This is a genomic window from Stenotrophomonas maltophilia (genome assembly GCF_003970865.1).
GTDB lineage: Bacteria > Pseudomonadota > Gammaproteobacteria > Xanthomonadales > Xanthomonadaceae > Stenotrophomonas > Stenotrophomonas maltophilia_AR.
In genome coordinates, this window is record NZ_RXLZ01000032.1 from 1 (window position 1) to 54,658 (window position 54,658).

Here is a 54,658-nt window from a genome sequence, read left to right on the forward strand (position 1 = left end):
ATCAGACCCCGTGCCGACCAACGGTCGGCACCCACCAAAGCAGAACGCCGTTCCGACAGATCGCAGGAAACTGTCGAAGGCGGGGTGGGTCCGGTTGCGGGGGTATCCGCGGCATGGATGCCGCGGCTAAGCCTACACGGACGTACTTGCGGCGTCCCCGCCGCCCGACACCGCCTCGCCACGCTTCAGTACACCAACCGCCGCTGTTGCTGTTGCCGTTGCTCTAGCCTTCCAGCGGGTCCCGGGCCGCAGGCCCGGGCAACAAAACCCTACCGGTCGTCGTGCAGGGTGCCGCCCGGCAGGAACACCCACGTGCGGGTGACCTGCAGGATGTCGATCTCATCTTCGGTCTTCGGCAACGGCGGGAACGGCTGCGCCAGCTTCACCACCCGCAGTGCCGCCTCATCCAGCAGCGGCGTTCCGCTCGAACGCAGGATCCGGCTGCTCTCCACGCTGCCATCGCGGCGCACGCCCACGCTGATCACCACCTGGCCACCGAGACGGCGCTGCCGCGCCTCGTCCGGGTAATTCAGGTTGCCTACGCGCTCGGCGCGGTCGACCCAGGCACGCAGGTAATTGGCATAGGCATATTCGCGCGTGCTGGCCGACACGAACTTGCGGTTCGGGCGCTTGGCGTACTGCGCCGAGCGCAGATGGACTTCGGCGGCCAGTCGGGCCATTTCCACGTCGCGCTGCTCGCGCGCGCTCAGCGGTGCGTCCGGTTCGGGCTGATCCGGCGTGGGCCGGGACTGTGCCTGCGCGACCACCTCTTCGCCATTGCGGCTGCTGACCACCCGTGCCTGCGGCGGCGGAACCGGTGCGGCCGATTGCTGCTGCTGCGGCACCGGGCTCAGCCCGGACTGGGCCTGCGGCACAATGCCGGCCTGGTTGTCGCGCGGGCGCTGTGCGCGGTCGTGCTCGCCACCGCCTTCCTGGTTGGCCGCGGCCAGGAAATCAGCCTGCTTCGGCGTCAGCGTGGTGCGGGTCTGGCTGAAGATCACTTCCAGCGTCGGCACCAGCGGCGCATCGCCCTTCACGGCAAAGCCCACGCCCAGGATCAGCAGGGCGTGGACCAGCACAGACAGCGCGATGGTCGCCCCCAGCCGTTGCGCTTCGCGCGGCGGCGGGGGCAGGACGGCAGGTGCGGACGGCATCAGCGCAGGCCGGCCTCGAGCGCGTCGAACAGGGTGCCGGCGATGTTCAGGCCGTACTGTGCGTCCAGTTCGCGCACGCAGGTCGGGCTGGTCACGTTGACCTCGGTCAGGTAGTCGCCGATCACGTCCAGGCCGACAAAACGCATGCCACGACGCTTCATCTCCGGGCCGACCTGGGCGGCGATCCAGCGATCGCGCTCGCTCAGCGGGCGGCCTTCGCCGCGGCCGCCGGCGGCAAGGTTGCCGCGGAATTCATCGCCCTGCGGGATGCGCGCCAGGCAGTAGTCGACCGGTTCGCCATCGACCAGCAGGATGCGCTTGTCGCCGGCGGTGATGTCGGGAATGAACTTCTGGGCCAGCGCCATCCTGTGGCCGCCGTCGGTCAGCGTTTCCAGGATCACGTTCAGGTTCGGATCGCCCTGGCCGCTGCGGAAGATCGAGCGGCCGCCCATGCCGTCCAGCGGCTTCAGTACGGCCTGGCCGTGTTCCAGCGCGAAGGCCTTCAAGGCCTTGGCGTCGCGGCTGACCAGGGTCGGCGGGCAGCACTGCGGGAACAGCAGCGCGGCCAGCTTCTCGTTGTAGTCGCGCAGGCCCTGCGGGTTGTTGACCACGCAGGCGCCGGCCGCTGCGGCCACGTCCAGCACCTGGGTGTCGTAGATGTATTCGGCGTCGACCGGCGGGTCCTTGCGCATCAGCACGATCTGGCCGGGGCCAAATTCGGTGCGGCTGAATGCGCCCAGCTCATACCAGCCGGCCGGGTCGTCGCGCACCTGCAGCGGCGCGGTCTGGGCCACCGCTACGCCACCCTCCAGGGCCAGGCCGCCCGGGCGCACATAGTGCAGGGCATGGCCGCGGCGCTGGGCTTCCAGCAGCATGGCAAAGGTGGTGTCCTTGGCGATCTTGATGTGGGCGATGGGATCCATCACCACGATGACGTTCAACGGCATGGGCGCACCTGTCAGGCAAGGCGTTGATGGTAGCGGCAACGCCGCTCGCGCGCCTCCCCGCCGTACTGCAACGCAGCGTCCGTCCGGCGCTCGCGCACTCATTGCGAAACCCGTCACGTTCAGGAGGGTGCCACGCCCCGCGCCATGGGGCGGCCTTGAAGCGGGCGCGGAAAGTGCGATATAGATACGCTTTCGTAGCGGCCCCCGCCAGAGATCGGGCCGTGCGCTTGGGGATAGGCAATGACTGAAAACACGACTGCGGGCGGGGAACTCGCAGGACTCCGGGTGATGGTCATCGATGATTCGAAGACCATCCGCAGGACTGCGGAAACGCTGCTCAAGCGCGAAGGCTGCGAGGTGGTCACCGCCACCGACGGCTTCGAAGCGCTTGCGAAGATCGCAGACCAGCAACCGCAGATCATCTTCGTCGACATCATGATGCCGCGCCTGGACGGGTACCAGACCTGTGCGCTGATCAAGGGCAACCAGCTGTTCAAGGCGACCCCGGTCATCATGCTCTCGTCCAAGGATGGCCTGTTCGACAAGGCGCGGGGACGCATCGTCGGCTCGGAGCAGTACCTGACGAAGCCTTTCACGCGTGAAGAACTGCTGGGTGCCATCCGCACATACGTCAACGCCTGACCAGGGGGGAAAGGCACAATGGCTCGTATCGTTCTGATCGAGGATTCACCGACCGACCGCGCGGTGTTCACCCAGTGGCTGCGCCGTGCCGGCCACGAGGTGCTGGAAGCGGACAACGCCGAGGATGGACTGCAGCTGGTCCGCGACCAGGTGCCGCAGCTGGTGCTGATGGACGTGGTCCTGCCCGGCATGAGCGGCTTCCAGGCCACCCGCGCGATGGCCCGTGATGCGGCGATCAAGCACATCCCGGTGATCATCGTCAGCACCAAGGCGATGGAAACCGACAAGGCATGGGGCCTGCGCCAGGGCGCGGCCGATTACATCGTCAAGCCGCCGCGCGAGGATGAACTGATCGCGCGGATCAACGAACTGGTGGCCTGATGCGCTCGCCCTTCGACATTCTCGAAGCCTACGAACGGCGCAGCCTGGCCCATGCGGTGCAGCTGCCCGAGCGGCAGTTCGCCCAGGACCTCTGGCGTGGCGTGGGTTACCGCGTCGGCCAGCGCCGGCTGGTGTCCGATTTCCGCGAAGTGGTGGAAATCGTGCCGATGCCGCCGGTGACCCCGGTGCCGTGCGCGCAGCCGTGGCTGCTGGGCGTGGGCAACCTGCGCGGCAACCTGTTCCCGGTGGTCGACCTGAAGTACTTCCTGGAAGGCACGCGTACCGTGCAGCAGGAAGGCCAGCGCGTGCTGATCATGCGGCAGGCCGGCGGCGACGTCGCCCTGACCATCGATGAACTGTTTGGCCAGCGCAGCTTCCAACTGGACCAGCAGATCGCGGCCGGCACGCTGGCCGAAGGGCGTTACGGCCACTTCGTCGATCGCGCCTTCCACGCCGACGGCCACGACTGGGGCGTGTTCTCGCTCTCGCTGCTGTCGCGTACCCCTGAATTCCGGCAAGCCGCGGCCTGAGGCCGGGCATCGCCCCCTGCATTGAAGATCGAGGTTGAACGATGAGTACTGCTTCGGACGCCACCAAGACCGGCAAGCTGCGGCTGGGCGGCAGCAACCTCTGGCTGTTCCTGCTGCTGGCATCGATGATCCTGTTCGGCGTCAACACCGGCGTCGCCACCTGGCAGGGCAGTCGCCTGGCCGATGCCGGTTCCAAGGCGGCCGACCTGCAGGTGCTGTCACAGCAGCTGGCCAACCAGGGCCGTGACGCGGTGGGCGGCAACGCACAGGCGTTCACCGCTTTCAAGGCGACCCGCAACGCGATCGAACAGAACGTGTCGACCCTGCAGGGGCGCTACGGCAAGGAGCCGGGCGTGTCCGGTGCGATCGCCACCCTGGGCGTAACCTGGGCGCCGTTGGGCAAGCAGGCCGGGCAGCTGGTCGCCAGTGAGCCGGCGGTGCTGGCCCTGGCCGGCAACGCCAACAACTTCAGCGGTGCAGTACCGGGCCTGCAGGCACAGCTGAACGAGCTGGTGCGTGCGATGTCCGCCTCCGGTGCGCCGTCGGCGCAGGTGTACAGCGCGCTGCAGCAGGTGGTGGTGGCCGGCTCCATGGCCCGCCGCGTGACCGAAATGCGTGCCGGTGGCAGTGGTGCTGCTACGGCCGGCGATGCGCTGGCACGTGACATCACCGTGTTCTCGCAGGTGCTCGATGGCCTGCGCAACGGCAACGAGGAACTGGGCATCACCGCCGTGCGCGGCGCTGCCGCCGTGGCCGCGCTGGAGCAGTCGCAGCAGAAGTGGGAAGCGATGAAGCAGGACGCCGACGCGATCCTGGCCAGCTCGCGCCAGCTGTTCGCCGCGCAGTCGGCGGCCACGGCACTGGGCCAGGGTTCGGCGCACATGCTGGACGACAGCCGCAAGCTGTTCGAGGCGTTCTCATCGTTCGGCTCGGTGTCCGATACCCGCCTGTTCCCGAACTTCTGGATCGGCGTGGTGTCCGGTGCGCTGTCGCTGATCGCGATCATCGGCTTCGTCTCCACCAACGTGCGCAGCCGCTCGCGCGAGCAGGAACTGCGCTACCAGACCCAGGTGGAGTTCAACAGCCGCAACCAGCAGGCGATCATGCGGCTGCTGGACGAAATCTCCTCGCTGGGTGAGGGCGACCTGACCGTGAAGGCCTCGGTGACCGAGGACATGACCGGCGCCATCGCCGACGCAATCAATTACGCGGTCGACGAGCTGCGCCACCTGGTGACCACCATCAACGACACCTCGGCCAAGGTCGCGCTGTCCACCCAGGAAACCCAGGCCACCGCCATGCAGCTGGCAGAGGCGGCGGGCCACCAGGCCAACCAGATCACCTCGGCGTCGGACCGCATCGGCGAAATCGCGGCGAGCATCGAACAGGTATCGCGCAACTCGGCCGAGTCGGCCGACGTGGCACAGCGTTCGGTGGTGATCGCCGCCGAAGGTGCCGGCGTGGTGCGCGAGACCATCCAGGGCATGGACCAGATCCGTGACCAGATCCAGGAAACCTCCAAGCGCATCAAGCGCCTGGGTGAGTCGTCGCAGGAAATCGGCTCGATCGTGGAACTGATCAACGACATTTCCGAACAGACCAACATCCTGGCGTTGAACGCAGCGGTCCAGGCGGCTTCGGCCGGTGAAGCCGGTCGCGGTTTCGCGGTCGTGGCCGACGAAGTGCAACGCCTGGCAGAACGTACCTCCGGCGCGACCCGACGCATCGAGAACCTGGTGCAGGCGATTCAGGCCGATACCAACGAGGCGGTCACGTCGATGGAGCAGACCACCGCCGAAGTGGTGTCCGGTGCACGCCTGGCCGAAGACGCCGGCACCGCGCTGACCGAAATCGAGCGCGTGTCCAATGCACTGAACACCCTCATCAAGAACATCTCCATCGCCGCCCAGCAGCAGTCGGCTGCGGCCTCGGACATCACCCGCACCATGGGCGTGATCCGGCAGATCACCGGCCAGACCTCGCAGGGTGCCGGGCAGACCGCCGAATCGATCGGCCACCTCGCGCAGCTGGCGGCCGACCTGCGTCGTTCGGTCGCCGACTTCAAGCTGCCGGCGTGACGCGGGCAGGGCGGCGAGCAAGGAACCAGTCGATGAAGCATTTCCATTCCCCACGCCAGAACTCGCGCGGCTTCCGCGCGGCGGCGAACGGAGCGCGTCCATGAGCAGTCTGCGCGATGCGATGAGCCACGCAGCGCTGGGTTGGGTCAAGCCCGAGCTGGACGAGACCCTGCGCCAGGTGCGCAACGAGGTCGAGTACTACGCGGAAGACCCGACCGATGCCAGCCGCATGCGCATCTGCGCCGGCTACCTGCACCAGGTGCAGGGCACCCTGCGCATGGTCGAGCTGTACGCCCCGGCGATGGTGGCCGAGGAGCTTGAACAGCTGGCCAATGCCATCGGCGCCGGTGGCGTGGCCGATCGGGATGAAGCCTGCGCGACCCTGATGCGTGGCAGCGTGCTGCTGCCCGATTACCTGGAGCGCCTGCAGAACGGTCACCGCGACATCCCGATCGTGCTGATGCCACTGCTCAACGAGATCCGTGCAGCGCGTGGCGAAGAAGGCGTGCATGACAGCGTGCTGCTGGCATTCGCACCAGACAGCGTCACCGCCACCGAGGCCGAGCTGGACCATGCCCGCGGCAGCCTGAGCGGGCGCAACCGCGAGTTGCTCGATACCGTGGGCAGTGCGGTGAAGGAAGAACTGCTGCGCATCAAGGATGCGCTGGACCTGCACCTGCGTACCGGCGGTGCGCCGGAGCAGCTGCAGACCCAGGCCAACGAACTCGGTGCGGTGGCCGATACGCTGGGCATGATGGGCCTGGGCGTTGCCCGCGGCGTGGTTGTGCAGCAGCGTGATGCACTGCGTGGCGTGGTGGAAGGCCGCCAGCAGATCGACGAAAACCTGCTGCTGGATATCGCCGGGGCACTGCTCTACGTGGATGCCTCGCTGGACGACCAGGTCGCCCACCTGGGCGCCGGCGGTAGTGGCGAGGACGATCCGAGCGCGGTGGAGAACCGGCGCACGGTGGAGGTGCTGGCGCATGAAGCCATCGCCAACTTCGCCGCCGCCCGCGAGCATTTCGTCGCCTTCATCGAAACCAGCTGGAACCATGCCGAGCTGCAGGACGTGCCGCGCCTGCTGGGCGATGTCTCCGGCGCGCTGCGCATGCTGGATCTGGGTACGGCTGCCGATTACCTGCGCGGTGTGCAGCAGTACATCGAAGCCGAGCTGATCGGTCGCCAGCGCGTGCCCAGTGGCCGCCAGCTGGACACCCTGGCCGATGCCATGGCCAGCCTGGAGTACTACCTCGAAGCCCTGCGCGACCGCCGCCCGGGCCGCGAGGACATCCTTGACATCACCCGCAGCAGCCTTGAAGCGCTGCGCTATTGGCCGTTGCCGGACCGCAACGCGGTGGAACCTGTTGCCGCCGCGCCGATTCCGTTCGCATCGCTGCTGGTGGACCGCGAGCCGGTCGCGCTGCAGGCCGAGCCGTTGCAGCCGGAGCGCATCGAGATTCCGGTGCAGCCGGCCGCACCCGCCGCCGGCACTGTGCCGGTGCCGCTGCCGGACTTTACCTTTGATCCGCCACCGGCCACGCCTGCACCGGAGGTGGCGGACAACCGCCTGATGTTCGGTGCGCTGGGGACCGTTGCATCCGCACCGCTGTCGCTGCATGACGACGCAGATACACCGCTGGTCTTCGCCGCCTCCAGCGCGCCTGCGCCCGACGTGCCGCAATGGGATCTCGCACCGTTCCATCCGGACTCCGATCCGGCCGCGAGTGCCGAAGACGAGCGCAGCCCGACCTTTGCCAGCTTCGACCCGGTCAGTTTCGAGCGGGCAGAAACCAGAGTGGAACCGGCACCGCAGTGGACGCTGTCGGAGGCAACGCCGCCGGCAGTGGCCGATGTGGCCGTGATGGATATCGAGGGCGACGTCGACGCGTCGGTGCCCTTCGACACCGCTGCCTTTTCCGCGCCGGTGTTCGACCCGGTGGCTGCCGAGCACGATGCGGTTGCCGCCGGTGACGACGTGGTGTTCCGTTTCGACGCCGATGCGCTGGACAATGCCGACGACGTGCTGTCGCTGCATGCGATGGAGACGCTGTCGCTGGACGACGACGCCGGATTGCATCCTTCGCTGGAGATCGTCGATACCGCCACGCCCGTGCTGGTGGACGAAAGCCCTGGGGTTGCCGAAGTGGACGCCGTGCCGGTGGATGTGCCGGAGGACGTGCCCGCGCCGATGGCCGAGGTGCTGACGCCGGCCTCCGATGTACCAGCACCGGCGGTGTCGGTGATTGATATCGACACCATCGCACCCATCGATTTCAGCGAAGCCGACGCGCAGTTCTTTGCCGAGCTGAGCGCCGCGGCGGCCGACTTCAATCCGCAGGCCACGGCGGCTCCGCCCACTGCGGACAACCCTGTCGTGGCAGAAACCGAGGCCGGCTTCGAGGCCGGCTTCGACGACGATGCCGAGAACATCGACGAGGACATCCGCGAGGTGTTCCTGGAAGAGTTCGACGACGAGCTTGCCAACCTTGGCACGCTGCTGCCGGCATGGCGCATGCAGCTGGACAACATGGACCGGCTGCGGCCGATCCGCCGCATCTTCCACACCCTCAAGGGCAGCGGTCGCCTGGTGGGTGCGCGCACCCTGGGCGAGTTCGCCTGGAAAATCGAAGGCATGCTCAACCGCGTGCTCGATGGCAGCCGCCCGGCGACTCCGGCCGTGCTGGCGATGGTCGACAACGCATATGCCGCGCTGCCGCAGTTGAACGCCGCGCTGCGCCATGGCCAGCGCATCAGCGTGGACCTGCAGGCGATGCAGGCCATTGCCGATCGGGTCGGTGCTGGCGAGGAGACCTTCTACGTGCCGTTGCCGGCTGCGGCCGCACCGGCAGCGACACTGGCCGCGTCCGAAGGCGAAGACGAAATCAGCCGCCTGCTGGATGCCGAGGCTGCTGCGTCGGCGCAGGCCGATGCCACCGCAGTGGCGGAAGACGCCGGTACCCCGGCCAACATCGACAGCGTGCTGCGCGAGATCCTCGAGGCCGAGGTCGAAGTCCACCAGGCGACCCTGCAGGACTGGTTGCGCTCGGCGCAGCAGGCACCGCAGCCGGTCAGCGACGCACTGCTGCGTGCGGTGCACACCATGAACGGCGCCTTCGCGATGACCGAAGTGCCGGAGATCACGGCGGTCACCGGCGGTGCCGAGTCCTACATCAAGCGCGCACTCGCCGCCGACGTGGTGCCTGGCGACGAAGGCGTAGCCGCACTGGACGCGACCGCGCAGGCGATCACCGCGACCATGGAGGCGCTGCAGGCCGAACAGCCGCGCATTGTTCCGCAGGGCGCGTTGGTGCAGCGGCTGCAGGCATTGGCCGGCGAGCTGCCGGAAGCGCGCTGGCCGCTGTTCGCGCTGGAAGACGAGGATGAAGAGGGCATCGAGCTGGCGCCTGATGTCGAGCAGGCATCCGAAGCCGAAGCGCCGCTGGCCGGGCTGGACACGCCGGACGAAACCAGCATGTCGTCCGCTTTCGATGCGGCGCCCGATCTCATTGCCGAGCCGCAGCCGCTTGCCGAAGATGCGCTGGAACCGGTTCCAGCTGCAACCGACCCGCAGACGCTGGACGTCGCGGCCGACAGCGGCCTGGACGTGGGCGAGCTGACCGCCAGCGACGATCTTTCGCGTTACTTCGACGCCGGCTGGCCGTCGGTGCCGGGCGAGGATGAACCCGTCGTGGCGGACACCGGCGAGATTGAATCGATCCAGCCGGTCGAGAGTGCGCCTGTTGTCGAAGTGACCGAAGCAGATGCCGTGCCCACGATCGCGACGGTCGACGACGCTGATCTGACCATGGCCGACGATCTGTCGCCGTACCTCGACGCCAGTGCGCTGCCGGTGGATGACCGCGACGGGGAAGAGCGGTCGGTGTCTGCCGAAGTTGACGCGATCGACCTGAATAGGCCGTTGTCCTTTGATTCGGGTAGCGGCGATGACAGCGTCATTGACGACGCTGCTGCACTGCCACTCGACAGCGAGCTGTCGAGCCTGCAGGATGAAATGGCTGTGCCGGGTTTTGCAGAACCGGTCACGCTGGCAGCCGCGCTCGAGGCCGGCCTGCACGTGATCGAGGAAGAGCAGACCCTGGACGACGACGGGCAGTGGCCCGTGATCGGCCTCCAGGCCAGCGAACTCGCGCCGGGCGAGGCAGATGCCTTTGCCGAGGATGCGGACGTCGGCGGGGAGGCGGCGGTCGGTGAAGGAGAGAGCGCCGATCAGCCGTCCCCGGCGACGGTGATTGAGGAGATCACCGCGGAGGCTCCGCAGGACAGCGCTGCTGCGGTGCGCTTCTTCGAAATGGAAGACGCACCGGGCCAGGGCACGGTCGATGCAGATGCAGATGCAGAGATCGCAGAGGCCGACGTCGCGCCCCGCGCGCCGCACCACGAGCAGGCGCCTGTTGCGGCGGATGCCGAAGACGGCGCCGACGCACTTGACTTCAGCGTGTACGACCGCGAGCTGGTCGATATCTTTGTCGAGGAAGGCAAGGACCTGCTCGACCACTGCGATGGCCTGATCAGCGAACTGCGCGATGCACCGCAGGATCGCGAGGTGCTGGCCGGCCTGCAGCGTGACCTGCACACCCTCAAGGGTGGCGCACGCATGGCCGGCATCAATGCCATCGGCGACCTCGGCCACAGCATCGAATCGTTGCTGGAAGCGGTGGCCGCCGGCCGTACCGAGATCGAGCGCCGCGACGTGCAGCTGCTGGAACGTGGCTTTGACCGCCTGCACCAGCTGCTCACCCGCACCGGCGCGCACCGCGTGGTGGAGCCGGCGCAGGATCTGGTCGAGGCCTTCGAGGTCAGAACCACCACCGATATCGCCGCAGCCGCTGCGGCCGCGCGTGCGGCCAATGAGGCCGAGACCGTGCCGGCACAGGCTGCGGGCACGCTGACGCCGCCGGTCGATGCGCCGCTGTCGGCTCCGCTGCCGGCCGAGGGCGTGGTCGATGAAGATCCACTGGCGCGTCCGCAGCAGGAGCAGGTGCGCGTGCGCGCCGACCTGCTCGACCGCCTGGTCAACCATGCCGGTGAAGTGGCGATCTACCGCTCGCGGCTTGAACAGCAGCTGGGTGCCTTCCGTGGTGCCATGGGCGAACTGGAGCGCACCAATGCGCGACTCCGCGACCAGCTGCGCCGACTCGACCTGGAAACCGAGGCGCAGATCGTCGCCCGCTACCAGCGCGAGCAGGACCAGGCCGACCAGAAGTTCGATCCGCTGGAACTGGACCGCTTCTCCACCCTGCAGCAGCTCAGCCGTGCGCTGAACGAGTCGGCGGCCGACCTGGGTGGCCTGCAGGGCGTGCTGGACGATCTGTCGCGCCAGTACGATTCGCTGCTGCAGCAGCAGTCGCGCGTCAGCTCCGAGCTGCAGGATGGACTGATGCGCGCGCGCATGGTGCCGTTCGATGGCCTGGTGCCGCGCCTGCGCCGCGTGGTCCGCCAGTCCGGCATGGATACCGGCAAGCAGGTCCACCTGACCCTGGAGGGTACCCACGGCGAACTGGACCGCAACGTCCTCGACCGCATGGTCGCGCCGCTGGAACACATGCTGCGCAACTCCGTGGCCCATGGCCTGGAAGCGCCGGAACAGCGCCGCGCCGCCGGCAAGCCGGAGGAGGGCGAGATCGCCATCCGCCTGCACCGCGAAGGTTCGGAAATCGTGCTGGAAGTGGCCGATGACGGCGCTGGCCTGGACCGCGAAGCGATCCGCCGCCGCGCCATCGACCGTGGCCTGCTGGCCGCCGATGCGCAGCCGAACGAGCAGGAGCTGGACAACCTGATCTTCGCGTCCGGCTTCACCACCGCCGACCAGGTCAGCCAGCTGGCCGGCCGCGGCGTGGGCATGGACGTGGTGCGCAACGAAGTGCGCCAGCTCGGTGGCTCGGTCGACATCCAGTCGGTGCGGGGCCAGGGCGTGCGCTTCACCCTGCGCCTGCCGCAGACGCTGGCCGTCACCCAGGCGGTGTTCGTGCAGATCGGCGAAACCACCTTCGCGGTGCCGGTGGCCTCGGTCAGTGGTATCGGCCGCCTGTCGCGCGAGCGCTTCGAAGCTGCCGACAGCAGCTACCGCTACAGCGGCGAAGACTATCCGCTGTACGACCTCGGCAGCCTGGTCGGGCAGGCCCCGGCGCGTGCCGATGGCCAGGACCAGGTGCCGCTGCTGCTGGTCCGTGCCGGTGATCTGCGTGCCGCCGTGGCGATCGACCAGGTACTGGGCAACCGCGAAATCGTGGTCAAGCCGGTCGGCCTGCAGATCGCGTCGGTGCCGGGCATCTACGGCGCCACCATCACCGGCGATGGCCGCGTGGTGGTGATCCTGGACGTTGCGCCGCTGGTGCGCCGCTTCCTCGCCAACCCGACGCTGCCTGTGCTGGCCAACGCACCGCGCCAGGAGCGCCAGGTGCCGCTGGTGATGGTGGTGGACGACTCGCTGACCATGCGCAAGGTCACCGGCCGCATCCTCGAACGCCACAATTTCGAGGTCAGTGTCGCCCGCGACGGCGTGGAGGCGCTGGAGCGCCTGGAAGAGCGCGTGCCGGACCTGATGCTGCTGGATATCGAGATGCCGCGCATGGATGGCTACGAGCTCGCCACCGCGATGCGTGCCGACCCGCGCTACAAGGACGTGCCGATCGTGATGATCACTTCGCGCAGCGGCGACAAGCACCGCCAGCGCGCCTTCGAGATCGGTGTCCAGCGTTACCTGGGCAAGCCGTACCAGGAACTGGACCTGATGCGTAACGTGTACGACCTGCTGGGGATCGCCCGTGTCCGTGAGTGAAACCCAATCGGCTCCGGCCGTTGCCCTGCTGGCCCGTCCCGGCGCGGCGCGTGAGCGCCTGCGCGAGGCGTTGTCGCACGCCGATGTACAGCTGGTGCTGGAAGATGATCCCAACACGCTGGAGGCGCGGGTCCTGCAGGAGGCGCGCCCGCAGTTCGTGGTGATCGCGCTGGAGGCCGCCATCGAAGATGCATTGGAGCGCCTGGAAGCGGTGTTGTCCGCACCGGGCCTGACCCTGGTCTTCGACGAGGCCGAACTGGCCGCACGTCGTGATGGCTGGGAGGCCCAGCGCTGGGGCCGTCATCTGGCCGCCAAGCTGCATGGTCACCAGCAGGTGTTGCCGCCGGGGGCCGAAGAAGAACCCAGCCTGCAGCTGGAGCCGGGACACTCGGCACCACCGCCGGCGCCGCAGGAAGAAGCGTTGCAGCCGCACCTGGACCAGGCATTGAGCTGGGCCGACGAGGTTCCCGCTGACAGCCTGTACTCGCCGCCCGCGCAGCTGCACGAACCGATCGCGCTGGAACAGGCGCTGGCGGCGTTGCAGCCGGTCGTGCCCGAGCCGCTGGAGCCGCCCGCACTGCCGTCGCTGGCAGAGACCGCGCCCGCAGCACCGCCCCTGCCGCCGGTCTCCTTCGACCACACCGCCTGGTCGCTGGTCGAGGACGTGGCCGATGCCCCGGCAGCCGTTTCGCACCACGCTGCAGTGGAGGTACCGCTGCCTTCCTTCGATACCGGTCATCTGAGCCTGGTCGATCTCGATGCCGCAGCGCCCGTGGGCGCACGCGCCGGATCGCTGCTGGTGCTGGCCGGCATCGGTGGCCCGGATGCGCTGCGTCGCCTGCTCGGCGCGCTGCCGTCTTCGCTGGGCGTGCCGGTCCTGGTGCACATGCGCCTGGATGGCGGGCGCTACGGCAACCTGGTCAAGCAGATGGCACGCGTGTCGCCGCTGCCGGTGCAGCTGGCTGAAGCCGGCCAGCGTGCAACACCCGGTGAAGTGCACGTGCTGGCCGATGACATCGGCGTGCAGGCAGCCAGTGACGGCCTGCATTTCGTCAGCGACGCGCAGGGCATTTCGATTGCCGCGCTGCCGGCCGACCACACTGCGCTGGTCCTGCTCAGCGGCGCCGATCTTGCGCATGTTGGTCCGGCGCTGGATCTGGCCGCCGCCGGTGCCTGGGTGGCCGGGCAGGTGGGCGAGGGCTGCTATGACCCTGCCGCAGCCACGGCGGTGGTCGCCGCTGGCATGGTGGCGGGTGAGCCACAGGAACTGGCGCAGGCCATCGCCTCGCGCTGGGGCGTGGAAGACGATAACGGAGAGGCACCATGAGCTATGCCAGCAATGACGAAATCCGCGGCGTCCTGATCCAGGCCGGCAACGAGCGCGTGCTGCTGCCCAATGCCACCGTGGCCGAAATGATGTCGCGCGTGCCGGTGCAGCCGGTTTCCGACGCCCCGCGCTGGCTGGTCGGCGAAATCGGCTGGCACGGCTGGCAGGTGCCGCTGGTGTCGTTCGCGCGCCTTTCCGGCCTGGGCGAGGAAGCCGTGGGCGGCCACAACAAGGTCGTCGTGCTGAAGGCCCTCAGCGGCAACGCACACCGCCCGTACTACGCGCTGCTGACCCAGAACTTCCCGCAGCTGATCTCGGTGCCGCGCGATGGCCTGCTGGCCGATGCCTCCGAAGAAACCCTGCCGCAGATCGTGCACATGCGCGTGCTGCTGGGTGAGCAGAGCGCGCTGCTGCCGAACCTGGATGCACTGGAAGCCGCCCTGGATTCGCTGGCGGCCTGATCGGGAATCCGCCGGTCGGATTCCCGGTAGTGCCGGCCGCTGGCCGGCAACCGCATGATTCAGTGGATGCCGGCCAGCGGCCGGCACTACCACCAATCCGCCTTACCCCAGATCGCCCAACCGCGCCTGCAATGCTGCAATCGCGGCCAGGCCGGCGGTTTCCGTGCGCAGGATGCGCGGGCCCAGCTGCAGGCCCTGGAAGCCTGCCGCCGCCAGCTGATCCCGGTCGCGCGGCGACCAGCCACCTTCCGGGCCGATCGCGATCACGATGCCGCCTGCCGGCGCGGCCGCCAGCGTCGACAGGCGATGTGCGCCCAGTGGGTCCAGGGTCAGCCGCAGCGTATCGGCCGGCAGTGCCGCCGCGGCCTGCGCCAGCGACAGCGGCGGGCCCACCTGCGGAATGCGCGCGCGCCCGGACTGGCCACAGGCGGAGGTCACCACGTTGTTCCAGTGCGCCACCCGCTTCTCGGCCCGTGCCGCATCCAGCTTCACCTCGGTGCGCTCGGCGTTGACCGGAATGATCGCCGCCACGCCCAGTTCGGTGGCCTTCTGCAGGATCAGGTCCATCTTCTCGCCACGCGCGATGCCCTGCAGCAGGGTGATCGCCAGCGGTGATTCATTGTCGATGGCCTGCACGGCGTCGATGCGGACCTGCACCTCGCGCTTGCCGGCCACGGTCAGCGTCGCGCTGTAGTCGTGGCCGTCACCATTGAACAGCACGCAGGTATCGCCCTCGCGCATGCGCATCACCCGTACCAGGTGGTTGGCCGTCTCTTCCGGCAGGGTCACGGTCTGGCCGCTGTGCAGCGCCAGGTCGATGGGGCAGCGGGTCACGCGCATGCAATCGCCTCGTCAATCGCCGCCAGCGTGGTATGTGCCAGCAGCTCCAGTTGTTCATCATCCACGCAGTAGGGTGGCATCCAGTACAGCACGTCGCCCAGCGGACGCAGCACCACGCCACGCTTCAGCGCGGCCTTGTAGGCATGCAGGCCCAGCCGCAATGCCGGGTCGAACGGCGTGCGCTTGTTGCCGTCGCGCGACAGCTCGAACGCCACCACCATGCCGGCCTGGCGCACGTCGGCCACGTGCGGATGGTCGCTGAACGGTGCGGCCAGCGTGCCCATCACCGAGGCGATGCCGCGGTTGCGGGCGATCACATCGTCGTCGCGGAAGATATCCAGCGTCGCCAGCGCGGCCGCGCAGGCCAGCGGGTTACCGGTGTAGCTGTGCGAGTGCAGGAACGCGCGCTCGCGCGAGTCGTCGAGGAACGCGTCGTACAGGGCCTGCGTCGCCAGCACGGCGGCCAGCGGCAGAAAGCCGCCGGTCAGGCCTTTCGAGAGGCACATCAGGTCTGGCATCACTCCGGCCTGCTCGCAGGCGAACAGGGTGCCGGTGCGGCCGAAACCGGTGGCGATCTCGTCGGCGATCATGAATGCACCGTGCGCATCACACAGTTCGCGCACCCGCTGCAGGTACACCGGGTCATGCATGCGCATGCCGCCCGCGCACTGCAGGCGTGGCTCCAGGATCACCGCACAGATCTCGCCCGGATGCTGGTCGAACAGCGTGGCCAGGCCATCGGCGGCCTGGCGCGCGCGATCCGCGGCGCTCTGGCCGGGCTCGGCCAGGTAAGCGTCGGGCGACGGCGCGAACAGCCCTTCGGCCAGCAGCGGCGCATAGACGCGGCGATACAGCGGGATGTCACCCAGCGCCAGCGCGCCCAGGGTCTCGCCGTGGTAGCCGTTCTCCAGTGCGATGAAACGCGTGCGCCGCGGTTCCCCACGGTTCTGGAAATACTGGAAGGCCATCTTCAGCGCCACTTCCACGCCGGCGGAGCCGTTGTCGGCGTAGAACACCTTGGCCAGCGGTTCGCGGCCAGGCTGGCGCGGGGCCAGCGCCAGCAGGCGTTCGGCCAGGGTGATGGCTGGCTCATGGCCGAAGCCGGCCAGCATCACCTGTTCCAGCTGCGTGGCCTGGGCGGCGATGGCGCCACCGATGCGCGGTTCGGCATGGCCGAACAGGTTGGTCCACCAGCTGCTGACCGCATCCAGGTAGCGATTGCCATCGTGGTCGATCAGCCAGGCACCTTCGCCGCGGGCGATCGGCACCAGCGGCAGGGTGTCCGGGTGTTCACGCATCTGCGTGCACGGGTGCCACAGCACCTGCAGGTCGCGTTGCCGCCAGTGCTGGGCCAGCGGGGAGGGGGTTGGGTCTGCTAGCATTTCGGGCTCATGAACATGTTGCTGCCTGCACATTCTATCGGCCCCGGCGCAGGCGCCGGCCGCCGCGGAGATTCCGCATGAACGATGACCGTGCCGGCCGTCGCTTGCCGATCATCCATCGGATCACCGATGAGGAGAACGGTCCCTTCCAGCGCCAGCATCTGGACCTGGAGTTCTCCAACGGCGAACGTCGCCGCTTCGAGCGGCTGGTCAGCCGTGGCCATGGTGCGGTGGTAGTGGTGCCGATGCTCGACGACGAGACCGTGCTGCTGGTACGTGAATACGCTGCCGGCATGCACCGCTACGAACTGGGGCTGGTCAAGGGCCGGATCGATGCCGGCGAGACCCCCGAGCAGGCCGCGGACCGCGAACTGAAGGAAGAGGCCGGTTATGGTGCGCGCCAGGTGGACGTGCTGCGCGCGATGACCCTGGCCCCGACCTACATGAGCCACCAGTCGTGGCTGGTGGTGGCGCGCGACCTGTACCCGGAAAAGCTGGCCGGCGACGAGCCGGAAGAACTGGAAGTCATCCCGTGGAAGCTGGCCGAGTTGGACCAGCTGATGCTGCGCGAGGACTTCTCCGAGGGACGCTCGCTGGCGGCGCTGTTCATCGCCCGCCAGTGGCTGCAGGGATTGCGATGATCAAACTGACCACGGACCTGCGCGAGACCGCCATCGCCATCGCCCAGGAAGCCGGACAGGCCATCATGCAGGTCTATGCCGATGGCTTCGACGTGCAGATCAAGGACGACAACAGCCCGGTCACCAGTGCCGACCTGGCGGCCAACCAGGTCATCGAGCAGGGACTGCAGCAGCTGACCCCGGATCTGCCGATCCTGTCCGAGGAATCGGCGCAGGTGGGCTGGGAGCAGCGCCGCCACTGGGGTGCCTACTGGCTGGTCGACCCGCTCGACGGCACCCGCGAGTTCGTCAAGCGCAACGGCGAATTCAGCGTCAACATCGCGCTGATCTACCAGGGTGCGCCGGCCTTCGGCGTGGTGCTGGCCCCGGTGACCGGCATCGTCTGGCATGCCATGCGCGGTGAGCTGGCCTATCGCCGTCAGGGCCTGCACGACACCGTGCTGCGCAGCCGCACGCCGGCCACCGCACCGCTGCGGGTTGCGGCCAGCCGCTCGCACCGCTCACCGGAAACCGAGGCGCTGCTGGCGAGGATGGGCCGCATCGAGACCATCGCGCAGGGCTCGTCGCTGAAATTCTGCCGGATCGCCGAAGGTGGCCTGGATGTCTATCCGCGGCTGGGCCCGACCTCCGAATGGGATACCGCCGCCGGCCAGTGCGTACTGCACGCCGCCGGCGGTGCGGTACTGTCGGCAGCGACCGGCAAGCCGTTCCGCTACAACCGCCGCGAGACCCTGTTGAACGGCGATTTCATTGCCCTTGGTGATACCAGCCTGCCGTGGCGCGACTGGTTGTCCGATTGACCCTGGAGGCCGCATGAGCGCGCATGACACCCCCACCGCCGGCAGTGCAGCCAGCAACGAACTGGAGCGCCTGCTGGCGATCATGGCGCGCCTGCGCGATCCGCAGGGGGGCTGCCCCTGGGACCTGGAACAGAACTTTGCGACCATCGCGCCGTACACCATCGAGGAGGCCTACGAGGTGGCCGATGCGATCGACCGTGGCGATCTTGACGATCTCTGTGACGAGCTCGGCGATCTGCTGCTGCAGGTGGTGTTCCATGCACGCATGGCCGAGGAGCAGGGCGCCTTCGCCTTCGCCGAGGTCGCACGCGCGATCAGCGACAAGATGCAGCGCCGTCACCCGCACGTGTTCGCCGACGCCAGTGTCGACGATGCCGACGGCGTGACGCGCAACTGGGACGCGATCAAGCGTGCCGAGCGTGCCGCCAAGGGCGAGCAGGACACCTCCGCACTGGCCGGCATCTCGCGCGGCCTGCCCGAATGGCAGCGGGCGGTGAAGCTGCAGTCGCGTGCGGCCAAGGTCGGCTTCGACTGGCCGGGCCCGTTGCCGGTGCTGGACAAGGCGGCCGAGGAACTGCAGGAGTTGCGCGAGGAGTTCGAGCGCGGCGATATCGCCGGCAACAAGGCGCGCCTGCAGGAAGAACTGGGCGACCTGCTGTTCGTCTGCGCCAACCTGGCGCGCCACGCCGACATCGACCTGGGTGCGGCGCTGCGCGGGGCCAACCACAAGTTCGAACGCCGCTTCCGTGCGATGGAAGCGCAGGCCGACGCGCAGGGTGGGGCGCTGGCTGCGATGGACCTGGATGCGCAGGAAGCGCTGTGGCAGCACGCCAAGGCGGCGGAGAAGGCGTGAAGACACTCGGCCTGTTCCTGCTGACGGCGCTGGCCGAGATCGTCGGCTGCTATCTGCCGTGGTTGTGGCTGCGCAAGGGCGGCAGCATCTGGCTGCTGCTGCCGGCGGCGGCCAGCCTGGCCCTGTTCGCCTGGCTGCTGACCCTGCATCCGACCGCCAGTGGCCGGGTCTATGCGGCCTACGGTGGCGTCTACATCGGCACTGCGCTGTTCTGGCTGTGGCTGGTCGATGGCATCCGTCCCAGCCGCTGGGACCTGTTCGGCGCCGCGCTGTGCCTGGCCGGCATGGCGGTGATCATGTTCGGCCCGCGCACGCCCCCGGTGTAGCGTCGAGCCTGGCTCGACTCTACACGGGCCACGGCACCGGGCCAGTAGTGCCGTGTCGAAATCGACCCGCTATCGAAGCCGCGAAGGCGCATGATGGCGGTGACCACGGCCCCCGGAGCATGCGCATGTCCCGCTTCGCCAGCTTCCGCGAGTTCTATCCGTTCTACCTCAGCGAGCACCGCCACCCGGTATCGCGCCGGCTGCACTTCATCGGCAGCTGCGGCGTACTGCTGCTGGTCGCGGCAGCGATCCTGCGTGGGCAGCCGGTGCTGCTGCTGGCCGCCCTGTTCTGCGGTTACAGCTTCGCCTGGGTCGGCCATTTCTTCTTCGAGAAGAACCGCCCGGCCACCTTCCAGCACCCGCTGTACTCGTTCATGGGCGACTGGGTGATGTTCGCCGACATCCTGCGCGGGCGCGTGCCCTGGTAGCTCCGCTGTGAATGCGGCCTTCACGCGCTATGCTGGGGCCTGGACGTCATAGATAAGGAAAGCAAGATGTTCCCGACCATGTTCTTTACCGTGGTACTGGCCTTCGTGGCCGTGGTGATCCTGTTCAAGGCGGTACGGATGGTGCCCCAGGGCTACGAGTGGACCGTCGAGCGCTTCGGGCGCTACACGCACACCATGACCCCCGGGCTGCATTTCCTGATCCCGATCGTGTACGGGGTGGGGCGCAAGGTGAACATGATGGAGCAGGTGCTGGATGTGCCCAGCCAGGAAGTGATCACCAAGGACAACGCCGCCGTGCGCGTGGACGGCGTGGTGTTCTTCCAGGTACTGGATGCCGCCAAGGCCGCCTATGAGGTGGCCAACCTGGAAGTGGCGATGATCGCCCTGGTGCAGACCAACATCCGTACCGTGATCGGTTCGATGGACCTGGATGAATCGCTCAGCCAGCGCGAGGTGATCAATGCCCAGCTGCTGAGCGTGGTCGACCATGCCACCAATCCCTGGGGCGTGAAGGTCAACCGCATCGAGATCCGCGACATCCAGCCGCCGCGCGATCTGCTGGACGCGATGGCGCGGCAGATGAAGGCCGAGCGCGAAAAGCGCGCGCAGATCCTCGAGGCAGAGGGTTCACGCCAGTCGGAGATCCTGCGCGCCGATGGCGAAAAGCAGGCCACGGTGCTGGAGGCCGAAGGCCGTCGCGAAGCTGCGTTCCGCGATGCCGAGGCGCGCGAGCGCCTGGCCGAGGCCGAAGCGATGGCGACCAAGGTGGTGTCGGCGGCGATCGCCGAGGGTGACGTGCAGGCGATCAACTACTTTGTTGCGCAGAAGTACGTGGAAGCGTTCAAGGAGCTGGCCAGTTCGCCGAACCAGAAGCTGGTGCTGATGCCGATGGAGGCCAGTGGCGTGATCGGTTCGATCGCGGGCGTGGCCGAACTGGCGAAGCAGGCGCTGGCCAGCCAGGACAACAAGGCCGCCGGCAAGCGGCCGCCGCCGCTCGGAGGCTGACATGCGCTGGGAAGTCGTCGGTTGGGGCGCGCTGGCGCTGCTGCTGTTCGCGGCCGAAGCGCTGGCGCCGGGTGCGTTCATGCTGTGGATCGGCATTGGCGCGGCGGCGGTGTTCGTACTGGTTGCGGTGTTCAGCGACATTCCGCTGTTGTGGCAGGTGATCGCTTTCGTCCTGCTGAGTGTGGTCTCGATCCAGTGCTACCGGCGCTGGGGGCGGCCGCGGGCACGACCCAGCGATGCGCCGTTGCTCAACCGCCGTGCCGAGCAGCTGGTCGGCCGGGAGGTGGTACTGCAGCAGGGCATCGTCGGTGGCCAGGGACGGGTCAGCATTGACGATGCGTCCTGGCAGGTGAGCGGTCCGGAGTTGCCTGCAGGTACGTGGGTGCGGGTGCGCAGCGTGCAGGGCACGGTGCTGGTGGTCGAGGCCATGGCCCAGGGCTGAGGCTGCGGTGGTTTGGCCGCGTCCGCGGGTCGTCAAGGCCAGCGGGCGCGGTCGCATGAGGCGTGCTTGCAGATGGCCGCTGCGCTGCGGCACGCCTGCGGGCGACCGATCTGGGATAATGGGGATTCTTGTTTCCTCTGCTGCCGGACCCGGTCATGACCCAGAAGACGCTGCTCAACGATACCCACCGCGCCCTCGGCGCCAAGATGGTCGATTTCGGGGGTTGGGACATGCCCATCCACTACGGCTCGCAGCTCGACGAGCACCACCTGGTGCGCCGCGAGTCCGGTGTGTTCGACGTCAGCCACATGACCGTGGTCGACCTGCGCGGTGACCAGGTCAAGTCGTTCCTGCGCCGCCTGCTGGCCAACTCGGTCGACAAGCTGAAGGTGACCGGCAAGGCGCTGTACTCGTGCATGCTGAACCCGCGCGGCGGCGTCATCGACGACCTGATCGTCTACTACCTGGGCGACGACTTCTTCCGCATGGTGGTCAATGCCTCCACCCGCGAGAAGGACCTGGCCTGGCTGCGCGAGCAGGCTGCGCCGTTCGGCGTCACTGTCGAGCAGCGCCCGGACCTGGCCATCCTCGCCGTGCAGGGACCGCAGGCGCGCGACATCGTGATCGGCCTGGCCCGCGAAGCCGACCGTGCAGCGTTGACCAAGCTGGGTCGCTTCGCCGCCCTGCAGGTGCAGTCCGATGACGGCGTCGAGCTGTTCGTCGCCCGCACCGGCTACACCGGTGAAGATGGTTTCGAGATCCTGCTGCCGCAGGACGCCGTGGTCGCCTTCTGGAACCGCCTGCTGGCGGCGGGCGTGAAGCCGGCCGGTCTCGGCGCACGCGACACGCTGCGCCTGGAAGCCGGCATGAACCTGTATGGCCAGGACATGGACGAAGAGATCAGCCCGTACGAAGCGGCGCTGGCCTGGACCGTGTCGCTGGACGAAGGCCGCGACTTCATCGGCCGCGACGTGCTGGAAGCGCAGAAGGCCGCCGGCACCGCACGCCAGATGATCGGCCTGGTGATGGACGAGAAGGGCGTGCTGCGCCACGGCCAGGCGGTGACCACCGCGGGCGGCCAGGGCGAGATCCTGTCCGGCACCTTCTCGCCGACCCTGGCCAAGGGCATCGCCTTTGCCCGCGTACCGGCCGGTGAACTCGGCGAGGTCACCGTCGATATCCGCGGCCGGCAGGTGCCGGTGCGCGTGGTCAAGTTCCCGTTCGTGCGCGAAGGCCAGGCCCAGCCCGGCGTGCTCGCCGACGCCTGATCCGAAACTGCCGATCGTCACTGACAGCAGTGGCGGCCGGTTGGTTACACTAGCCCCGTTTTTTCCACCCCTGCATATCTCTGGAGCAGTCCCATGAGCGAGATCCCCGGCGACCTCAAGTTCCTCAAGTCCCATGAGTGGGCCCGTGTCGAAGGCAATGGCCGTGTCACCGTCGGTATTTCCGACCACGCCCAGGGCCTGCTGGGTGACCTGGTCTACGTCGAACTGCCGGAAGTCGGCGCCGACGCAAAGGCTGGCGAGCAGATCGCCGTTGTCGAGTCGGTGAAGGCCGCCTCGGACGTCTACAGCCCGATCAGCGGCAAGGTCGTCGAGGTCAACTCGGCGCTGTCCGACAAGCCGGAAACCATCAATGAAGATGCCTACGGCGAAGGCTGGATGTTCGTGGTCGAACTGACCAACGCCGAAGAGCTCAACGAACTGCTGGATCCGGACGCGTATGCCGAAGCCCTGGAAAACGACGACCACTGAGTCGTCACTTCCGGGTTCTGGAACGGCCACCTTCGGGTGGCCGTTTTTGTTTTGGCGAGTGCGTCGGACTCATGACGGCGGGTTCGCTCTGCACCCTCGGCGTGGCATCAGCCGACAGACGAACGGTGCCGATCGGCGTGCGCAGTTTTGCGCAAATCCGCGTTTCCGCCCCGCGCCGAAGCGATCAGATGTGAAAACTTTTTGCCCCCCGTTGCGGCCCCGTTGTGCTGGCGTTGGCGACGGTGCCGGTGACCATCGGTGATGCACGTGCTCTGTTGTCCGGAACATGTGCCTATCTTCGCAGAGTGCTTATTTCAAGTGTTTTTTGTTCAGAGAGTGCATCGACGTCGTCGCATGCGACGCGCGTGCGCGCCGCTTCAATGGTCGTTGCAGGGCGCGCACGACGGTGGCGCGGGCGGCGTCCGGAATGGCGCGGATGTGAAAATTTTTCGCGGGGGTTGTTGACAGTAAAAAAAACCGTGATTAGGTTTCGCCTCAGCAGACCTTGCCTGCCCAACCGAGTGCGCAGAATCAATCGTCCGATGCGAAGCAGCCCCTTCAAGACCACCGCGACCCTGATGACGGTGGACATGGCCCCGCTTCCCCCGGAGAAATGCAAGGCAACTCCCGTTCCGATGTCCGCTCCGCCGATCGAGGCGGGCATTGCCGCATCCGTAACGGCGCGCCTGACGCGCCGGCGGTCCCCGCACGCAGCATCCGCGGGTTTGATCCACCTGGGCGTTTCAACTCCCTATCACTGACGAGGAGCCATCCCATGGCAACCAAGAAAGCTGCGAAGAAGAAGCCCGCCGCCAAGAAAGCGGTGAAGAAGGTCGCGAAGAAGGCCGCTGCCAAGAAGGCAGTGAAGAAGGTCGCGAAGAAGGCGACCGCCAAGAAGGCAGTGAAGAAGGCTGCGAAGAAGGTCGCCAAGAAGACCACTGCGAAGAAGGCAGTGAAGAAGGCGGCGAAGAAGGTAGCCAAGAAGTCCACTGCCAAGAAGGCCGTCAAGAAGACCGCGAAGAAGGCCGTCAAGAAGGTAGCCAAGAAGGCCACCAAGAAGACTGCCAAGAAGGCAACGGCCCGCAAGCCGGCCAAGAAGGTCGCGAAGAAGGCGACTGCCAAGAAGGCCGTCAAGAAGACCGCCAAGAAGGCAGTAAAGAAGACCGCGAAGAAGGCCACCAAGAAGGCTGCCCCGAAGAAGGCAGCGAAGAAGGTTGCCAAGCGCAAGCCGGCCGCCCGCAAGAAGAAGGCCGCTCCGGTCGCTCTGCCGGCAACCCCGGCGCCGCTGATCTAAGTACTTCCCGATAGCCGCATCCTGAAACCCCCTTCCCTGGCTGCCCAGCGGGGAGGGGGTTTTTTTATGGGCCGCTTGTAGGGTCGAGTCATGCCCGACTGCTTTTCTGACGGTCGACGCTAGCGGAGCGGCGCCGGTGGAAAGCGCTCCACCAGGAAGTCCAGGAAGCTGCGCAGACGGGTCGAGTGGTAACGGTCGTGTGCGTAGACCACGTGCATCGGCCGACCGGTCTGGCCATGCTCCGGGAACAGCTGCACCAGGCGCCCGGCGTCGACGTCGGCAGCCAGCAGCAGTGCCGACTGCAGCACGATGCCCAGCCCATGCAGCGCCGCCGTACGCAGCGCTTCGCCGTTGTTGATCTGCAGCCGGCCGTCGGGCACACGCTCGAGCCCGCCAGCATCGGCCTGCAGCCACTGTGCGAGTGCGCTCGGTTCGAAGGACAGGCACTGATGCAGGGCGAGGTCGCCCAGGTGGCGCGGCGTGCCATGCCTGGCCAGGTACGCCGGTGATGCGCACATCATCAGGCGATACGGTGCCAGTGCACGCGCCACCAGCATGCTGCTGTCGGCCAGCGTGCCGATGCGCAGGGCCGCTTCGAAACCCTCCTCGGCGAGGTCGACCACGCGGTCGGTCAGCGTGGCTTCGACCCGGACCTCCGGATGGCGCGCCATGTATTCGGCCAGTGCCGGTACCAGCGCATGCGTGCCGAAGATCACCGGCGCACTGATGCGCAGCGTGCCCGCTGGTGCCAGCTGCTGGTGCTGCGCCTGCGCGTCGGTTTCTTCCACCAGCCGCAGGATCTCGCGGCAGCGGGTGTAGTAGTCCTCGCCGAAGGGCGTCATGTGCTGGCGCCGGGTGGTACGGCTCAACAGCTGCATCCCCAGCCGTGCTTCCAGCGCACGCAGGTGCTTGCCGGCCATCGTCGCCGAGATATCCATTGCTGCCGCCGCAGCGCTGAGGCTGCCCTTGTCCACGATCAGCACGTAGACCTGCATGCTCTCCAGCAGGTTCATCTGACACCCCGGGTGTTGAATGCTGAAACCTGCGCGGAGTTTATCAATCAGGGGTGATCAAACAGCATGCACTGCACGGGCCGGATGTACCGGCTGGCTGATTGGGAGAACATCATGGATCTGGGTCTTGAAGGGCGTACCGCGCTGGTCACCGGGGCGGGCAGTGGCATCGGCGCCGGTGTTGCCAGATTGCTGGCATCGCAGGGAGTACGCATCGCGATCAGCGCACGACGTGCGGAACCGCTGCAGGCGCTGGCCGCCGGGATCGAAGCCACGGGTGCGCCGGCGCCGATCATCCTGCTCGGCGATGTCACCGATGCTGGAGACGTGAGCCGGCTCGCCCATGCGGCGCTGGCAGCGCTGCAGCGCGTCGACATCCTGGTCAACGCAGCCGGTGGCTCGCGGCCCACCACGGTGGACGCCGCCGACGATGTCTGGGAGGAGGCGTTCGCACTGAACTTCTCCGCAGCGCGGCGGCTGACCCAGGCGTTGTTGCCGGCGATGCAGGCACAGGGCTGGGGGCGGGTGATCAATTTCAGCGGCTCGATGGAGCCGCGCGCGGTGAACGCGGCCACGGCGGCAAAGGCCGCGCTGCATCTGTGGGGCAAGGGGCTGGCCTCCGAAGTGGCCGGGCAGGGCATCACGGTGAATGCAATTGCACCGGGACGTATCAACAGCGCGCAGATCCGCGATCGCCTGCATCCTACCGAGGAAAGCCGGCGTGAGTTCATCGCACGCAACATTCCGATCGGGCGTTTTGGTGATCCGGAGGAGGTGGCGCCGCTGGTGGCCTTCCTGGCCTCGCCCTTGGCCGGCTACATCACCGGTGCGGTGATTCCGGTGGACGGCGGCATGCACTACTTCGCGCATTAGCCCTCCGTTTGTGGCGTCGAGCACGGCTCGACTCTACAAGAGCCAACAAAAAGGGCGGCCCGCAGGCCGCCCCCTTCCATTCGTGGTCGAGCCCGCCAACTCAGCGCGGCGAGGCCACCGCACGGTTGCTCGAAGCACCCTTGCCCTTGCGCTTGTCCTGCTGTGCCGGGCTTGCGCCCTCGGCCATCAGGTTGTCGCTGCCGAAGTCGGTGTCCACGTCCAGCCAGCGCTGCGTCGGCAGGCCGAGTGCGGAATCGAGCACGGTCGGCAGCAGGCCGCTGGGCAGGCCGCTTTCGCCGTTCCACATGATGGCGATGCCGAGATCGCGTTCCGGCACCAGCGCGACCAGGCCGCGATAGCCCTGCACGGCACCGGCATGGAACACCACGTCGTGGCCGGCGTAGTCGAAGGTGCGCCAGCCCAGTGCGTAGCCGGCCGAATGCAGGCGCTCGCGGCGCCAGCCCGAACGCATTTCGCCCGGGGTGTTGATCAGGCTCGAATGCAGGGTGGCCAGCAGCGGTGCCGGCAGCACGTCCGGGCGATGGCCGGTGTGGGCCAGCAGCCACTGCGCCATGTCGCTGGCGCTGGCGTTGACGCCGGCGGCCGGGGCGACGCGGTAGTAGGTCGGCTTCGGTGTCAGCGACACCCAGCCATTGCGGCTGCGCACGTGCGGACGCGCCCAGCGCGAGCTGGCCTGGATACCGGCCAGGCCGAGGCTGGCATCGTTCATGCCCAGCGGCTTGAAGATGCGGCGCTCGACCGACTGCTCGTAGAAGCTGCCGGAGGCGGCATAGACGACGTCGCCGATCAGGCTGAAGGCCACGTTCTGGTAGGCGTAGCAGTCGCCCGGCAGGCACTTCAGGCTGGTGTTGGCCAGCTTCTGGGTCAGCGAGTAGTACTCGGCGTTGCCTTCGATGTCGCGGTCGTAGGCGTTGTACGGCAGGCCGACGCGGTGGCTGAGCACGTCGGCCACGGTCAGGCGATCGGTCGCTTCCGGCGAGTTCAGGCGGAAGCCCGGCACGTAGTCGGTGACCTTGCTGTCCCAGCGCAGCGTGCCGTCGTTGACCAGCAGTCCGGCCATGGTGCCGGCAAAGGCCTTGGACAGCGAGGCCAGGCGGAACACGGTGTGGGCGTCGACCGGCAGCGGGTTGTTGACGTCGGTAACGCCATAGCCACGCGCGCTGAGCACGCGACCACCCTGCACGATGGCCACGGCCATGCCGGGCACGCGTTCGCCATAGGTGAGCTGCTGCGCCATCGATTCGATGTTGGCCACGTTGAAGCCGGCCGCCGGCAGCTGCACCTGCGGCTCCAGGCCGGTGCGGTAGGCGGCGGGCTGGGTGTGGGCGACGGCGGTGGCGGCGGATTCGATGTTGGCCGGCATCGGCGGCAATGGCGGCGGGGTCTGCGCGGTGGTGGACAAGGCAACGGGCATCAACATGCCCAGCAAACCGGTGGCCGCCGAACGGATCGGACGACGCAGGCTGTTCTTTTTCATCGTGGAGACCCGTGCGCGACTGCTGATGGCGATTCTAGCGCCGCTTTTCCCTTGTGCACAAACAAAGCGAAGATGAATGCGCATCTCGTTGAAAAAGTTGGAATTTTGACGCCCCGAAAGCATGTATCGGAACGTGTCGTACGGGAGGGGCCGTGACACTGCGTTGCAGCCTTCTGCATGGCTGCTGCTGGCGATGTTGCAGTGCATTGGCTAACGTACGCGCTTCACCGCCCCGGAGCCTGCCATGCCGCTGTCCAACCGCCGTCTTCTGGCGAGGGACGCCGCGTGAGCGCGGTGAAGGGCAAGGGGCCGCTACGTGGGCTGACGGCGGCACTGCGTGAGTCGCCGGCGCTGTGGTGGTCGTTCCTGTACTTCTTCTGTCTGCTCAGCGGCTACTACGTGCTGCGCCCGGTGCGTGAGGCGATGGCTGCCTCGGCCGATCTGGAGACCGTGTTTCCGCCGATGCTGATCGCCTGGTTCGCCAGCCACGGCATCGCGCTGAAGGACTTCGTCCTGCAGTTCCTGTTCTCCTGCGTGTTCGTGATCATGCTGGTGCTGCAGCCGGTGTATGGCTGGCTGGTCAGCCGCTTCCCGCGGCGGGTGTTCCTGCCGGCGGTGTATGGCTTCTTCATCGTCACCCTGCTGGGCTTCTACGCGCTGTTCGACAGCAACGTGCCGGGGCGCGGCATGGCCTTCTTCCTCTGGGTGATGGTGTTCAACCTGTTCGCGGTGGCGGTGTTCTGGAGCTTCATGGCCGACGTGTTTTCCAACGCGCAGGCGCGGGCGTATTACGGCTACATCGGCGCGGCTGGCACCGTCGGCGCGTTCCTTGGCCCGCTCATCACCAGCGCGCTGGCACAGCGTGTGGGCATCGCCAACCTGATGCTGGTGTCTGCGGGTTTCCTGATTGTCTGCTTGTTATGCATCTGGCGGTTGCGGCACTGGGCGGTGCTGCGCGAACGCGAGCAGCAGCTGGTCTCGGGCGAGAAGCCGATGGGCGGCAGCGTGCTTGACGGCCTGAAGCTGATCGCACGCGAGCCGCTGCTGCGCTGGCTGGCGGTGCTGGTGGTGTTCGGCGTGGGCGTGGGCACCCTGTTGTACAACCAGCAGGCCAGCATCGTGCGCGCGGCCTTCAACGACCCGGCTGCCAGCACCGCGTTCTTCTCGCGCATCGACCTGGCGGTGAACGCGCTGACACTTCTGTTGCAGTTGAGTCTGACTCGCTGGCTGTTGTCGCGCCACGGCATAGCCCCGGCCCTGCTGATTCCCGCGTTCGCCATCCTGATCGGCTTCTCGGTGCTGGCCGCATCGCCGCTGCCGATGATGGTGGCGGTGGTGCAGGTGCTGACCCGGGCCAGTGAATTCTCGCTCTTCAAGCCGGCACGCGAAACCATCTACACCCGCGTGGACCGCCAATGGCGTTACAAGGCCGGTGCGGCCATCGACACGGTGGTCTACCGTGGTGCCGACCTGAGCTTCACCTGGGTGCACAAGGGCTTGTCGCTGTTTGGTTCACATGTGGTGTTCATCGGTGGCGTGGTGGCTGCCGCGTGCATGACCGCTGCCGCATTCGGTGTGCTGCGCGAAGAAAAGAAGCTGCCGCGCGACCGCTGATCCCGCCCAGTCATTTCGAGGAGAGAAACGATGTCGCTGATCGCGTTGCTGCTGACCGTGCTGGTCGCGGTGCTGCACCTGTACTTCCTGGTGCTGGAGATGTTCCTGTGGACGCGCCCGCTGGGCCTGAAGACCTTCCGCAACACGCCGGAGAAGGCAGAGACCACGCGCGTGCTGGCGGCCAACCAGGGCGTGTACAACGGCTTCCTGGCCGCGGGCATCGGGGTGGGGCTGGTAATCGATCAGCCGGTGCTGGTGACGTTCTCGCTGGCCTGCGTGGTGGTGGCGGGGTGCTATGGCGCCTACAGCGTGAGCCGGCGCATTTTCATGATCCAGGCGGTGCCGGCGATCCTGGCACTGGTGTTGCGAGCGCTCTGAAGTCGGTGCGCGCGGGCAGGCGCCGCCGCTCAGCGGCTGATGGCGCGCATGAAGCCCAGCCACATTGGCACGGCATGCAGCGCCGCACCCAGCACGAACAGGCCCGTCAGCAGGTGTACGCGCCAGTCGTTGATGCGCAGGAAGACGAATTGTTCAAGCGCGCGGCCCACCCAGAACACCGCCATGAAAGCCAGCAGGACCAACCCCAGACGAGTGTCGACCAGGTCCGGGGCAAAGATCAGCGCGATCAGCCCCATTCCCAGGAACACATAGATCACGCGCAGATTGAGGATCTGCATGATCGCGCGGTTGGCCGTGCCGAGCTGGGCGAGCTCGCGTTTCCAGCCGAACAGCCGCCAGAACGCCAGATGGAAGGCGGCAAACCCCAGGCTGTGAATGCCTGCCAGGCGCACCAGTAGTTCAGTGGTCGTCATGGTTGATCAGCCTGTGCGCGGAGGGCGCGGCGATACCCACATTGCGATGATCGCATGGAACACCTCGGTCCCTGCCGCATCGGTCACGCTGACCTTCACGGGCAGGTCGTAGCCGTCCGCAGCACTGACGATGGACAACATTGGCGTCGCCACGGCCTTCAACGTGCCCAAGGCCTTGGCCTGGTATTTCACTTCCATGCCCTTGGGGATCCAGCGCATGTCTGCCGGCAGGCTGGCGTCCACCATCACCCCGCCGACCAGCTCGGCCAGGTTGCACATCGCGATCGCATGTACCGTGCCAATGTGGTTGTTGATGCGGCGGTGCTGGCGGATCACGCCTTCGCAGCGGCCTGGCTCCAGTGCGGTGATGGTGGGCGCGATGCTGGCGAAGTAGGGCGCCTTGAAACACACCGCGCGCGAGAACAGCCAGTTGCCGGCGGGCCAGCGCTGCATGCGGTGGTAAAGCGAGAGCAGGAGCGTGGACATGAGGGGTATTCCGTTCGGCGGATAAAGCGACGGCGGGCCGAGGCCCGCCGTCGAGGCAACGCGTGTCGCGGGCGATCAGGCCGCCTGCGAATGCGGGTCCTTGTGCTGGCGGTCGTAGTAGCTGGCCGCGCGCAGTTCGTGGGTGTCGAAGTCGTCCACGGTGATGGTGTCCAGGGTCAGCGTACGCAGTTCTTCCAGCAGGCTGCGCTCGTCCTGGGTGATCACGCCTTCGGCCACGGCCTCGTCCAGCTGGGCCTTGAAGTCCAGCGCCTCGATGCCCTTGCTCTTCAGCGCCTTCAGGAACTTGCGCTCCACCGGCTCGGCCATGATCGCCTTGCTCAGGTAGCTGTTGATGCGGCCACCCGGGTTGTTCTCGCACGGGGTCAGGAACACGCCACTGGCCAGGCGGTCGCGGGCTTCATTCGGCGCCATCAGCAACGCGGCGACGCGACGGCTCAGGCGGTCGCCCGGGGCCTCGGCACGACGGCCCAGCGGGAAGATCAGTGCCCACATCAGCCAGCCGATCGGACGGATCGGGAAGTTGCGCAGGGCCGCCGACAGCGATTCTTCGATCTTGTGCACGCTGTCATGGAAGGCCCAGGCCAGCAGCGGCTGGTCAGCCTGCGGTGCGCCTTCGTCGTGGTAGCGCTTGAGCATGGCGCTGGTCATGTAGACGTGGCTCAGAACATCGCCCAGGCGGCCGGACAGCGATTCCTTGAACTTCAGCTTGCCGCCAAGGGTCATCATCGAGATGTCGGCCATCAGCGCCAGGTTGGCCGAGTAACGGTCCAGCTTGCGGAAGTAGCGACGGGTATAGGCGTCGCCCGGGGCGGCACCGAAGCGCGCGCCGGTCAGGCCGAACCAGAACGAACGCACGGCATTGGAGATGCCGAAGCGGATGTGGCCGAACAGGCTGCGGTCGAAGTCCTGCAGGCCGGCACGGGTATCCGGATCCTGCGCGGCCTTCATTTCCTTCAGCACCCACGGGTGGCAGAGGATCGCCCCCTGGCCGAAGATCAGCAGGCTGCGGGTCATGATGTTGGCGCCTTCCACGGTGATCGCGATCGGCGCGGCCTGCCAGCTGCGGCCGGCGAAGTTGCGCGGGCCCAGGATGATGCCCTTGCCGCCGATCACGTCCATCATGTCCGAGATCACTTCACGGCTCATGTTGGTGCAGTGGTACTTGGCGATGGCCGAAGGCACCGACGGCACGTCGCCGCGGTCAACCGCGGCGGCGGTGGCCTGCGACAGCGCGCTGATCTTGTACGCCTTGCCGCCGATGCGGGCCAGTGCTTCTTCCACGCCTTCGAAGCGGCCGACCGACAGGCCGAACTGCTTGCGGATGCGTGCATAGGCGCCGGTCACGGCGGCACCGGCCTTGGCACCGCCACTGGCGGTGGACGGCAGGGTGATCGAGCGGCCCACGGCCAGGCACTCGTTGAGCATGTTCCAGCCCTTGCCGGCCATGGCAGCGCCACCGATCAGCTGGGTCAGCGGAATGAACACGTCCTTGCCGCGGATCGGACCGTTCTGGAACGTCGAGTTCAGCGGGAAGTGGCGACGGCCGATTTCAACACCGGCGGTGTCGCGCGGCAGCAGGCCCAGAGTGATGCCGATGTCGCGGGTATCGCCGATCAGGCCATCCGGGTCGTACATGCGGAAGGCCAGGCCGATCAGCGAAGCGACCGGGGCCAGGGTGATGTAGCGCTTGTCGAAGGTCAGCTTGACGCCGAGCACCTGCTCGCCGTTCCACTCGCCCTTGCAGACGATGCCGTAGTCCGGAATGGAGGTGGCGTCGGAGCCGGCGAACGGACCGGTCAGGCCGAAGCAGGGCACTTCGCGGCCATCGGCCAGGCGCGGCAGGTACTGGTCCTTCTGTTCCTGGGTGCCGTAATGCACCAGCAGTTCGCCCGGGCCCAGCGAATTCGGCACGCCGACGGTGGAGCTGACCACCGAAGACACCGAGGCCAGCTTCTGGATCACCTTGTGGTGGGCCAGTGCGGAGAAGCCGAGGCCGCCGTATTCCTTCGGGATGATCATGCCGAAGAACTTGTTCTTCTTGATGAAGGCCCACAGTTCCGGCGGCAGGTCGGCGTGGACATGGGTGATTTCCCAGTCGTTGACCATGGTGCACAGCTCTTCCACCGGGCCATCGAGGAAGGCCTGTTCTTCGGCGGTCAGCTGCGGCTTGGGATAGTTGAGCAGGATGTTCCAGTCCGGATCACCGGTGAACAGTTCGCCCTCGAAGCCGACCGAGCCGGTTTCCAGTGCGATGCGCTCGGTCTGCGACAGCGGCGGCAGCACCTTGCGGAACACCTTCATCATCGGGCCGGTCAGCAGCGGCTTGCGGATGAACGGCAGCAGCAGCGGCACGGCGATGACGGCCAACACAGCGGCCGCGACGATCGTGGCGGTCTGGTTGATGTAGGGAATGAACCAGCAGGCGACCAGCAGGGCCACGCTGATCAGCGTCCAGGTAACCAGCCGCATGCGGTGGTAGGCGACGAACGCGCCTGCCAGCAGCAGGGCGAGGAAGGGAAGAACGATGCTCATGAGCGTGCTCCGGTGACGTGCTCGTTTGTGGCGGACGAAGCCGCAGCGTCTGCTGCGGGCAACACGTCCAGATAGTCCAACACAGTAGCGGTAAAGGCGTCGTTGTCATCGCCGGCGACCATGTGCGTGGCCTGCGGCAGCTGTACATGGCGAGCATGCGGCGCCAACGCCAGGAATTCGGCCACGGTCTGCGGCGTGACCAGGTCGCTGCGACCGCCACTCACCAGCAGCAACGGGCACTTCACCTGGCGCGCGGCCTCGGCCAGTGCGTCCTGGTGCTGTTCGCTGTCGCGGGCCAATTCGGCCACCAGGCGGGGATCCCAGTGCCAGCGCCAGCGGCCGTGGCCGTCTTCGCGCAGCAGTGCACGCAGCGACTGCTCGGATTTGCGCGGACGGTGCGGCATGTACGCCGAGATCACGTCGGCGGCCTGCGTCAGCGAGGCGAAGCCGTCGGGATGGGCGGTCATGAAGGCGAGGATGCGCTCGACACCGGCGGTATCCCAGCGCGGGGTGATGTCGACCAGCACCATCGCCGAGAACAGGCCCGGCCAGCGCGATTCGGCCAGCAGGCCGAACAGGCCGCCCATCGAGGCCGCAACCAGCACCGGCGGGCGCGGCTGTTCACCGGCCAGCACGATGAGGTCATCGGCGAACTGTTCGCCGTGATAGGGCAGGTCGGCGGCATTCCAGTCCGAATCGCCGTGGCCGCGTGCGTCGTAAGCCAGCGTCTGCAGGCCGGCCGCAGACAGGGCACGCGCGGTGGTATTCCAGGCATGACGGGTCTGGCCGAAGCCGTGCGCGAACAGCACCCGGCCACGACGACCGTGGTCGCTGGCAGTGGCGGCGAGGCGGGCACCATGGGCCGCCTCCAGGCGCAGGTCATGGAACGCAGCGGGAGTAGGGGACGTAACCATACTTGCTAGTATGGATCGCTTGTGAGGGAAGTCAATACTGCATCGTATGGTGCGGTGCGGCAGGCCTCCAGGAGCGGCCTTTGACGGTTTCGCCCGCAACGGCGTACTGCAACGAACCCCGGCGTATGGTTAAATCAGCCCATGAATCAACCTGACGCTTCCGCCGGCGAACCGCGCGCCGGCCGCAACAGCCGCCTGAGTGCCGAAGACTGGGCCCAGGCGGCCCTCGACCTGATTGCTGAACAAGGCGTAGGCGCCGTTGCGGTGGAACCGCTGGCGCGGCGACTCGGCGTGACCAAAGGCAGTTTCTATTGGCATTTCCCCTCGCGTGACGCCTTGCTGCAGGCCGCGCTGGAACGCTGGGAACTGTTCGAACAGGAACAGGTGTTCGGCAGCCTGGAAGACGTACCGGACCCGCGTGTGCGCCTGCGCCAGCTGTTCCAGATGGTGGCGCATGAAGTGCAGCCGCACATCATCTACAGCGAGCTGCTGAAGGCGTTGGACCATCCGATGGTGCGTCCGGTGATCGACCGGGTGTCGCAGCGCCGCCTCGACTATCTGATCGCCTCGTTCCGCCAGGCAGGGCTCAGCTCGACCGATGCGCGCCATCGCGCACGCCTGGCCTACGCCGCCTATGTCGGCTTCCTGCAGCTGTCCCTGCAGCTGCAGCAGCCCAAGCAGGCGCGCGAGGATTTTGAAGCCTATGTCGAGCATCTCATCGATACGCTGATTCCGAACGGTTGAACCTGCGTACCTGTACCGACAGCCAGTAATGCGCTGCCCAGCTTGACAGCAATTGCTGGATGATCGAATGTTCAGGATGCCTTCATGGATCTCGGGCGAGGACAGGGATGTTCCACGGAATCAATCAGCAGGCGCTACCGGCCTTCCAGTCGTTGCCCGGCACCAGGGCATACGCAGAGATACAACGGCGCCTTGAGGCCTTTCGGATCGCTTTGAATGCACCCCGGATGCGCTTGTCTGCACATCCGTTGTTGTTTGATCGCAACGACTACGAGCAACTGGTTGACGGCTTGCAGCTGGTTGCATCCGGCCTGCAGCGCGTGGTCGACGAAGCATTGCGCCGGCATGCGCGCAGTGACCTTCTACAGCTGATGGGGGTCGACCCTGCATGGGCACCCCTGGTGGACTGGGAGCAGCTTCGCAGCGGCCAACATCGCGTGATGCGTGCCGATCTGTTGCCTTGCGCCGATGGCATGCGGATATGCGAGCTCAATTTCTCCGCAGCGGTGGGTGGCTTCGAATTGTTCGAACACTATCGAGCGTTCGCCGACGTGCTTGGCTGGGACGCAGAGGGTAGTCAGGCGGTACCGGTAAACAATCTTGCCAGCATGTACGCGCGAAGCATCGTGCGTGAGGGCTACCTGAGCCTACATCTGCTCGACTGGAGCACGCATTCGGCAATGGGTTATCCCAGCGGCGATCTCAGCCGGCAGTGGTTGCGGCGTTCTCTGCCTGGACTGGACATTTCGGTGCATGATGAACGTAGCTGGCGCGATGCGCGGCGCTCAGGCATGGATATGACCAGGACGCTGGTCCATCGTCGCTTTACCTATGACGACGTGCTTTCTGATCACGATGTGTACCTGGGCATCCTTGACAGCGGTGCGAGGTTTTCCAATGGCCTTGAAGCCGAACTGCTGATGAGCAAAGCATGGCTGGCATTGCTGTGGGATGAGGGCTACCGGCAGGTAATGACGCCGATGGAATGGGAGGCAGTACAGCGCTGGGTGGTTCCCACGCATTTCGTCACTGCCGGCGATGTAGCCGCATTGAACGAATCCGACAGCAATATCGTGTTCAAGAAGAAGTACGGCTACGGCGGGCAGGATGTCGTTCCCTCCGGTAGCGCCGCCGCTGCCCTGTTGGCGCGCCGGTTGAGCGCATCTGGAGCAGGCGACTGGGTCCAGCAGCCGATGCTCGATGTTCCGGAACTGGTCCATCTGGACGATCGCGACCTTGGCCTGGCGCCCCATCGCACAGTGGTGGGCGTGTACTTGCATGAGGGCGTGGCCAGCGGTTGCGTTGTGCGATCAGCGGTTGGCAATCGGGTCGTCAATGCCAGCAGTGGCGCCAGCATCGGCTGGGCACCGGTACTGAACCCTGATGAGCGTGGTGCATTCCTGGAGAAATTTTCTGCCTTGGCTTGATTGAATGCTTTTCCAAACGAAAGGAGGACGCTGCATGAGTACGGTATTGGAAGCCTCTCGACTTTCCCGCTATGCGGATGAGTTGAAAACGACCGGCAGTACGTTGATCCCGATGGGCGTTGTGTTTGATGCCTCGACATTGAAGGAGCTTGAAAGGCTCCAGTCGCTGCTGCCTGAAGAAGCCGTCACGCAAGGCGACGCGGGCGACACGCACGACATCTACGTGCGTCGCATCATGGTTGATCGGCAAGGTGAGGTTCCGCAGGTGGTCAATCGCCCGCACTCAGATCAGATCCTGGAGATTCTCAATCGGGAGGAGTGCCGCGACGCACTTGCAGAGCTGTTCCAGTCAAGGGATGCCTTCCATATCCGCCGCGCACAGATGAACCGCATGACAGCGGGTTCCTTCATCGGCCTGCATCTGGATGCTGCCAGCAATCCGGATTATGACTACTCGATGATCATCCAGTTGGGGCGCGACTTCGCAGGCGGTGATTTCGTCGTCCACGACGATGCCGGTGCACGTCATGCCTATGCGGCGACCTACGGCACGGTGCTGCTTACGACCTGCAAATTGCGGCACGAGGTCGCACGGGTGACGGCTGGCGAGCGCAACGCGCTGGTCTATTTCTATTCCCGTCACGATGGCGCCAACCGTCGGCAGGACGCCTGACGTTACGCGGCTTCTGGCGTTGGTTACCGTCGCCAGAGGAAGCGCATCATGCTGTAAGCGTCGTGAGGCTGGAGGGGCGTGTGAGCACTGCGAATGGGCTGCCTTCAAACTCCATTTCCTCCACGATGCTGTAGCCGGCGGCGTTGGCCAGTGCCAGCGCCGATCGGTTGCGGAGATCGGTAATCGCTGAAGTGGCTTCGATCCGAGCAACGCGATCCATCCATTCCAGCACGCCGGCAGTGGCCTCCTGGGCGATGCCGCGTCCCCAGCCACGACGGGACAGTGTGCAGCCGAACTCGGGCAGGCCGGCGGCCTCTCCAGGCAGGTCACGCAGGGTAAGGGCGAAGCCGAGCTCTCCGTAGAATCTTCCATCGTTGCGATGGCGGATGGTCCAGTAGCCGTATCCAAGCATTGCCCAGTGGCCTGCATATCGCAGTATGCGAAGCCAGGTCTCGTGCCGGCTGAAAGGGTGGTCGCGGATCATGCGCAGGACCGCTGGGTCTGACCACATGCTGGTGCAGTCATCGAGGTCATCCCGGCAGTGTGGCTGCAGAATGAGGCGTTCCGTAACTATTCGACGTTGCATGTGAAATGCCTCAGCGGATGAAGGGGACTTGTTCACAGCGAAGCTGGCAACAGGTCGAATGCCAGACTGATACGCGGTCGCGTTCCATGGTATGGCGTTGTGTGATGGAGAAACCAGGAGGGGAAGAGCAACATGTCGCCGCTGCGGGCCACATGGCGATGCGCGTGCGGTTCGCCTGCTGTGTCGATGTCCTTGGGGGCATGCCCAAAGACGAGATCGCCGTCTCCCTCGGCAGAGTTGCCGGCATCGAGGTAAAGCACCCCACTGATGCGGCCGGCGGGATGCAGGTGTGGATCCTGATGTCCTCCATCGCCATGCAGTACCGTTGCCCAGGCCTGCAGCGTCCATCGTGAAGGCAGGCTCAGTCGCCAGGCGTCGAGTGGTGCGTCGAGCGTGCTGTCGTGCAGCTGCAGCAGATGATCGTGGAGTGCACTGCTCACCTGCTGGCCGAACGCGTGAAAGGGGCTCGGCGGCGACAGGTCGAGCATTGCACTTTGAAGGCCGCCAAGAGTGGTTTTGCCCGCTGGCTCCCACCGCAATGACGGCAATTGCAGCACCGCGTCGATCAACCCGCTGGTGTCAAGGTCAGTCCTGATACGCCGCAGCAGAAGCGGGTAGTCCATCAACTTTGGGGCTTCCGGTAGACCCAGCATAGATGCACACAGATAGCGCCCCGTCCAGCAGCGTTGATCGTCTGGATGTTCTGCAAGAAGCGTCAGAAACCGTGCATGGGCCGACGCCGCATCCCCTGCCCGCAGCAGGGCCATGGCTTGGTCTGCAGCCAGATTGATGTTGCCGCGCGAACCCTGCGTAAGCCGTTGGAACAGATCCAGTGCCGGGACATGGTGGCCGGTGCCACTGAGGGCGTTGGCCAAGCTGTGGTGGATGCGGACATCAGTAGGTGACTGCGTTGCAGCCCGTTGCAACCAAGGCAATGCAGCCGCGTGGTTGCCGCGCCGCAACAGGATGACCCCGATGTTGGCGATAGCCGATGCTTCATCTGGCGCGATCTCCACGATGCGCTGGAAGTCTTCCTCTGCTGCGGTCAGGTCGTCTTCATGGGCCAGCAGGGCCGCGCGGCGGCGCAGCGCTGGCAGAAAGTGCGGTTCCATGATGAGCACCCGATCAAGCTGCCGCTTCGCACGTATCCAGTCGCCGATTTCAATCAGCAGCAGAGCCAGCTGGAATGCCAGTCTGGGATGGGTTTGCGCAAGTGGGTCATCCTGCAGGCGGAGCAGAGCCCGATCTTTCTCGCCGGACAGAAACAACATGGCTATCTCGCGCTCCAGTGCCACATCAGGGACATGGTCCAGTGTCTCCATGGATGCTCACTCCCCCAACAGGTCTTGATAAAGCGCTTGGAGATCGTCGGCCGCACGTGCGGCCGAATGCAATGCGCTGTCCTGGTTCCTAGCAATGATCCGCTGGCGGAGTTCTGCAAGTGCAGCCGGGGTGCGAAGAAGTGCTACTGCGCGCTGCACATAGTCACGCCGTCCATTGCAGATCAGGTCGGGCATTCCCAATTGCCTGTTCACACTGCTGCCCAGCCGGGCAAGCGGTAGCTCTCCGGGGCATGTCAGCAGTGGCAGGCCGGCCATTGCTGCATCAATGGCGGTCGCGCCAGCCTGGTAGTTGAATGCATCAAGGAACAGATCGCATGACGCCATGCAGTCCAGGTATTGCTCGGGCAGCATCGGTGACAGCATGCGAAGTCGGGCGCGTTCTCCCCCGAGCGATTCCCACGCCCGCAGAAAACCACGGTGTGCCTGTGGCGCCAGGCAAACCAGCAAGAGCGCATCAGGTACCTCGCGCAGGATTTCCGTCCAGCACTCCAGCAGCGACCTGCTCAGTTTGTGGCTGCTATTGAAACTGGCCACTACCGGCGATGCATCGGGTAGCTGCCACCGTGCACGGTCTCGTCGAGGCGGAGAGCTGGGTTCTGCTGCTGGAAACACGCTACCCGCCAGACGGAAAACTTGGTCGGAGAATGGCCATTGCGAGTCTGCCGGCGCCAGGCTGTGGTCGAGGATGATGCCATCAAGCCACGGCGACTGTTGTCCGGAGAGGTAGCCCAGCCAGCCTAGTTGCATGCGCGCCGGCCGATATGCCAAAACTCCGGGCCGACCTCCGTAAGTTGGGCCGTTGAGATCGATGAGGATATCCAGATCCGCTTCGTGCAGGCGCTTTGTCAGCTCGGCGTCGCTCAGTGAGCCGACATGATCAACGTGCTCTGCGTCGTTGTTGGACGCCGGCTGTCGGCCGGAATCGTACAGATATACTTCGAAGCGGCTTCGATCGTGTGCTGCGAAGAATCCAGTCAACAGGGCACCCACGGTGTGGTGGCGCAGATCACTGGATAGATAGCCGATTCTTGGGCGGCCGCCTCGACGGGTGGCCACTCGCGTCAGCGGTTCCCGGGCGGTCTGGATGGATGCGGCCGCGTGATCCAGCAGCTGCCGGTGCACGTCGTTGCCCAATGGCAGGGTAGCGAAGGTGAAAGGTTGGGGAACGTCGTCAGCGGCGGGCGCGGCCACACGCAACTGCGCGATGAGCCGGGCAACGATCCGATCCATCGCATCGAACTCGCACAGCTGCGCATGGACATGCGCGAGCCAGCACATCACGTCCACACGTGCAGGTTGAAGCTGGTGGAGTTGCGCCAGTGCGTCACGTGCGGATTCCCATTGGCCGAGGTGCTGAAGGCACCGCGCGATATTGATGCGCTCCATCGGTAGCTGGGCGGCTACGGTTTCATAACTGATGATCGCCTCTTCGAACCTGCCCATTTCCTGCAGGACGAGCCCCATGAGATGGTGGGCCTCAAGAAGGGTGGGATCCAGCCCGAGCGCGCTTTGCAGGCTGTCGATGGCGGCCGTCTGTTGGCCTGTGCGTTGCTGCAGGTCACCAAGCAGCATCCATTGCCATCCTTGTGGCTCTGCCGTCGTGATGGCCTGGTGCGCGGGTTCGAGCGCTTCATCTGGACGATTGCTGTCACGCAGGCAGATCGCCAGAGGGGCCCGTGCTGGCTGCCACGCGGTGGATGCCGGATGGATCTGCTGGAACAGTTCTGCGGCGGCCTCTGCATGGCCCAGTTGCATCATGCAAAGCGCTGTGTCGTAGCGAAGCACATCGTCAGCCGGATCCAGTTGCAGTGCTCGCCTGTAGTGCGGCAGGGCGTCATTCAGCCGAGCAGCATAGTGGTACCGGCGGGCCTCTGCGGCCTCATTCACGCACTGCCTCCAAGGCCCAGCCCATGTTCACCCCGCGATACATCAGAGGTTCAAATCCCGAACGCATGCCTTGGGCGTACAGCGCCTCCACCAGAGACTTCATCTCGTCCTCGCTTCGGGTCGCCTGCATGAGCTCCTGCAGGCGGGCGGCTTCCTCTGCAAGTACGGCGCGACCATTCTGAAGGCGTCGCAGCGCAGCCGGTGGATCCTGCGCGACAGAGCCCAGTGCGTCTTGAAGGATGCCCACGCTCCGGCCCAGAACCGGTAGATCGCGCTCAGCCAGCGCACGCTCGACAAGCGCACTTGCTGCCTCGTTGAACGCCAGGCGGGATTGCTCTGCAGTCGTGCTCCCGGAAAGGGAGGAAAGGCCGCTGGCCCTGGCCGAGTCCAGTGCCTGGATCACCTGTTCAGCGCGATCGAAGATGCCGTCGTTCCGTAGTACTTCGGTGATGGCCTGGGCTTGGCGCACTGAGATGCGCGCGATTTCGCTGTGCGTGCTGTGCAGGATCAAGGCGATTCGCCCTCCAGATCCGACCAGCCGGAAAAACTCCTGAAGTGCTGGGGCCTGCGCTGCGTACTCGAACGCATACTGCGATGCAATAAGGTCCACGCTACCGTCGGCCAGTGGAATGGCGTGCATTGGCGTGCGAGGCAGGAACGTGATTTCGGAGAAAAGCTCTCTTCCATCGACGACATTGGAGCGGGGGTCGACATCGGCCAGATCGGTGCCCACCACCTGAAGATCGGGGCGGAACCGATGGATCAAGAGGGCGATGGCGCCATTACCAGTGCCCACGTCAAGCACCCGCGCGCCTTGTGGCAGAGCCGCAGCGTTGCGTTCCCAGAAAAGGCGCAGTTCGCCATCGTAGTTTCCTTCGATGCCGTGACTGCATGAATGAAGCACGCCCGTGCGCCAGAGCTGGGTCCAGTGCGCTGCCTGCGGGAAAGGAGTGGGGTCTGCGCACATTGCAGCGCTTCCGTCATGCATTGTCGGCGGGGCCCGGTGCATGCGTGATGCACCTCGTGGAGAGTTGATGCAGTTGGAAGACTGCCCAAAAGCAGCGACCCGCACAAGCGGGTCGCTGCATTACTGCTGACAGAGGTGGATCAGAAGTTCTGTTCGTAACGCATGTACGGGGTACGACCCCAGATGTTGTACAGGCTGTTGTCGTAGTACGGGAAGGAGTTCAGTGCGTCGTTGAACGGCGGCAACTTGTTGCCGACGTTGCGGACGCCCAAGGTCACCTTGCCCTTCCACGGCGCGTTCCAGGTCAACTGCAGATCGTTGGTGATCCAGCTCGGCAGGCGCGTGTCTTCCGAACCGCTCTTGCCGATGTAGTTGGTGATCGCCGCAATGCTGACGTCGCCGTAGCTCCAGCCCAGGGTGAACTGCGCGCGATCCTTCGGATAGCCGCCGGTGCCCAGCAGATCAACCTTGTCGTTGATGATGGAGGTTTCGGTGAACTCGATCTGATGGGCCCAGTTCAGCCTTGCCATCAGGTCGCCGTAGGTGCCCAGGCTCTGGCGGAAGTTCAACTCGGCATCGATACCACGTACCTTCTTCGAAGCACCGTTGTCGATCGGCAGCTTGATCTGGAACGGGATGCCCGGCAGGACTGCGCCATTCGGTGCGGTGATGTCCGGACCGCGGTCAACGCCATAGCCGGTCTGGCCCGCGTCACCGTAGCGCCATGCCAGCGGACGCGGCACCGAGGTGATCACGTTGTCGATCTGCACATCGTAGTAGTCGACAGCCATCGACAGCGCTTCGGTCGGGCTGAACACGAAGCCGACGTTCCAGTTCTTCGACTCCTCGGGCTTCAGGTTGCGATTCGAGGAAACCAGCCACTGGTACTGGCTGCTGGTGCTGCAGGGATCAACCGGGTACGGCTGGTAACCGGCGTTGCCGGTGGAGGCCTGGACGGCGGCCAGAGCCCTGCATGCAAGTTCATCGCCGCCGTTGTGGCCAATGGCACTTAGCACCGGGCTGTTCAGGTTGGTCGTGGAGTTGGAGCCATACATGTCATCCAGGGTCGGAGCACGGAAGCCCTTGCCCCAAGAACCACGAACCAGCAGCGAGTCGATCGGGCGGAACTCCAGCGATACGCGCGGCGAGAACTTGCTGCCCAGATCGTTGTAGCTGTCATAGCGGCCCGCCACAGTGGCGGTCAGGCTGCTGAACAGCGGGATCAGGGTTTCGAAGTAGCCTGCATAGTAGGAACGCTCACCGCCGGTGCCTGCACCCGCCGAGCCGAACACGTTGCCTGCGGCGCTCTGTGCGTCATAGGCCATGGACAGGCGGTCATCACGGTACTCGAAGCCGGTCACGAAGCTGACGGCGCCTGCGGGCATCTGGAACAGGTCGAAGGAGATGTTGCCGTCGGCCGAGACCGTGCGCTGTTCCGATTCCACGTACACGGTGTGCGCGATCTTCGGAGCTGCAGCTGCCACGCTCGGATGGGTCGGGTCGAACGGGTTGTACTGGCCCGAATCAACCATGTCCTGCAGGATGCTGCCGATGCCGTAGTTGTAGTTCACCGAGCTCTGGCGGACACGGCCATGGCCAACGCCGACTTCCCAGTCGGCACCGCCGAACAGGTCCAGCGTACCGCGCAGGCCGAAGTTGAAATCGCGGTAGGTATCGCGACGGACCGCATCACGGGTACCGAGCGGGGTGAACCGGTAGGACAGAACGCCGTCTTCGCCGAACGGATTGAACGGATTGTCGGCGGCGATGGTCAGCGGACGGCCGCCACCGGCGTTGTCGACCGGGGCCGACGCATACACGCCAACGCTCTTGGTGTCCGATGCGATTGCACGGAAGAAGAACGAGGTGTTATCGGTCAGCTGGTAGTTGCCGTTCAGCAGCAGCGAGTCTCGCGACATCGAGGCTTCGTTGGCCGAGGTCGCGCCATGGTCGAAACCACAACGGGTCGGACTCATGCGAACGCTGTTTTCGAAGGTGTCGCAGTTGGCGATGCTGGCGCTGCCGGTGCGTGCGCCGGAGAAAGTTGCGCTCGAGTTGTACGGGCTGAGGCCCCAGGTCAGGCCTGCATCCGTGACGTACTTCTTGATGTCACGGTTGTACATCAACTCGCGTTCCTGATGGTCGATCACGAACGTCAGGTTGCCGCGGTCGGAACTGATGCCGCCGGACAGGCTGCCGGTACGGCCGGCCGGGCCGATTTCCGGATTTTCATAACCGACGCTGAAGCCAAGGCCCTCATAATCCTTGCGCAGGATCACGTTGACCACGCCGCCGATGGCGTCCGAACCGTACACCGCACCTGCGCCTTCGCGCAGGATTTCAATGCGCTCGACGGCAGCCGTCGGGATCAGGTTGATGTTCTGCGCGCCGCCACCGAGGGTCGGCGAGGATGTCATGCGGCGGCCGTCCAACAGGACCAGCGTGTACTCGGAACCGAGGCCGCGCAAGCTGATGGTGGCTGCGGAACCGGTTGCCGAGCCCGACGACTCACGGGTGGAGCCGAACGAGTTGTAGATGTTGTTGCGAAGGAAGTCCGCAACCGAGATTTCGCCGGAGGTTTCGATGTCCTGGCGGGAAATCACGCTGACCGGGCTGGGGCCTTCAACATCCGTGCGCTTGATGCGCGAACCGGTTACTTCGATACGGTCGAGCTGGGTCGTACCCGCCTGCCCCGACTTCCCTTCCTGGGCACTGGCGGTAGCCGCCGTACCGGCACTTGCGATCAGCGCGAGGACAACTGCATCGCGCAGCTTGCTGGTCTTGCTGTTCATTGGCTCTCTCTCCAAGGATTCTTGGTGGTGCTGCTGAGTGCTTCACGCGGGAGGCGAAAGGCGCCACCAAAACACGTGAAGCTGAGCCGATACTAACTGTCCTTTTCCAATAATTAAAGGGCTGTTAATGACTTGTATGAAATAGATGAAGGCGAGCCTCGGGCTCACGTCGTTCAGCGACCGCAATGCCTTGTGTGACGGGGGTTCAGCCAGTCGCCCAACGACTCGCCGCTGGCGGGCTTGGCGGCCATGCGGGGCCGCATGCTGCATCGCAACTGGAGTTACAGGTCCTGTTCGTAACGCACGTACGGCACGGTGCCGTCGTCGTTGCTTTCATTGCGTGGGGAGAACGGATTCTTGCCGCGGCTGATCACGTTCTCGGCGCCAACGGTAAGCTGGCCGGACCACGGAGTACGCCAGGTCAGGCCGATGCCCAGGCCTTCCCACTTGCCGGGCTTGCCCGGCACGTCGATCACGCGGCCGATGATGCTGCCGGTGAAATTGCCGTAGCCGGCGCCGATGCTCAGGCTCTTGCTGTCCCAGCGGTCGACGATGGACGGTGCGGCGTCGGCCAGCGGCACCAGGCGGGCCTTGGCGTAGGTACCGGCAATCGAGACAAAACCCTCGCGGCCGATGTTCTTCTGCGCGAATACGGTCAGATCGTTTTGCTCGGCGCGCAGCGAAGGTGTCTTGTTCGGGCCGGACAGCCACGCCGGCAGCGTTTCACGGCCGGTGCCCGCGGTGATGCCGAGGCGGCTGCTGCCGCGGTTCAGCGCGGCGGTACCGGTGAAGCGGCGACTGTTGAGGTCGTCGTCGTCACCCAGGCTGGCCAGCATGCAGTGACTGGCCAGGCCGCTCATGCTGGTTCCGCTGCTGCTGTTGCAGAGCAGGCCCAGCGAGTCGCCGGAGGACAGGCCGAAGGCCGCATCCAGCGAGTTGCGGCCGAAGTGCCAGCGGGCGCCGGCGGCCTGTTCACCCGTGGGCTCCAGGTACAGCAGGGCCTCGACCTTGCCGCTGCCCTTGTTCCATACCGGCAGCACGGTGCGGGTGTCCTTGCTCTGCGCGTGCACGCCCGTGATCGCGCCAAGGGCGATCAGCAGGGCCAGCGGTAGACGCAGGAAGGTACGCATCGGACCAGTTCAGACAGGGACGGACAACGGAAGTTCCCGCGGAGACGGGAACTTGATCCTAGGGCGTTTATGAATTCTTAACAAGCCTTGATCCCCCCAGATGCAAGACAAGCCGTTTACTGAAGCCGTTCAGGCGCCGGTACAGTCCCCTCGGCACCGTGGAACAGTATGCCGAACTCCGTCAAAGGAAAGTGATACTCCCGCCCGCAGAATTCGCAACGGACCTCGACGGCGCCAGTGTCCGCGGCCGCGGCACGGGCCTCGTCCTCGCCCAGCGACTGCAGCATCGACGCGACCCGCTCGCGCGAACAGGAGCAGGCGAAGGACAGCGGCTTGTCGCCCATCAGTTCCGGCTTCTCTTCGTGGAACAGGCGGTGCAGCAGCTGCTCGGCCGGGGTCGCCAGCAGCTCGGCCTTGCCCAGGGTCTCGAACAGGGCGCTGGCACGCGCCCAGCCGTCCTCGTCACCCTCGTCGCCCGGCAGCTTCTGCAGCAGCAGGCCGGCGGCGCCGTTGCGGTCGGCGGCCAGCAGCAGGCGGGTCGGCAGCTGTTCGGACTGGCGGAAGTAATCCTCGAAGGCCTCATCCAGCTCCGGTGCGGTCAGCGCGACCAGGCTCTGGTAGCGCTGCGGCTCGCGCGGGTCCAGGCCCGGGTTCTCGATGGTGATCGCGAGCAGCGCGTCATCACCCAGGCTGGACAGGTCGCGCGGCGCATCGGCGCCCTCGCTGAGCTGGGCGATGCCGCGCAGGGTACCGGCGGCGGTGCACTCGGCGAACAGGGTGCGCAGGGCGGTGCTGGTGCGCAGCTGGATCGAGAGGCGGCCGTCGATCTTGGTGTGGCCGGTGAACAGCGCCGAGGCCACGCAGGCCTCGCCGAGCAGTTCGGCGGCGGTATCCGGGTACTCGGCGTGGGACAGGATCTCCTGCCAGGTCGCCTGCAGGCGCACGTGGACGCCACGGACGCCAGCGTCGGGAAGCAGGAAGCGGATCAGGGAATCGGGGTTGGCGGTCATCGGCTCACATCGCGCGTAAACGAGGGCGGTTGCCGGATAATGCGCCGACAACCGGATAGAAGAAGGATGCACCAGTAATGGGGGCAGGGGGAGAGCAGCACAAGGTGGAGGCCATCGCGGAAGTCCCGCGCCGCAGGCGCTGGCGCTGGAAGCGGCTGCTCTGGCTGCCGCTGCTGCTGGCCGCTTTCAGCTGCCTGCAGGTACTGGTGCTGCGGTTCATCGACCCGCCGGTATCCACGGTCATGCTGTGGCGCTATGGCGAGGCGTTGGGAGAGGCCGACTGGTCCTATCGCCTGCACTACCAGTGGCGCGACCTGGACCAGATGGCAGCGAGCCTGCCGATCTCGCTGGTGGCCGCGGAGGACCAGCGCTTCCCCGACCACAACGGCTTCGACCTGCAGGCCATCGAGAAGGCCCGCGACCACAACGCCAAGGGCGGACGCCTGCGGGGGGCCAGCACGATCAGCCAGCAGGTCGCCAAGAACCTGTTCCTGTGGCAGGGCCGCAGCTGGATCCGCAAAGGCCTGGAAGTCTGGTACACGGTGCTGATCGAAGCACTGTGGCCGAAGGAGCGCATCCTGGAGATGTACGCCAACATCGCCGAGTTCGGCGATGGCGTGTATGGCGCGCAGGCAGCGGCACAGACGTTCTGGGGCAAGGACGCGGCCCGGTTGAGTCCAGCCGAGAGTGCACGGCTGGCGGCGGTGCTGCCGGCACCGCGGCGCTACAACGCGGCAAAGCCAGGGCCGTACGTGCAGCGGCGCGCGGCATGGATCCAGCGCCAGGCACGGCAGCTGGGCGGCGCGGCATACCTGTCGGAAGATTGAGGGCACATGCCCACGAGGCAGCAGGCCATGCGCCTGCAGGCAACGTACAATCCGGGCATGAATCGCGAACGCCTTACTTTCGTCATCGCCGCCTACAACGAGGAGCAGGCGCTGCCGTGCCTGCATCCCCGCCTGTGTGCCGTGCTGGACGGAATGCCCGACATCGATGGCCACATCCTGTATGTGGACGATGGCAGCCACGACGGTACCTGGCAGGTGATCGCAGGATTGGCGCAGGGCGACGCGCGCGTATCGGCGTTGAAGCTGTCGCGCAATTTCGGCAAGGAGGCGGCGCTGACTGCCGGCCTGGATCTGGTGCGCGAAGGCGCGGCGATGATCCTGGATGCCGATGGCCAGGACCCGCCGGAACTGGTGCCGCAGTTCGTTGCGCGCTGGCGCGAAGGCCATGACAACATCTATGGCACGCGCATGGCCCGCGATGGCGAGGCCTGGATCAAGCGCGCCACGGCCGCGGCGTTCTACCGGGTGATCGGTCGCCTGTCACGCACGCCGATCCCTGCCGATACCGGTGACTTCCGCCTGCTGTCGCCGCGCGCGCTGAGCGCGCTGCGCGAGATGCGTGAACGCCATCGCTTCATGAAGGGCCTTTTCAGCTGGGTCGGATTCAAGCGGATTGCCGTGCCCTACCACCGCCACGCGCGCGTGGCCGGCTCCAGCAAGTTCAGCCTCTGGCGGCTGTGGAACTTCGCGCTGGAGGGCATCACCGGGTTCTCGACCGTTCCCCTGCGGGCGGCGACCTACATGGGCCTGGCAACGGCAGCGGTGGCCTTCGTATTCGGCGTGTGGGTGATCGCCAAGGCGGCCCTGTACGGTGACCGGGTGGCGGGTTGGCCGACGATGATGGCGGTGATCCTGTTCCTGGGCGGGGTGCAGTTGATCGCGCTGGGCCTGATCGGCGAGTACCTGGGACGGCTGTACGAGGAATCCAAGCAGCGCCCGTTGTACCTGGTTGACGCCTGGCTAGCATCCGCCGTGGCAGACTCGGCCCTGCAACCCACCCTCGGAGGGCAGGCAGATGACCACGGTACGGCAACTGTTGGACGGCAAGTCTCCTGAAGTACATGCGGTCGCGCCGGATGCGGCGGTGATCGATGCGATCCGGTTGATGGCGGAAAAGGGCATTGGCGCGGTGCTGGTGATGGACGGGCCGCGGCTGGTCGGAATCCTTTCGGAGCGCGATTACGCGCGCAAGATCGTGCTGCGTGATCGTTCGTCGCGGGATACGGCGGTGGCCGAGATCATGACGGCGAAGGTGGTGACGGTCTCGCCGGGCGAACAGGTAGAGCATTGCCTGCAGCTGGTGACCGACTACCGCATCCGTCACCTGCCGGTGGTGGAGGGGGCGCAGGTGCTGGGGGTGATTTCCATCGGCGACCTGGTGAAGTCAGTGATTGATGCGCAACGCAGGGAGCTGGATCAGCTGCAGCAGTACATCGTGGCGGGGTGAGTTTTTCGCTGGCGGGCCTGCGGCCCGCCGGCCCGCTTTTCGAAGCTCAAAGCCAAAGCCAAAGCCAAAGCCAAAGCAGCGCCTATCTGATACGTCGGGAGGCGGAGGGCATGGCCGTGCCCTCCGCCTCTGGACACGTTCCTGCGAGCGCGGTGGGTCCATGCGCGGTGGCTCGCCTTTGGTAGCCGCCAACCTTGGTTGGCAACCGCTTTTGACTTTGTTTTTTCTTTTGACTTTGAATTTCCGCTCTCGTTCCGCGCGCGGGAAACTGTCGGGAGCCGGAGCAAGGCGGCAGGCAGGACCGTGAGGCGCATGGATGCGCCGACCGAGCCTACAGGGACGTATTTACGGCGTGTCCTGCCTGTCGCCTTGCTCCGGCTCTACGCGCGGAAAAACGAGACGCCACGAACGAACGCTCCTACTTCGCATACTGCCCACCGCAGTCGGCATCCTTCCCCGGCCCCAGTTCGATGGTCGCCAGCAACGCCGCTGGCGGCGCGATGCTGCCCAGCGCCAGGGCCACGGCGCCACGAATACCCAACGCCTTGAAGTCCGGGCGGAACGACGGGTCCTTGAACGTGCCGGCGATGTGCAGTGGCGAGCGCAGTACCAGGATGCTCTTGTCCTTCGGGCGCGGTTTCAGCAGCAGGTCCAGGGCCTCGTCGCGCAGGCTGACCGTGCCTTCGCCGATGAGGATCGTATCGGTGGTGTCCACCGCCAGCGCCTGGCTGGTCATCAGGCCGTCGCGCACGCCGAAGTCGGCGAAGGCGCAGCGCAGGGGAATCTGCTTGTCGCCGGTCACCAGGAATTTCAGCGATTCGGTGATGTCCAGCCCCGCCAGTTCCATCACCAGGTTGCCGACATGGCCACGGCCCATCGCCAGGCCGACCTTGCCGCTGCTGCTGCCGAGCATGGCGGCGATCGAGTTGCCGCGGCCGCTCAGGTCCACTTCGCCGCCGATGCCGCCCTTGGCCTGTTCAGCCAGTTTCGCGTCGGGGAACAACTGACCCAGCTGCACGCCGCGCACGCTGGCCTTCAGGGCGGTGCTGATCTGCGGACGCCGCGCGTCCATGCGGATCGTGCTGCGGATGTCGCCACCGGCGACGCCGAAGTTCAGCGGATCCAGCCGCAGCACGCCGTCATCCAGCAGCAGGTGGGCATCCATGTCGTCCAATGGCAATGACGGCGCGTTGATGCGGTGGGCTTTCCAACGTACGTCGGCATCCATCGCACGCAGCTTGCCGAGGTTGTACGGCGTGTCCGGTAGCACTCGCGCACGCGCGGCGACCCGTGCGGCCTCGGCCTTCTGTTCTGCGTTGGCGGTTTCGTCGCCGCCGGTCTTTGGTGGCGCACCGACGAAGCCGGCGAGGTCATCGAAGTCCAGGCGCTTGGATTCCAGCGTGGCGGTTAGTCGCGGGCGCGCGCCGCCCACTTCGAACTGCAGGTTGCCACCGAGGTCGCTGTCACCGACCTTGCCGGTGAACTGCTCGTAGCGCCAGATGTCGTGGTCACGCTTGAGCCGGCCGTTCAACGCATAGGGCGGCGACGGCGGAATGGCGATGCCGAGCAATGGGTAGAGATCGGCCAGGTCCTGGCCGCTGAGCGCGAACTGCAGATCGAACACGCGCAGCTGGAAGGGATTGGTCAGCGTGCCACTGGCCACCGCGTGGGTGGCGCCTGCTCGGCCATCAAGATGGATGCGGAACGGATGGTCGCTGTCGGTCAGCTCCAGCGGTGATTCCGTGCCGCCACGCAGGGTGAACGGATTGCCCTGCCAGTGTCCCTTGCCCTGTACCAGCAGGGGTGGCGCCGCGTCGGCCTGTTTCGGCTGGCCGCTGCGCACGTCCACGCGGATGTCGGTGCGGCTCAGTGCGTCGAGGAACTGCAGGCGACCGTCGTCGATGTGCAGCCGCTTGAGCTGGAGGCTTGCCCCGCCGGTGCTGTTGCCGAGAAAATCCCAGTTGCCCGGGTCGCCCTTGCGCGGTGCGGTTTCCAGCAGCACGTCCGGCCGGGTCAGGCGTACTTCGGGCAGCTGAATGCTACCGCGCAGCAGGGGCCAGACCCGCACGTCGATCTCGACGCGGTCGGCGCTGGCCATATCGGGTTGTTTCGCCCAGCTGGCATTGGCGAAGGTGATCGCATCGGCGCGGATCGTGCTGGTGCGGCCGAGGTCGACATCAAGGTTCCCGATGTGCAGCACACGGCCGGTGCGTGCCTGCACCGCGCGCTCCACCGGTCCCTTGAACCAGTTCCAGTCCCACAACGCGACCAGTACCAGGATCGCCGCCAGCAGGAAGATCAGGATCGTGAGCCAGCGCCGGCCTCGTGGGCCGGGGCGGCGGAGGCGCCAGCGGGTCGTGCGCTTTGCGGCAGGGGAGGCGGCAGCATTCACGCTGCCATGGTTGCCCCCTCTTCGTGGACAGGGCGCGAAGCGTCCATGTGCATGGTGTGCACACGCCGCGTTCGAGCGGCGGTTTATAGCACCTGCATGGTGACCGCGACGAAGTGGCAGACGCTGCCACCGATCACGAACAGATGCCAGATGGCATGCGAGTACGGGATCGATTCACGGTGGTAGAAGTAGGTCCCCAGCGTGTACGACAGGCCGCCGGCGAACAGCCAGGTGAGGGTGCTGCCGTCGATCGAGGCCCACATCGGCTTGATCGCCACGACCACCAGCCAGCCCATGGCGATGTAGATCACCGTTGAGAGCACCTTGAAGCGGCCGGTGTAGAACAGCTTGAACACCACGCCGCCCAGCGCAAGCGCCCAGATCGCGGTGAACAGGCCCCAGCCCCACGGGCCGCGCAGGCCGATCAGGGTGAACGGGGTATAGGTGCCCGCGATCAGTACATAGATCGCGCAGTGGTCGAATACCTTCAACCGGCCCTTGGCGACCGGATGCTGGATGGCGTGATACAGGGTGGAGGCGGTGTACAGCAGCAACAGCGCGATACCGAATACGATCGCGCTGGCCAGCTGCCAGCCGTCGCCGTAGATCGCCGCCAGGGTGATCAACACCGCGCTGGCTGCCAGGGCGAATACCGCGCCCAGGCCATGGGTCAGGGCGCTGGCGATTTCTTCACGGATCGAAGCAATGGACGTCGTGGACATGGGCATGGGCATCGTTCACGGGGAGGGGGACCCGCGTCCCCCTATCATCGCCGCGATGGGCGACATGTGCACGCCCGTCACCGTATGGTGGGTGAATCCCTGCGTTGCGCCGATGAACCGGTGATCGGTAGATCCACGCCATGCGTGGATGAAGCCCCGGCAGCGCTGGGGTCAGAGCCCTTTCCTGCGGAAAGGGATCCGACCCCTTGGCATCAGCCTGCCGAAACGGTATGCGCCGCTTCGCGGGTGGCCGAGAAGCGCACGTCCGGCGAGCGTTCCTGCGCCAGCTGCAGGTTGACCCGGGTCGGTGCGAGGTAGACCAGGTGGCCGGCGGCATCCAGCGCCAGGTTCAGCGCGTTCTTCTCGCGGAACTCTTCCAGCTTCTTCTCGTTGCTGCAGTGGACCCAGCGTGCCGTGCTGACGCTGACCTGCTCGAAAGTGGCTTCCACGCCGTACTCGTCCTTCAGGCGGTAGGCGGCCACGTCGAACTGCAGCACGCCGACCGCACCCAGAATCAGGTCGTTGCTGGTCAGCGGGCGGAAGAACTGGGTCGCACCTTCTTCGGACAGCTGGGCCAGGCCCTTCTGCAGCTGCTTGAGCTTGAGCGGATCACGCAGGCGTGCGCGACGGAACAGTTCCGGCGCGAAGTTGGGGATGCCGGTGAAGGTGACCGCTTCGCCTTCGGTGAAGGTATCGCCGATGGAGATGGTGCCGTGGTTGTGGATGCCGATCACATCACCCGGCCAGGCTTCGGCGGCGATCTCACGGTCGCTGGCCATGAAGGTCAGCGCGTTGGCCAGCTTCATTTCCTTGCCGGTGCGCACGTGGAAGGTCTTCATGCCGGCGCTGAAGCGGCCCGAGCAGACCCGCATGAACGCCACGCGGTCGCGGTGCTGCGGGTCCATGTTGGCCTGGATCTTGAACACGAAGCCGGTCAGCTTGTTTTCTTCCGGGGCGATCTCGCGGCCGGTGGTGGAACGCGCCTGCGGCGACGGGGCATGCTCGACGAAGAAGTCCAGCAGCGGCTGCACGCCGAAGTTGTTCACGCCCGAGCCGAAGAACACCGGGGTCTGCTTGCCAGCGCGGTAAGCGTCCAGGTCGAACGGGTGGCTGGCGCCCTGCACCAGTTCCAGTTCGTCGCGCAGGTCGGCCAGCATCTGTGCACCGATCTTCTCGGCCAGGCCGGGGGCATCGATGGACGGGAAGATGGTCGAGTCCTGACGGGTGAAGTTGCGGCCCGGCTCGTACAGGTGCACTTCACCGGTCAGCAAGTGGACCACGCCCTTCAGGCGCTGGCCCATGCCGATCGGCCAGGTCACCGGCGCGCACTGGATGCCCAGCACGGTTTCCACTTCATCCAGCAGCTCGATCGGGTCCTTGCCCTCGCGGTCGAGCTTGTTGATGAAGGTCATGATCGGGGTGTCGCGCAGGCGGCACACTTCCATCAGCTTGATGGTGCGCTCTTCCACGCCCTTGGCCACGTCGATCACCATCAGCGCCGAGTCCACCGCGGTCAGCACGCGGTAGGTGTCCTCGCCGAAGTCGGCGTGGCCGGGGGTGTCGAGCAGGTTGACGATCTTGCCTTCGTACGGGAACTGCATCACCGAGGAGGTAACGGAGATGCCGCGCTCCTTTTCCAGCGCCATCCAGTCGGAGGTGGCGTGGCGGGCGGCCTTGCGGCCCTTGACCGAACCGGCCATCTGGATCGCGCCGCCGAACAGCAGCAGCTTTTCGGTCAGCGTGGTCTTGCCGGCGTCAGGGTGGGAGATGATGGCGAAGGTGCGGCGACGCGACGCTTCGTTGGCGACTTCGGACATGGCAGTGGCGCCCGCCCGGGGCGCTTTTCAAAGAGATAAGCGCCCGATTATACCGGCCGGGGCCGTTCAGCGCCCGATGCCGCCCTCGGCCTCGCCCTGGCGGGCGAACTGCAGCTGGCCCTGCTCGGCGAAGATGCGTGCCGGCACCGAGCGCAGGCCCATGCCGCGGTTGACCTGCACCACGAAGTGCAGGTGCGGTGCGCTGCTGAAGCCGCTGTTGCCGGACAGGCCGATGGGCTGCCCGGCCCCCACCGCCTGGCCGCGACGCACGCGCATGCCGCCGGCCTGCAGGTGGCCGTACAGCGCCATGCTGCCGTCGCTGTGCAGCACGCGGATGAAGTTGGCGCGGGCACCATCACGTTCGCGGTCCTGGCCGTTGCCACGGAAGCCATCCTGGATCTGCATCACCGTGCCCTCGCGCGCGGCCAGCACCAGCGTGCCCTCCGGCAGTGCGAAGTCGACCGCGTCGCGGTTCTCCTCGTCATCGTGGCTGAACCGGCCCTGCGGCGCCTGGTCCACGCGCGGACGGGCCGCATCGAACGGCAGGCGATAGGCGACATCTTCGGCCTGTGCGGCCGGATTGCCTGGTACCGACTGCAGGCGCAGATCCAGCGTGCGGCCATCGAGCGGGGCGGGCAGGTGGCCGACCACCAGGCTGCTGTCGCCCTGGATCAGCGATTGCACCGGCAGCCCTTCGACCGGACGGCCGGGGGCGGCGCGCAGCTCGATCTGCAGCGGTCCTGCCAGCCCATTGTCGATCCGGGCCTGCCATTGCGTGCCGACCTGCTGCAGGCGCAGCTGGGCCATGGGGGCGGCGCCCTCGGTACTGCCTGCGCGGGCGGTTGGGGCGGAGGAGGGGACCAATCCCCACCCTTGGCCCCCGTCGTCGGACTGTGCGTCGCCGCCGCCCACCAGCGCCCCACCCGACCTGGACAGGGGAGGCGCGGCACCCTGGCTTTCCTCGAGGTGGCCCCCTGGGGTGTTCCCCCGCCCTAAACGGGG

At 66.2% G+C, this 54,658-nt stretch carries 48 protein-coding genes; 26 read left to right on the top strand and 22 right to left on the bottom strand.

Annotated elements, in window-relative coordinates:
- Window positions 1–269: 269 nt before the first annotated feature.
- Together EKL94_RS11975 and gshB are read right to left on the bottom strand one after the other, a co-directional pair.
- Complete coding sequence (locus EKL94_RS11975) at window positions 270–1,154, bottom strand: energy transducer TonB family protein (RefSeq protein WP_126929275.1); 885 nt, start codon at window positions 1,152–1,154, stop codon at window positions 270–272.
- Window positions 1,154–2,101 (bottom strand): glutathione synthase, encoded by a 948-nt coding sequence (gene gshB, locus EKL94_RS11980; protein ID WP_012511876.1) that lies wholly within the window; start codon window positions 2,099–2,101, stop codon window positions 1,154–1,156. Before gshB ends, EKL94_RS11975 begins: the two co-directional genes overlap by 1 nt.
- Before the next feature lie 240 nt (window positions 2,102–2,341).
- Between gshB and pilG the strand changes: the two genes are divergently transcribed.
- The 7 genes from pilG (at window position 2,342) to EKL94_RS12015 (ending at window position 14,319) form a co-directional block, all read left to right on the top strand.
- Complete coding sequence (pilG, locus tag EKL94_RS11985; protein ID WP_005418455.1) at window positions 2,342–2,743, top strand: twitching motility response regulator PilG; 402 nt, start codon at window positions 2,342–2,344, stop codon at window positions 2,741–2,743.
- An 18-nt stretch (window positions 2,744–2,761) separates the two neighbouring features.
- Window positions 2,762–3,124, top strand: coding sequence for a response regulator (locus tag EKL94_RS11990; protein ID WP_005410717.1), 363 nt, complete (start codon window positions 2,762–2,764; stop codon window positions 3,122–3,124).
- On the top strand, window positions 3,124–3,654 hold the full coding sequence (locus EKL94_RS11995) for a chemotaxis protein CheW (RefSeq protein ID WP_126929276.1): 531 nt from the start codon (window positions 3,124–3,126) through the stop codon (window positions 3,652–3,654). Before EKL94_RS11990 ends, EKL94_RS11995 begins: the two co-directional genes overlap by 1 nt.
- Window positions 3,655–3,695: 41 nt before the next feature.
- Window positions 3,696–5,732 carry a methyl-accepting chemotaxis protein gene (locus EKL94_RS12000; RefSeq protein ID WP_126929277.1) on the top strand — a complete coding sequence of 679 codons (2,037 nt, stop codon included), beginning with the start codon at window positions 3,696–3,698 and terminating at the stop codon, window positions 5,730–5,732.
- Between the two features lie 100 nt (window positions 5,733–5,832).
- Complete coding sequence (locus EKL94_RS12005) at window positions 5,833–12,531, top strand: Hpt domain-containing protein (protein ID WP_126929278.1); 6,699 nt, start codon at window positions 5,833–5,835, stop codon at window positions 12,529–12,531.
- Window positions 12,518–13,858 (top strand): chemotaxis protein CheB, encoded by a 1,341-nt coding sequence (locus tag EKL94_RS12010; RefSeq protein ID WP_126929279.1) that lies wholly within the window; start codon window positions 12,518–12,520, stop codon window positions 13,856–13,858. Before EKL94_RS12005 ends, EKL94_RS12010 begins: the two co-directional genes overlap by 14 nt.
- Complete coding sequence (locus EKL94_RS12015; RefSeq protein WP_126929280.1) at window positions 13,855–14,319, top strand: chemotaxis protein CheW; 465 nt, start codon at window positions 13,855–13,857, stop codon at window positions 14,317–14,319. Before EKL94_RS12010 ends, EKL94_RS12015 begins: the two co-directional genes overlap by 4 nt.
- Before the next feature lie 102 nt (window positions 14,320–14,421).
- Here the strand turns inward: EKL94_RS12015 and EKL94_RS12020 are convergent, their stop codons facing one another.
- Both EKL94_RS12020 and bioA read right to left on the bottom strand, forming a co-directional pair.
- A complete protein-coding gene (locus EKL94_RS12020; RefSeq protein WP_126929281.1) occupies window positions 14,422–15,159 on the bottom strand; it encodes a 16S rRNA (uracil(1498)-N(3))-methyltransferase in 738 nt (245 codons plus the stop codon).
- On the bottom strand, window positions 15,150–16,541 hold the full coding sequence (bioA, locus tag EKL94_RS12025; RefSeq protein ID WP_219629556.1) for an adenosylmethionine--8-amino-7-oxononanoate transaminase: 1,392 nt from the start codon (window positions 16,539–16,541) through the stop codon (window positions 15,150–15,152). The genes EKL94_RS12020 and bioA overlap by 10 nt, the downstream gene beginning before the upstream one ends.
- Before the next feature lie 77 nt (window positions 16,542–16,618).
- Between bioA and nudE the strand changes: the two genes are divergently transcribed.
- From nudE to gcvH, 9 genes are all read left to right on the top strand, one after another.
- On the top strand, window positions 16,619–17,182 hold the full coding sequence (nudE, locus tag EKL94_RS12030) for an ADP compounds hydrolase NudE (protein WP_126929282.1): 564 nt from the start codon (window positions 16,619–16,621) through the stop codon (window positions 17,180–17,182).
- The gene (gene cysQ, locus EKL94_RS12035; RefSeq protein WP_126929283.1) at window positions 17,179–17,982 is read left to right on the top strand and encodes a 3'(2'),5'-bisphosphate nucleotidase CysQ; all 804 of its coding nucleotides are present in this window, start codon (window positions 17,179–17,181) and stop codon (window positions 17,980–17,982) included. Before nudE ends, cysQ begins: the two co-directional genes overlap by 4 nt.
- A 13-nt stretch (window positions 17,983–17,995) precedes the next feature.
- Window positions 17,996–18,835, top strand: a complete 840-nt coding sequence (mazG, locus tag EKL94_RS12040) for a nucleoside triphosphate pyrophosphohydrolase (protein WP_126929284.1) — start codon at window positions 17,996–17,998, stop codon at window positions 18,833–18,835.
- Window positions 18,832–19,161, top strand: coding sequence for a YnfA family protein (locus EKL94_RS12045; RefSeq protein ID WP_126929285.1), 330 nt, complete (start codon window positions 18,832–18,834; stop codon window positions 19,159–19,161). Before mazG ends, EKL94_RS12045 begins: the two co-directional genes overlap by 4 nt.
- A 125-nt stretch (window positions 19,162–19,286) precedes the next feature.
- Complete coding sequence (locus EKL94_RS12050) at window positions 19,287–19,589, top strand: Mpo1-like protein (RefSeq protein ID WP_126929286.1); 303 nt, start codon at window positions 19,287–19,289, stop codon at window positions 19,587–19,589.
- Between the two features lie 66 nt (window positions 19,590–19,655).
- Window positions 19,656–20,615, top strand: coding sequence for an SPFH domain-containing protein (locus tag EKL94_RS12055; protein ID WP_005410704.1), 960 nt, complete (start codon window positions 19,656–19,658; stop codon window positions 20,613–20,615).
- 1 nt (window position 20,616) lies between these two features.
- Window positions 20,617–21,057: an NfeD family protein gene (locus EKL94_RS12060; RefSeq protein WP_126929287.1), complete on the top strand. Its 441-nt coding sequence runs from the start codon at window positions 20,617–20,619 to the stop codon at window positions 21,055–21,057.
- Between the two features lie 155 nt (window positions 21,058–21,212).
- On the top strand, window positions 21,213–22,325 hold the full coding sequence (gcvT, locus tag EKL94_RS12065; RefSeq protein ID WP_126929288.1) for a glycine cleavage system aminomethyltransferase GcvT: 1,113 nt from the start codon (window positions 21,213–21,215) through the stop codon (window positions 22,323–22,325).
- A 93-nt stretch (window positions 22,326–22,418) separates the two neighbouring features.
- Complete coding sequence (gcvH, locus tag EKL94_RS12070) at window positions 22,419–22,814, top strand: glycine cleavage system protein GcvH (protein WP_010482723.1); 396 nt, start codon at window positions 22,419–22,421, stop codon at window positions 22,812–22,814.
- Between the two features lie 292 nt (window positions 22,815–23,106).
- Here gcvH and EKL94_RS12075 read toward each other — a convergent pair whose 3' ends face one another.
- Window positions 23,107–23,478 (bottom strand): hypothetical protein, encoded by a 372-nt coding sequence (locus EKL94_RS12075; protein WP_126929289.1) that lies wholly within the window; start codon window positions 23,476–23,478, stop codon window positions 23,107–23,109.
- A 111-nt stretch (window positions 23,479–23,589) separates the two neighbouring features.
- Here EKL94_RS12075 and EKL94_RS12080 point away from each other — a divergent pair, with 111 nt between their 5' ends.
- Window positions 23,590–24,108, top strand: coding sequence for a hypothetical protein (locus EKL94_RS12080; protein WP_032130057.1), 519 nt, complete (start codon window positions 23,590–23,592; stop codon window positions 24,106–24,108).
- A gap of 119 nt (window positions 24,109–24,227) precedes the next feature.
- Here EKL94_RS12080 and EKL94_RS12085 read toward each other — a convergent pair whose 3' ends face one another.
- The gene (locus tag EKL94_RS12085; protein WP_126929290.1) at window positions 24,228–25,121 is read right to left on the bottom strand and encodes a LysR family transcriptional regulator; all 894 of its coding nucleotides are present in this window, start codon (window positions 25,119–25,121) and stop codon (window positions 24,228–24,230) included.
- Between the two features lie 114 nt (window positions 25,122–25,235).
- On the opposite strand from EKL94_RS12085, the gene EKL94_RS12090 reads away from it, so the two are divergent.
- Window positions 25,236–25,994, top strand: a complete 759-nt coding sequence (locus EKL94_RS12090; RefSeq protein WP_126929291.1) for an SDR family NAD(P)-dependent oxidoreductase — start codon at window positions 25,236–25,238, stop codon at window positions 25,992–25,994.
- Window positions 25,995–26,094: 100 nt separating this feature from the next.
- Here EKL94_RS12090 and EKL94_RS12095 read toward each other — a convergent pair whose 3' ends face one another.
- Window positions 26,095–27,492, bottom strand: coding sequence for a serine hydrolase domain-containing protein (locus EKL94_RS12095; protein ID WP_126929292.1), 1,398 nt, complete (start codon window positions 27,490–27,492; stop codon window positions 26,095–26,097).
- A 285-nt stretch (window positions 27,493–27,777) separates the two neighbouring features.
- Between EKL94_RS12095 and EKL94_RS12100 the strand changes: the two genes are divergently transcribed.
- Together EKL94_RS12100 and EKL94_RS12105 are read left to right on the top strand one after the other, a co-directional pair.
- Window positions 27,778–29,106: an NTP/NDP exchange transporter gene (locus EKL94_RS12100; RefSeq protein ID WP_126929293.1), complete on the top strand. Its 1,329-nt coding sequence runs from the start codon at window positions 27,778–27,780 to the stop codon at window positions 29,104–29,106.
- Between the two features lie 30 nt (window positions 29,107–29,136).
- On the top strand, window positions 29,137–29,484 hold the full coding sequence (locus EKL94_RS12105; RefSeq protein ID WP_126929294.1) for a DUF1304 domain-containing protein: 348 nt from the start codon (window positions 29,137–29,139) through the stop codon (window positions 29,482–29,484).
- Window positions 29,485–29,513: 29 nt separating this feature from the next.
- On the opposite strand, the gene EKL94_RS12110 is transcribed toward EKL94_RS12105, so the two are convergent.
- From EKL94_RS12110 to EKL94_RS12125, 4 genes are all read right to left on the bottom strand, one after another.
- Window positions 29,514–29,918, bottom strand: coding sequence for a hypothetical protein (locus EKL94_RS12110; protein ID WP_126929295.1), 405 nt, complete (start codon window positions 29,916–29,918; stop codon window positions 29,514–29,516).
- 6 nt (window positions 29,919–29,924) lie between these two features.
- Entirely contained in the window at window positions 29,925–30,404 is a 480-nt protein-coding gene (locus tag EKL94_RS12115; protein WP_126929296.1) for a hotdog fold domain-containing protein, read from the bottom strand.
- A 75-nt stretch (window positions 30,405–30,479) separates the two neighbouring features.
- Window positions 30,480–32,957 carry an acyl-CoA dehydrogenase gene (locus tag EKL94_RS12120; protein WP_126929297.1) on the bottom strand — a complete coding sequence of 826 codons (2,478 nt, stop codon included), beginning with the start codon at window positions 32,955–32,957 and terminating at the stop codon, window positions 30,480–30,482.
- A complete protein-coding gene (locus EKL94_RS12125; protein WP_126929298.1) occupies window positions 32,954–33,871 on the bottom strand; it encodes an alpha/beta fold hydrolase in 918 nt (305 codons plus the stop codon). Before EKL94_RS12125 ends, EKL94_RS12120 begins: the two co-directional genes overlap by 4 nt.
- Before the next feature lie 141 nt (window positions 33,872–34,012).
- Between EKL94_RS12125 and EKL94_RS12130 the strand changes: the two genes are divergently transcribed.
- From EKL94_RS12130 to EKL94_RS12140, 3 genes are all read left to right on the top strand, one after another.
- Complete coding sequence (locus tag EKL94_RS12130) at window positions 34,013–34,615, top strand: TetR/AcrR family transcriptional regulator (protein ID WP_046987072.1); 603 nt, start codon at window positions 34,013–34,015, stop codon at window positions 34,613–34,615.
- A 107-nt stretch (window positions 34,616–34,722) separates the two neighbouring features.
- Window positions 34,723–36,042 (top strand): hypothetical protein, encoded by a 1,320-nt coding sequence (locus tag EKL94_RS12135; protein ID WP_126929299.1) that lies wholly within the window; start codon window positions 34,723–34,725, stop codon window positions 36,040–36,042.
- 34 nt (window positions 36,043–36,076) lie between these two features.
- On the top strand, window positions 36,077–36,715 hold the full coding sequence (locus EKL94_RS12140; protein ID WP_126929300.1) for a 2OG-Fe(II) oxygenase family protein: 639 nt from the start codon (window positions 36,077–36,079) through the stop codon (window positions 36,713–36,715).
- 46 nt (window positions 36,716–36,761) lie between these two features.
- Here the strand turns inward: EKL94_RS12140 and EKL94_RS12145 are convergent, their stop codons facing one another.
- From EKL94_RS12145 to hslO, 7 genes are all read right to left on the bottom strand, one after another.
- The gene (locus EKL94_RS12145; RefSeq protein ID WP_126929301.1) at window positions 36,762–37,301 is read right to left on the bottom strand and encodes a GNAT family N-acetyltransferase; all 540 of its coding nucleotides are present in this window, start codon (window positions 37,299–37,301) and stop codon (window positions 36,762–36,764) included.
- A 32-nt stretch (window positions 37,302–37,333) separates the two neighbouring features.
- Window positions 37,334–38,623, bottom strand: a complete 1,290-nt coding sequence (locus EKL94_RS12150; RefSeq protein ID WP_126929302.1) for a putative 2OG-Fe(II) oxygenase — start codon at window positions 38,621–38,623, stop codon at window positions 37,334–37,336.
- 6 nt (window positions 38,624–38,629) lie between these two features.
- Window positions 38,630–40,531, bottom strand: a complete 1,902-nt coding sequence (locus EKL94_RS12155; RefSeq protein ID WP_126929303.1) for an O-linked N-acetylglucosamine transferase, SPINDLY family protein — start codon at window positions 40,529–40,531, stop codon at window positions 38,630–38,632.
- Window positions 40,524–41,498, bottom strand: a complete 975-nt coding sequence (locus EKL94_RS12160) for a class I SAM-dependent methyltransferase (RefSeq protein WP_185830022.1) — start codon at window positions 41,496–41,498, stop codon at window positions 40,524–40,526. Before EKL94_RS12160 ends, EKL94_RS12155 begins: the two co-directional genes overlap by 8 nt.
- A gap of 140 nt (window positions 41,499–41,638) precedes the next feature.
- Complete coding sequence (locus EKL94_RS12165; protein WP_126929305.1) at window positions 41,639–44,290, bottom strand: TonB-dependent receptor plug domain-containing protein; 2,652 nt, start codon at window positions 44,288–44,290, stop codon at window positions 41,639–41,641.
- Window positions 44,291–44,571: 281 nt separating this feature from the next.
- On the bottom strand, window positions 44,572–45,420 hold the full coding sequence (locus EKL94_RS12170) for an XOO1806 family protein (protein WP_049420960.1): 849 nt from the start codon (window positions 45,418–45,420) through the stop codon (window positions 44,572–44,574).
- Window positions 45,421–45,536: 116 nt separating this feature from the next.
- Entirely contained in the window at window positions 45,537–46,430 is an 894-nt protein-coding gene (hslO, locus tag EKL94_RS12175; protein ID WP_126929306.1) for an Hsp33 family molecular chaperone HslO, read from the bottom strand.
- Window positions 46,431–46,507: 77 nt separating this feature from the next.
- Between hslO and mtgA the strand changes: the two genes are divergently transcribed.
- Genes mtgA through EKL94_RS12190 form a run of 3 tightly spaced genes read left to right on the top strand, consistent with a single transcriptional unit; the run spans window position 46,508 to window position 48,725 of the window.
- On the top strand, window positions 46,508–47,257 hold the full coding sequence (mtgA, locus tag EKL94_RS12180) for a monofunctional biosynthetic peptidoglycan transglycosylase (RefSeq protein WP_126929307.1): 750 nt from the start codon (window positions 46,508–46,510) through the stop codon (window positions 47,255–47,257).
- A 57-nt stretch (window positions 47,258–47,314) separates the two neighbouring features.
- Window positions 47,315–48,334 carry a glycosyltransferase family 2 protein gene (locus EKL94_RS12185; RefSeq protein WP_126929308.1) on the top strand — a complete coding sequence of 340 codons (1,020 nt, stop codon included), beginning with the start codon at window positions 47,315–47,317 and terminating at the stop codon, window positions 48,332–48,334.
- On the top strand, window positions 48,294–48,725 hold the full coding sequence (locus tag EKL94_RS12190) for a CBS domain-containing protein (protein ID WP_019336409.1): 432 nt from the start codon (window positions 48,294–48,296) through the stop codon (window positions 48,723–48,725). The genes EKL94_RS12185 and EKL94_RS12190 overlap by 41 nt, the downstream gene beginning before the upstream one ends.
- Before the next feature lie 418 nt (window positions 48,726–49,143).
- On the opposite strand, the gene EKL94_RS12195 is transcribed toward EKL94_RS12190, so the two are convergent.
- From EKL94_RS12195 to EKL94_RS12210, 4 genes are all read right to left on the bottom strand, one after another.
- Window positions 49,144–51,117, bottom strand: a complete 1,974-nt coding sequence (locus EKL94_RS12195; protein ID WP_126929309.1) for an AsmA family protein — start codon at window positions 51,115–51,117, stop codon at window positions 49,144–49,146.
- An 83-nt stretch (window positions 51,118–51,200) separates the two neighbouring features.
- Window positions 51,201–51,839, bottom strand: a complete 639-nt coding sequence (gene trhA, locus EKL94_RS12200) for a PAQR family membrane homeostasis protein TrhA (protein WP_126929310.1) — start codon at window positions 51,837–51,839, stop codon at window positions 51,201–51,203.
- Between the two features lie 212 nt (window positions 51,840–52,051).
- Window positions 52,052–53,656 (bottom strand): peptide chain release factor 3, encoded by a 1,605-nt coding sequence (locus EKL94_RS12205; protein WP_126929311.1) that lies wholly within the window; start codon window positions 53,654–53,656, stop codon window positions 52,052–52,054.
- A gap of 66 nt (window positions 53,657–53,722) precedes the next feature.
- Complete coding sequence (locus tag EKL94_RS12210) at window positions 53,723–54,592, bottom strand: M23 family metallopeptidase (protein WP_440862117.1); 870 nt, start codon at window positions 54,590–54,592, stop codon at window positions 53,723–53,725.
- Window positions 54,593–54,658: the final 66 nt, after the last annotated feature.

What these genes read in the sequence shown, in the direction of transcription:
- EKL94_RS12005 (WP_126929278.1), top strand. Translation starts at nt 5,833, where the DNA reads ATGAGCAGTCTGCGCGATGCGATGAGCCACGCAGCGCTGGGTTGGGTC.
- EKL94_RS12105 (WP_126929294.1), top strand. Translation starts at nt 29,137, where the DNA reads ATGTCGCTGATCGCGTTGCTGCTGACCGTGCTGGTCGCGGTGCTGCAC.
- EKL94_RS12205 (WP_126929311.1), bottom strand. Translation starts at nt 53,656, where the DNA reads ATGTCCGAAGTCGCCAACGAAGCGTCGCGTCGCCGCACCTTCGCCATC.
- EKL94_RS12185 (WP_126929308.1), top strand. Translation starts at nt 47,315, where the DNA reads ATGAATCGCGAACGCCTTACTTTCGTCATCGCCGCCTACAACGAGGAG.
- EKL94_RS12080 (WP_032130057.1), top strand. Translation starts at nt 23,590, where the DNA reads ATGGCAACCAAGAAAGCTGCGAAGAAGAAGCCCGCCGCCAAGAAAGCG.
- EKL94_RS12110 (WP_126929295.1), bottom strand. Translation starts at nt 29,918, where the DNA reads ATGACGACCACTGAACTACTGGTGCGCCTGGCAGGCATTCACAGCCTG.
- EKL94_RS12020 (WP_126929281.1), bottom strand. Translation starts at nt 15,159, where the DNA reads ATGCGCGTGACCCGCTGCCCCATCGACCTGGCGCTGCACAGCGGCCAG.
- trhA (WP_126929310.1), bottom strand. Translation starts at nt 51,839, where the DNA reads ATGTCCACGACGTCCATTGCTTCGATCCGTGAAGAAATCGCCAGCGCC.
- EKL94_RS12140 (WP_126929300.1), top strand. Translation starts at nt 36,077, where the DNA reads ATGAGTACGGTATTGGAAGCCTCTCGACTTTCCCGCTATGCGGATGAG.
- EKL94_RS12130 (WP_046987072.1), top strand. Translation starts at nt 34,013, where the DNA reads ATGAATCAACCTGACGCTTCCGCCGGCGAACCGCGCGCCGGCCGCAAC.
- EKL94_RS12050 (WP_126929286.1), top strand. Translation starts at nt 19,287, where the DNA reads ATGTCCCGCTTCGCCAGCTTCCGCGAGTTCTATCCGTTCTACCTCAGC.
- gcvT (WP_126929288.1), top strand. Translation starts at nt 21,213, where the DNA reads ATGACCCAGAAGACGCTGCTCAACGATACCCACCGCGCCCTCGGCGCC.
- EKL94_RS12170 (WP_049420960.1), bottom strand. Translation starts at nt 45,420, where the DNA reads ATGCGTACCTTCCTGCGTCTACCGCTGGCCCTGCTGATCGCCCTTGGC.
- EKL94_RS12135 (WP_126929299.1), top strand. Translation starts at nt 34,723, where the DNA reads ATGTTCCACGGAATCAATCAGCAGGCGCTACCGGCCTTCCAGTCGTTG.
- EKL94_RS12115 (WP_126929296.1), bottom strand. Translation starts at nt 30,404, where the DNA reads ATGTCCACGCTCCTGCTCTCGCTTTACCACCGCATGCAGCGCTGGCCC.
- EKL94_RS11995 (WP_126929276.1), top strand. Translation starts at nt 3,124, where the DNA reads ATGCGCTCGCCCTTCGACATTCTCGAAGCCTACGAACGGCGCAGCCTG.
- EKL94_RS12190 (WP_019336409.1), top strand. Translation starts at nt 48,294, where the DNA reads ATGACCACGGTACGGCAACTGTTGGACGGCAAGTCTCCTGAAGTACAT.
- EKL94_RS12165 (WP_126929305.1), bottom strand. Translation starts at nt 44,290, where the DNA reads ATGAACAGCAAGACCAGCAAGCTGCGCGATGCAGTTGTCCTCGCGCTG.
- EKL94_RS12055 (WP_005410704.1), top strand. Translation starts at nt 19,656, where the DNA reads ATGTTCCCGACCATGTTCTTTACCGTGGTACTGGCCTTCGTGGCCGTG.
- gshB (WP_012511876.1), bottom strand. Translation starts at nt 2,101, where the DNA reads ATGCCGTTGAACGTCATCGTGGTGATGGATCCCATCGCCCACATCAAG.
- EKL94_RS12150 (WP_126929302.1), bottom strand. Translation starts at nt 38,623, where the DNA reads ATGGAGACACTGGACCATGTCCCTGATGTGGCACTGGAGCGCGAGATA.
- EKL94_RS12015 (WP_126929280.1), top strand. Translation starts at nt 13,855, where the DNA reads ATGAGCTATGCCAGCAATGACGAAATCCGCGGCGTCCTGATCCAGGCC.
- EKL94_RS12085 (WP_126929290.1), bottom strand. Translation starts at nt 25,121, where the DNA reads ATGAACCTGCTGGAGAGCATGCAGGTCTACGTGCTGATCGTGGACAAG.
- EKL94_RS12120 (WP_126929297.1), bottom strand. Translation starts at nt 32,957, where the DNA reads ATGAGCATCGTTCTTCCCTTCCTCGCCCTGCTGCTGGCAGGCGCGTTC.
- EKL94_RS11975 (WP_126929275.1), bottom strand. Translation starts at nt 1,154, where the DNA reads ATGCCGTCCGCACCTGCCGTCCTGCCCCCGCCGCCGCGCGAAGCGCAA.
- EKL94_RS12145 (WP_126929301.1), bottom strand. Translation starts at nt 37,301, where the DNA reads ATGCAACGTCGAATAGTTACGGAACGCCTCATTCTGCAGCCACACTGC.
- EKL94_RS12060 (WP_126929287.1), top strand. Translation starts at nt 20,617, where the DNA reads ATGCGCTGGGAAGTCGTCGGTTGGGGCGCGCTGGCGCTGCTGCTGTTC.
- EKL94_RS12125 (WP_126929298.1), bottom strand. Translation starts at nt 33,871, where the DNA reads ATGGTTACGTCCCCTACTCCCGCTGCGTTCCATGACCTGCGCCTGGAG.
- EKL94_RS12000 (WP_126929277.1), top strand. Translation starts at nt 3,696, where the DNA reads ATGAGTACTGCTTCGGACGCCACCAAGACCGGCAAGCTGCGGCTGGGC.
- cysQ (WP_126929283.1), top strand. Translation starts at nt 17,179, where the DNA reads ATGATCAAACTGACCACGGACCTGCGCGAGACCGCCATCGCCATCGCC.
- gcvH (WP_010482723.1), top strand. Translation starts at nt 22,419, where the DNA reads ATGAGCGAGATCCCCGGCGACCTCAAGTTCCTCAAGTCCCATGAGTGG.
- EKL94_RS12095 (WP_126929292.1), bottom strand. Translation starts at nt 27,492, where the DNA reads ATGAAAAAGAACAGCCTGCGTCGTCCGATCCGTTCGGCGGCCACCGGT.
- bioA (WP_219629556.1), bottom strand. Translation starts at nt 16,541, where the DNA reads ATGCTAGCAGACCCAACCCCCTCCCCGCTGGCCCAGCACTGGCGGCAA.
- EKL94_RS12090 (WP_126929291.1), top strand. Translation starts at nt 25,236, where the DNA reads ATGGATCTGGGTCTTGAAGGGCGTACCGCGCTGGTCACCGGGGCGGGC.
- hslO (WP_126929306.1), bottom strand. Translation starts at nt 46,430, where the DNA reads ATGACCGCCAACCCCGATTCCCTGATCCGCTTCCTGCTTCCCGACGCT.
- EKL94_RS12075 (WP_126929289.1), bottom strand. Translation starts at nt 23,478, where the DNA reads ATGCCCGCCTCGATCGGCGGAGCGGACATCGGAACGGGAGTTGCCTTG.
- mazG (WP_126929284.1), top strand. Translation starts at nt 17,996, where the DNA reads ATGAGCGCGCATGACACCCCCACCGCCGGCAGTGCAGCCAGCAACGAA.
- nudE (WP_126929282.1), top strand. Translation starts at nt 16,619, where the DNA reads ATGAACGATGACCGTGCCGGCCGTCGCTTGCCGATCATCCATCGGATC.
- EKL94_RS11990 (WP_005410717.1), top strand. Translation starts at nt 2,762, where the DNA reads ATGGCTCGTATCGTTCTGATCGAGGATTCACCGACCGACCGCGCGGTG.
- mtgA (WP_126929307.1), top strand. Translation starts at nt 46,508, where the DNA reads ATGGGGGCAGGGGGAGAGCAGCACAAGGTGGAGGCCATCGCGGAAGTC.
- pilG (WP_005418455.1), top strand. Translation starts at nt 2,342, where the DNA reads ATGACTGAAAACACGACTGCGGGCGGGGAACTCGCAGGACTCCGGGTG.
- EKL94_RS12160 (WP_185830022.1), bottom strand. Translation starts at nt 41,498, where the DNA reads ATGTGCGCAGACCCCACTCCTTTCCCGCAGGCAGCGCACTGGACCCAG.